We start from the raw sequence: 56,733 nt of genomic DNA, 5'->3' as shown, positions 1-56,733 counted from the left end.
CGGCACCTTCCGCGGCAACAACCCCGCCTTCGTCACCGCCACCGCCGCTCTGCGCGAGTACTGGGCCGATGACAAGCTGGCTCAGCGCACCGCCGAGAACGGCCTCTACGTGGGCCGCACGCTGAGCGCGGTCGCCGCACGCCACTCCGGGGTGTCCACCCGCGGTCGCGGCATGGTGCACGGCATCGTGTTCGACGATCCGTCGCAGGCGGGCAAGGTGTGCCGCACCGCGTTCGAACAGGGGCTGCTGGTGGAAACCTCGGGTTCCATGGACGAGGTCGTGAAACTGTTGCCGCCGTTGACGCTGGGCAGCGACGAGCTCGACCAGGGCCTGTCGGTGCTGGTCTCCTCGATCGACACCGTGTGTGGTGGTGCCGCATGATCGTGCGCACCACCTCGGAGATCACCGGCACCGAACGCGATGTGGCAGGGCCGGGTTGGCGCAGCAAGCGCATCGTGCTCGGCGGCGACAAGGTCGGGTTCTCCTTCCACGAGACAACGATCGAAGCCGGGACCGTGCACAAGTTCCACTACCAGAACCACGTCGAGGCGGTCTGGTTGGTCGAGGGTGAGGGCAGTCTGCTCGACCTCGACAACAACACGGAGTACCCGCTGGGGCCCGGCTCGATGTACCTGCTGGACGGGCACGAACGTCATCAGGTCACCGCCCGCACCCAGTTGCGGATGCTGTGTGTGTTCAATCCGCCGGTCACCGGCCGCGAAGTACACGATGAGAACGGGGTGTATCCGTTGATCGTCGAGGAGGAGGACGCTGCCAGTGTCTGATCAGCGCGACCGCTACCCGACGCGGTTGTCCGAACCGGCCCCCCACATCGAACGCACCGACGCGTCGGTGTGGGGGCAGGTCACCTCGCCGGAGCTGGCCGGGTTCCACGCGAACGGTTTCGCGACGATCCCCGACCTGCTCACCCCCGACGAAGTGGCCGCGTTCGGCGCCGAGATCGGACACCTCGCGGCCGACCCCGTGCTCTACGGCGACGAACGTGTCGTGGTGGAACCTGTTGCGGGACAGGTCCGTTCGGTGTTTCAGGTGCACCAGCTCAGCAACCCGATCGCGGAACTGCTGACCGAATCGCGGATCGTCGGCCTGGCCGAACAGATCCTCGGCTCACCGGTGTACCTGCACCAGACTCGGGTGAACTACATGCCCGGTTTCGGTGGTAGCGGTTTCGCCTGGCACTCCGATTTCGAAACCTGGCACGCCGAAGACGGCATGCCCGCCCCGCGCGCGGTGAGCCTGTCGATCGCGTTGACCGACAACTACCCGTTCAACGGCAGCCTGATGATGATGCCGGGCTCCCACCGCACCTTCGTGCCCTGCCTGGGCGAAACACCCACCGGGCACTACCGGGAGTCGTTGCGCGAGCAACGAATCGGAATCCCCACCCCCGACGACATCACGTTCCTCGCGGCCCGCTACGGCATCACCCAGTTCACCGGCCGAGCCGGTTCGGCGTTGCTGTTCGACTCCAACTTGATGCACGGATCCTCGAACAACATCACCCCGTTCCCACGCTCGAACATCTTCCTGGTGTTCAACAGCGTGGAAAACGCCCTGGTCGAACCGTTCGCGGCCCCCCAGCGTCGCCCGCAACACATCGCCGCCCGAGATTTCACGCCCGTGCGTGACGTACCGGAAAGCGTTGGGGCACTAGCGGATCAGTCGACCTAGTGTCGTTCCAATAATGCGGTGAGGGAAGCCGCCGCTCGCGGGTCTTCGTGGGCGGCGGTTTGCCACCATTGTTGCGCGGCTTCGTCGTCGCCTGCCTGGTAGAACAGGGTGCCCAGGTCGTAGGCGGCGCCGGGGTGGCCTGCTCGGGCGGCTTGGGTCCACAGCAGACGGGCTGAATCGTGTTCGCCGCGTTCGTGCATGGCGGTGCCCAGGTCGTAGAGGGCGGTGCCGACGTCGGGGGATTGGGGGGCGGCGGTGATGGGGGACAGGGGTGCGGTGAGTTCGGCTGCGGGGACGGGGTCCAGGCGGGTGGCGGGGCCGGTGGTGAGTTCGACGACGAGTTCGTTGAAGTCGGGGGTGCCGGGGCCGGTGCTGCACCACAGGGTCGAGGCGCCGTCGGGGAGCAGGTCTACGACCATGCCGTAGTTGCCGGTCCAGGATTGGTGGGTGCCGGATTCGGCGACCCAGACGGGGGTGAGGGTGAACAGGGCGTCGGGGGCGTCGGCGGTGACGGTGATGTCGATGCCGGTAACCAGTGCTTCGTACCAGATGTCGACTCCTGGCAGCGCTTTGCCGTTCAGGTTCACGTGCCCGTCGTGCACCGACAGGCCGAGACCCAGCCCGGTCACGTCCTCGGGTGCCATCACCGACAGTGCGCGAAGATGCACCGCGGTCGTGCCGACCGGTAGCGCCTCGGTGTACATGGGATAGACCGCCGCACCGCACCATTCGATGGGATCGGCACCGTGATAACGCTGGTCGAGCGGGACATGGTCGCCGCGTCGCACGCCGGGATCATTCATCGGTGACGCCCCACTCTCTACACTGTTCGCAACCCCCTCGCGGCACCAGAACGTCCGCGGTTTCGCGCTACACCGTACTCGCGTCTACGCGCGGACGTGGGCGATTCAGCAAACGGTACCCCTCCGAGAAACGACAAAGCCCCGGCGAATCCCGTCGACAAACAACAGGTTTCACCGGGGCATCCCCCGACAGATCAACGGTCAGACAGCGACCGACTCGCCGATCTCCTCCTCGACCGCGGCAGGCGCGACCGGCTTCGGCGCGTGACGCGCTTCGTACCGACCTGCCACCACCACGAGCACCAGACCGACGGCCAACCACGCGAACAGCCCGAACAGGCGCGCACCGAACCCGGCACCACCGTCGAAGTACAGCAGGTTGCGCAAGCTTTCGAGGAAGTCCGCACCGTTCCAGAACGAGTGCAGCGCACCGAAGAAGCCGTTCTGCAGCTCGGGCCCGTACACGCCACCGGAGGTGGTGAAGTTCAGCATCACGAACAGGGTGATCAGAGCCAGTGTCGTCCAACGCTTGAGGAACGTGTGCAGCCCGACGCCGATCAAGATGATGCCCGAGGCGTACAGCCAGGCGATCCCGAACACACTCAGGTAATCGGAGTCGATCACGTGGAATACCGGGCCCGCGACCAGCACGCTGATCATCGCCACGATCGCCGCCGTCACCACACCCACCGCGGCACGCACGCGCATCCGCAGCGCCGCACCGGCCGCGCCGATCACGGCAACGCTGCCGTAAGCGCCCACGCTCAACGCGACCAGCATGAAGAACAGCCCCTGACCCGTGGGGTCACCGCCGGCCTTGGTCGTCACATCGGTGACCACCAGCGGCACGCCCTGATGATCGGCCACCGACCGGAACACGACCTCCGCGGCCATCGCACTGGTATCGGAGCTGGCCGTGGCGACCAGCAGTTCCGGCTTGGTCGCGTCGGGCACGTAGGCGCCGGTGAGCTCGCGGTTGTTGAGTCCATCGATCGCGGCCTGCCGGTTGGGCACGGTGATCACATCGAGGCCGGGCCCGCCCTTGTCCTTCATCGTCTGCGCGAGAACCATCGACTGCGGGGAGTCGCCGACCACGGCCAGCTCGAGATTGTTCGGGGCAGGCTGGTGGAACGCGCCGAGGTAGGCGAACGCCATGCCGAGGCACATCAGCAGGGGAGTGAGAAGGTGCCCGGCGATGTGCCGGAACTGTGCGCGAGTCATCGAAGGAAATCTCCAAACAGTTGGTAAATGCAACTAAGTATGGTTGTATAGTACAACTATGAACGCGAAGAACGCAAGAGCCCAGGCCGTCGACACGATCCAGCGCGAACTGACCGCCTTCTCGCGCCGGGCCCGCGGGCGCGCCGCCGAACTGCACCCCGAGTTGAGCCTGGTCGCCTACAGCATCTTGGATCTGGTGCGCGAACGCGGCGGCTGCCTGGCCACCGACCTCGCCGAACAGTTCCTGCTCGACAAGTCCACGGTCAGCAGACAGGTGGGTGCGCTGGAGAAACTCGGCTACCTCGAACGCGAGGTCGACCCCGGCAACCGGCGCAACCACATCCTGCGCGCCACCGCCGAGGGCGAGGCCGTGGCACGCAAGGCCGAAAGCCGTCGTCGCGAGGCCTTCCAGTCCCGTTTCGCGGACTGGACCGACGACGACGTCGCCGCGTTGGCCGGGTATCTGATCCGCTACAACCTCGCGCAGTGAGCATCCGCGCAGCTATTGCGCACGTCACAGCCGGCAGCGGGCGATTGCCCGGTGGCCCACCCGAGTCGGTATAGTCGCCGCGGATGAGTAGTGACACCACCCACCCCGCGCAGCAGCATGCCCCTCGCCCGATCAATCGAGCATGGTGGCTGGTGCCGGTGTTGCTCACCGTGATCTCGGTCGTGTGCGTGAAAACGCCGATCTGGCCCTTCGAACGTTATTCCGGCAGCTTCATCGACCTCCAGGTCTATCGCCTGGGCATCGAGGCGATGCGCGACGGCGCCGACATGTACGGGCAGCTGCCCAAGACCTCGATCGGCATCGGCCTGCCGTTCATCTACCCGCCGTTCGCGGCCATCGCGCTGGCACCGTTCGCGTTGCTGCCCTGGGCCACGGCGAAGATTCTCTACGTGGTGGTGTCGGTCGCCGCACTGGCGTGGACCCTGTACCTGGTCGCGCGCCGCTACCACCCCGACCGCAAGCAGGCCGCCCTGCTGGTGACCGCCTGTGCGGTCCCCGCGGCGATGCTGCTGGAACCGGTCCGCGCAACCATCGACTTCGGCCAGGTCAACCTGCTGCTGATGGTCCTGGTCGCCACCGACTGCCTGCTGCCCAAAACCCGCTACCCGCGCGGCATGCTGATCGGCCTGGCCGCGGCCATCAAGCTCACCCCGGCCGCGTTCGTGCTCTATTTCCTGGTCCGCAAGGACTACAAGGCCGCCGCCACCGCCGCGGCCACCGGTGCGATCGCGACCGTCGCCTCGTTTGCTTTCTTGCCCAAGGAATCCACCAATTATTGGTTCGGTGGACTGGGCAATGTATCCGGCCTGAGCGGTTCGGCCTTCCATACGAACCAGTCGATCCAGGCTGTGATGGCCCGCCTGCACATCACCGGGCTGCCGTTCGATGTTCTCTGGCTGGTGCTCGGTGCGCTGCTGCTGGTGTTGGTGGTGGCCGCGATGCGCAAGGCCGCCGACGCACCGGCCATCGCGCTGTCGCTGAACGCCGTGTTCACCCTGCTGCTGTCGCCGATCTCGTGGTCACACCACTGGGTCTGGATCGCTCCCGCGCTGCTGGCCATGGTCTGCCACGCCCGCACCCTGCCCGCGCGCAGTGCTCGCGGCTGGTACGCCACCTCCGTGGTGGTCGCCGCGGTCTTCGTGATCGCACCGCACAGTTTCCTGCCCGACGGCGAGCATCGCGAGACCTCGTGGACGTGGGATCAGCACATCATCGGCGACACGTATGTGTGGTTGGCGGTGGGACTGGTGGTGCTGTTCCTGGTCACCGCGCGCCGGTCGAAGGCACCCGCGAAGGCGACCGAAGTGGCCGAGGAGCCCGCGCACAGCACGTAAGCGCTAGCGGCCGATGGCCTCGCGCACGATCTGCGCGGTGACCACCTGGCCTACCGCGTTGGGATGCACCGGGTTGGCGTTGAGGTGGCCGGGGATCGGCGGCTCTACCCAGCGTGTGGCCGCGTCGCGACAGGTGTCGTGCCCGATGGTCGGGGTGTACAGGTCCACGTACGTGGCGCCGTTGGCTTCGGCCTGCTCGCGCAACACCGCGTTGAGGTGCTTCTCGATATCGCGGGTGTAGGCCACATCGCCGTCACTGAGCGGCACCTGCGGCCAGCAACTGCCGACCTCCGGGAGCACCGCGGGATAGCCGAGAACGTAGACGTCGGCGTTGGGCGCCCTGGTTCCGATCTCGGCGATCGTGGCCCCGATCTTCGGCGCGCCCGCGGTGATCTCGTCATCGAACCGGCTGCCGAACATATCCCGACAGGGCGCACCGACATTGAACGCATTGGTCACGTTCAGCCCCACACACGACAGCACCAACGTCTGGAACATCCCATTGTCGTCACCACCGGCCTGATAGGTGACGATCTGCGTACTCGCATCGAGTGCATCGAATTGCGGTGGCTGGTCGGCATATTGGGCCACGGTCATATGCTCGGTCATCGCCGACGCGCAGCTGCGATCGATCAACTCCCACCCGGTAGCCGCGGCCAGCGCATTCGGGTAATTGAAGATCGAGCGCGTGCACAGCAGCGGGCTACCGGGAACCGGGGTGAACATCCCGGGCGCGGAGGTATACGAATCACCCAGCGCGACATAGCGAATGGGCGACCCATCAGCGGTGCCGGGAACCGCGGTAAGCCCCAATAAAGCCGAAACGAGCAGCAGCCGTTTTCTCATCACGAACCCCCTTGATCAGGGCAATTCTATCCCCGCCCCCCGAACTCGGTTTCGAATTGAGGTAGTCCCGTCAGCTGGGCGCGTGGACCCGGGTCTGCCCGATCGCACCGTGTCGAGCGCACCCACGACGGTGACACCTCTGGTGCCCGGACAGGCCCGCGTGCATCAGTTATCTTGTCCTGGTTGGCATTTCGGGACTTACCGGCACTGCCGGGCGGGCAGGGGGTTGTCTCATGAGGCATGCGATCACTGGTGCTACGGGCTTTCTGGGAACGTATCTGCTGCGGGAGTTGCTGCGCGACAGCACCGACGAGTTCACCTTGCTCACCCGGCAGGGCGGCAGTGATCCGTTGCAGCGGATCGCGACGGCGTGGGAGTTGCTCGGCACACCCGCATCGAGGATCGAGCAGCTGCACCGACGATGTATCGCGGTCCCGGTGGAGCTGGAGCAGCCCCGATTCGGGTTCACCGAGCAACGGTTTCGCGAGCTCGCCGACGAGGTCGACGCGGTGTGGCATGTGGCGGCCAACACCAACTTCCTCGCCGAACTCGACGTCATCCGCCAGCCCAACGTCGTGGGCACGCAACGCGTCCTCGAGTTCACCGAAACCGGTGCGCGGCAACCGGATCTGTTCCACATCAGCACCGCTTACATCGCAGGCCGAACACGGGTGGACGTCTGGTACGAGCACGACCTGCACCACGACTCGGGTTTCGAGGTGCCCTACGAGCAGGCCAAGTACGAAGCCGAGATACTCGTGCGCGAGTGGGCGCAGCGCACCGGACGGCGCACCGTGGTGTTGCGGCCCAGCATTGTGATCTCCGACCGGCCACAACAGGCGGGGCTGCCCTCGCACACCATTTCCACCATCGGTGGCAACGTCGAATCCTGGTCGCGGCTGCGCGGACTGTCCACTCGCCGCCGGACCACCACGTTGCCGCCGACCCGGCTGGTGGGCGATCCGGACGGACACCTGAACTTCATCCCGGTCGATGACGCGGCCGTGCAGATGGCCCGGTTGGCCGCGGCAGCACCGACCGGGTTGAGCACCTATCACGTAGTGCATCACGAGGACGTTCCCAATGCCGTGCTGCTGGATATGCTGCGGGCGCTGTCGCCGGTGGACGTCACACTGGTCGACGAACCGCCGACCGACCTGAACCTGATCGAACGCAGCGCGACCCGGTCCGCCCGCGGATTCGTTCCCTACCTGATCCACACTCGGCTGTTCGACAATTCCCGCGCACGGGAACTGCTGGGCGGGTTCGCCAGTGAAATCGTCGTCGACCTGGACTATCTGCTCGCCGGAGTCGGCTGCACTGGGGCCGATCTGGAACCCGAAACCCCCGCAATGCCCTCATCCGAGCCGCCGCGTCGACCACACTCGGTCGTTTCGCCGGTGACCGACCCTCTCCCGCATCGGCTCGAATCCGAAGTCGCGCCCATCGCCGGCCTGGCCTTCGTCGTGACCACCGGACGCAGCGGCTCCACCGCCCTGTCCGAGGTGCTGCGCCGACACCGAGAAGTGTTGAGCCTCAACGAGTTCTTCCTCGCCGTGCGAACCACCCTGCCGCGCGGTGAGAAGGTGTCACCCGAGACGTTCTGGTGCGCGATCGCCGACCCACATCCGCTGTTCGATCCGATGGTGCGTGGCGGCGCCGGCATGCCCGAACTGATCTACCCGCGGCTGCCCGACACCCGTTTCGCCGCTGACACCACCGGAATTCCCGCCATCAGCCTGATGACGCTGCCGCACCTATCCCACGATCCCGACGCGGTATACGACCAACTGCAGACCGAAATCGCCACCTGGCCGACCCAGTCGGTCGACCAGCATTTCCGTCAGCTGTTCGGATGGCTGGCACAGCGCTTCGGCGGAACGGTCGTGGTCGAGCGGTCCGGGATGTCGCTGGGTTGGGTGCCCTGGCTGCGCGCAACCTTCCCCGAAGCGAAGTTCGTCCACCTGTATCGCGACGCCGCCGACACCGCGGTGTCGATGAGCAGGCACACCGGCTTCCGGTTGATGGCCTTGATCCAAGACGCCTTGGAACTGCTCGATGTCGACGAATCGCACCGTGACACCTGGCGTTTCGACCCGAGCACGTTGCCGTCGGAGCTACTGCCGATCCTCGGCGACGCCTACGACCGCGACCACCTGATGTCGCTGAACCTGCCGATCACCCGCTTCGCCCGGATGTGGTCCGACCTGATCGACACCGGACTGGACGCACTGGACCAGCATCCCGTGCAACGAGTACTCCCGCTGTCCTACGCGGACCTGATCGCCGAACCCGAACGCGCGCTGGGCGAACTCGCCGACTTCCTCGACATCGACCGCGACCCGGACTGGTTGCGTTACGGCGCAACGGTATTCGATCCCTCCTATGCGGGAGCGGCCTCGAACTTGTCGGCCGCCGAACGCGACGCCATTGCGCAGGTGTGTCGGCCGGCATCGATCAGACTCGGAATCGACCACCCGAACTGAACTGGCGACCGCGCGGGCAGGGCGAACTCGAACCAGCAGTCGTCGAGGTCGGCTGGGCCCACCCGAAGATCGGGCCACGTCGCTACGCCACCCGCTGGCGAACACGGTCCACACTGAACGCGTGGAAACCCAGACGCCCTCGCCGCCCACTCGTGCGCGGATGCCCGAATGGTTGCCGCGCGCGATGGTGCTCGCGTTGGCGCTGTTCGGGCTGTTCCTGTTGGGGGACTGGGCTTTTCACCGACTTACCGGGATCTTGATCATTCTGCTCGTCGCGTTCTTCATCTCCCTGGCTATGGAACCGGCCGTCGGGGTGCTGGCGCGGCGCGGCATGAATCGGGGGCTGGCCACCGGCGTGGTGTTCGTGGTGACCTTCGCGTGCGTGCTCGGGTTCCTTGCCGCGCTGGTCACGCTGCTGGTGCACACCGTCACGAACCTGGTCAAAGAAGCGCCGCGGCTGTTGGATTCGGGAGTGGAGTGGGTCAACCGTCGCTTCAGCCAGCACTTCACCCTGCATGACCTGAGCCAACGCCTGCTGCACGAATCCGAGACGGTCGGCAACTACGCGCAGGACGCGGCCAACAACGCGTGGGGTGTGTCGACGACGGTACTGGGCGGGGTCGCGCAGGTGCTGGTGATCGCGCTGTTCAGCGTCTATTTCACCGCAGGCGGCCCGAAGCTGCGACGCGCGGTCTGCTCGGTGCTGCCACCGCAACGCCAGGTCACCGTCCTGCACGCCTGGGACCTCGCCATCGTCAAAACCGGCGGCTACCTGTACTCGCGGGTGCTGCTGGCCATCATCTCCGCCGTCGTGCACGGGGTGTTCCTGGCGCTGCTGGGCCTGCCCAACGCCATCGCGCTGGGCGTGTGGTTCGGCGTCATCGCCTCCTTCGTCCCCACGATCGGCACCTACCTCGCCGCAGTGCTACCGATCCTGGTCGCGCTCACCATCGACCCCATCGACGTGCTGTGGATCGCGCTGTTCGCGGTGTTCTACCAGTTCTTCCAGGACTACATCCTGCAGCCGCGCATCACGTCTCGCACCGTCGACGTCAACGCGGCGGTCGCACTGATCGCGGTGCTGGCAGGTGGTGCGCTGCTCGGTGCGGTGGGCGCCCTGCTCGCCATCCCGGCCACCGCGACTGTGCAGGCGTTTCTCAGCGAATACATCACGCGGTACGCGGTTACCGAAGATCCCCGCATCGACCAAACAGCCAGCCGCAAGAATCGCTGACTGCGGGTCGGGTCGGTTGATCGCGGCTAGTCCCTGAGTACGACAGGTGAATACGACGTCAGGGTGATTCGCGGGCGGAGATCGCCTGCCACGGTAATCCCCATGCGTTCCAACGACTTTGGTACTTTGCGACCCGGCGTCGCCATCACGACGACGGTCAGGGTCTGGTCAGCCGTGGGGGTCTACGTCCTGTCCACGCTGGCCGCGTCGGCCGTTCTCCTTGCGGTGCAACCACATTCAGGAATCGACCCCGCAGCGCTGTCGCTGGTCCAGTTCGCACCGGCCCTCGGCGCTCTGACAACCTGGCTGATGTTCAGGAAGACGATCGCCGGACTGCGGCCCGCAGCGATTTCCGCCCGGCGAGTTCGCACGAACATCCTGACGATGGTCGTTCTATGCGCAACGCTGTGGCTGCTGATCACCATGGCCGCCCTGATTTCTGGCACCGCCATCGCAGGTCCGGCAACAGTCGGCGGCACCCCCTTCGCTGTGTTCGTGCTGCTCCAACTCCTCGGTGCGGGAGGCGAGGAGATCGGCTGGCGCGGCCTGATGCAACCGATCCTGGAATCCCGAATGGCCAGGTTCACCGCGATCTCGGTGACCGGCGCGACCTGGGCACTGTGGCACGTCCAAGCACTGGCAGCGGGACCAGCAGCCGCGGCCTGCTTCCTCATCTCAGCCATGGCCTTCGCCATCGTCCTCGGCTACCTGAGCAACGGCAGTTTCCGCCAGCGCGTACTGACCGCGTCGATCGGCCACTGGCTGATCAATATCGCAGTCAACCTGGTAGCCGGCGACAACACCCTCGGTCACCCCCAGGTCGTATTCGTCGCCGTCGCCGCCGCATTCATCGCCGCGGGTGTGTTGGTGTACACGCACCGCACCCGGGTCGAGCGGGATTCCGCCCTCGACACCACGGCTCCGGATGGGTGGCAGGCATGATGGGCGGGTGAGCGTGGTGGGGGAGTACGGGCGCATTGCGCAGCAGCAGGATCGGTCGGCGACCTTCGAGCTGATTCGGGTGTTGTCCGATCCTGCTGTTTCGGCGGCGGACCGGGATGAACTCGGCGATGTGCTCGGGCGGTTGGGCGATGTGCGGGCGGCTGCGCCGTTGGCCGCGATCGGGCTCGATCGGGACCGGCCCGCCGAGGTGCGGCAGGTCGCGTTGCGGGTGTTGGAGAACTCGGCGATGTGCCCGGAAGGTGCGCGGTGGCGCGCCTGGTGGAACGCCGGTGACGACCTGGTCCGCGGGTGTTTGTTGCGGCAGGCCGAGCGCACCGAAGCCGATCTGCTCGAACCGGTGGCGCGCGATCCGCACCACCCGCTGCACCGGCACGCGTTGACGGGAATCGAATTCGGCTTCGAGGAACCGCGTTGGCAGCAGTACAAGATTCAAGGCCTCGACCACCCTGATCCGGGGGTGCGTCGTACCGCGGCCGAAGTTCTGTACTGGGAGGAACCGGTGGCAGCGGAACAGGCACTGCATCGCACCGCCGACGACCGCGACACCGGTGTCGCCTGCGCCGCGATAGAGACGCTGCGCTGCTACCACAGCAGGGCCACGCTGCGCCTGCTCCACGAGCTCGCCCAGGGTGACGATGAAAGAGCCGACGCCGCCAGGGATTCCCAGGATGACCTGCTCGGCAGCTTCCAGTGCGAGCAGCGGTCGATTCTGGGCTGGCTCGCACCCGTGGCAGACCTGCTGGGACCGCCCGAATTCGATGCTGCGACTTCGGGTGATGCGTCGGTACCTGACACGCGCGAACTGATCGTGCCGGTAGCGGCACAGATCTTCTCCACCTATTCCGACCCCGACGGCGCGTGGGCACCGAAACTGGACGCACTGCACAGCTACCACTGGATCGGTGTGCCTACTGCCGACCGCGTCGGCCTCGCCACTTTCCTGTCCGGCCATCCGGACCCGCAGGTGCGAGCATCGAGCTGCCGGGCGCTGTCAACCTGGCACGAGGTGGACCTGCTGCTCGCGCTCGCCCACGATCCGGACGTGAGCGTTCGTAAATCCGCCGTGTACTACCTACGGTTCGTGCCGCGATCACACGAGATCGCCACGCTCAGTTGGGATCTCGTCGACTCGGGCGAAGTTGCCGGTACTCGCGGTTACGAGGCGCTGGCCACCTGCGCCGCTCACACACCACCGGGCGAACTCGATGACCGGCTGATCGAGTTGGCGCGCACGGACTTTCGCGAGAGCATCCGTGCCGAGGCCGTATCCCAGCTGGCCCATCGCATCGAACCGGTCTTGCCCGTGCTCACCGAATCACCCTTGGTGACCTGGGCCGTGCACATCAGGATCCTGAGCGCCTGCCGCGAGCAAGGCCTGCGTCCGCCCGGCATCGGCGCACTCCGAGATGTCGACAATCTCGACCTGGCAGTCGCGCTGGCAGGCTTCGATGATGTCAGCGGCGCGCACCAGTCCCTATGAGCCGGGTCGCGCGGCGTCCGACGATGGAGACCCTGCCGACCTCACATCTGAGTCTCATTCATCCAATTGGCAATCTGCACACGACTTTTCGCGGCCAGCTTGTCCAGGATGTGCTGGATGTGGGTGTCGATGGTGCGCACCGAGACCACCAACTCTGTGGCGATGTCGCGATTGCTCTTGCCCTGTGCGACCAATGCCGCGATCTCGTTCTCGCGTCGGGTCAGTGGTCCTGGTTCGTCGCGAGGTTCGAGCATGTACTTCCAGGCGTGGTCGATCGACATCTTCTTGCCGCGCTGCCACAGTTCGTCGAAGCGTTTGCTGCCCAATGTCTTTCGGGTCGCGTCGCGATGGGACTGGTGGATGAACGTGACCGCGATATCGGGTGACGCGCCCAGGTCCTGCCAGCCGCCTGCCGCGATGCCGAAGATCGTCGCGGCGCGCGGGAGATCGCCCTGCCGGTGGGTGATCCAGGCCAGCGCCTCGATCAGGTAGGCGGCCATCGCCACCCGCTCGAACCCGAAACCGTCGGCCAGCCGCAAACCCGTGGTCGCCGCGCGCGACGCCACCTCCACGTCGCCGAACTGTACCTCCACCAACGCCTGTCCGAACAGTGCCCCGATGAGGCTGAACTCGGCGCGAGCGTGCGTGCACACATCCAGGTTCCGCTGCACCGCGGCGCGCGCGGTGTCGAGGTCGCTGCTGAACGACTTGGTGACCCCGTCGAGGAACAGCAGGTGCGGTTCGGGCGTGCGGGCATGTCGGTCGAACGTGGCCACCGCGTCGGAGATCAGCGTGGCCGCACCATCGACGTCGAGCGACAGCAGTTCCAGGAATCCTTGCGCGTGCCCGATCTGGGCGCCCAGAATCTCGTCGTCGCCCGCGAGGGCGCGCGCCTGGATCAACAGTTGTCGCGCCGCGTCCAGATCGGCCTGCCAGATCGCGAACATCGCCTCGGTGCGCAGCGCGAACGCGATCGTGGGCCCGTCGACGTGTTCGGCACGCGCGGCGGCGCCGGTGCGGCGCAACCGATCCCGCGCCTCGCCGAGAGCGCCACGCAGGACCCAGTACTCCTCGAAACGCGACGCCATCCGCACGGCGACGCCCGCTTCGCCGGGCACGGTCAGCGACCACGCGATGGCCTCACGAATATTGGCGTGCTCGTCGCGTAGCCGTCCGTACCACTGTCGTTGATTCTGACCGAGGGCTTGGGTGTCGGCCGACAATGTGAGTTGGTCGAACCAATCACGGTGGCGGCGCAGCACTGTCGCCTCCTCGCCGGACCCGACGAGCATTTCGCGCCCGTACTCGCGCAGCGTTTCCAACATCCGGTACCGCACGATGCCGTGCGAATCGCCGCGCACCAGCACCGATTTGTCGAGCAATCCCTCGATCAGGTCCAGTACCGCGCCGCCCCAAACGTATTCGGCTGCCTCCAGGTCGAAAGAACCATGGAACACCGTGGACAGTGCCCACAGTTTCTGCTCGCTCGGTGAGCACAGCCGAAAGCTCCACTCGATGGTGTCGCGCAGGGTGCGGTGCCGCTGTGTCGTGTCGGCGGCGCGGTCGGTCAGCATCGACATCGTGAGCCGATCTCGCAACTGCGCCGGGGTCAAGGCCTTGATCCGTGCGGCCGCCAGTTCGATGGCCAGCGGCAGACCGTCCAGGCGTTCGCATACCTGCGCGACGTCATCGCCGGACTCGGCGAAACCCGGCACCACGGCGGTGGCCCGATCGGTGAACAGCCGGTGCGCGTCGGATGGTCCCAACGGCGGCACGGGGTAGACATGTTCGCCCCGCACCGACAGTGCCTGCCGGCTGGTGGCCAGCACCGTGAGGGTTGCGCACCGGCTGAGCAGGGTGGACAACAGTTCGGCGCAGCCGCGCGCGAGGTGTTCGCAATTGTCGAACACCAACAAGATCTTCCGCTCCCGCAGGTGCTCGACCAGCAGGTTCATCGCGGATTCGGGGGACCGGCGGTGCAGACCGAGCGACTCGATCAGCACTTCGTCCAGCAGCTCCGCGTCGCGCAGTTCGGCCAGTTCGATAGGTATCACCCCGTCGGGGAATCGCTGGTCCAGCGTTGCCGCGATTCGCAGGGCAAGGCGCGTCTTCCCGACCCCGCCGGGCCCGGTCAGCGTGACCAGTCGGGCACGGTCGAGCAATCGCGTGATCTGCGTGGTCTCGGAACTTCGACCCACGAAGGAAGTTACGTCGCCGACATCGGCGACCTTGTCACGCATCACGGGTACCAGTATCTGGGGTAATTAGTTGTTCGCACATCAGATACGTAATTTTACCGATTCTGCGCTGCGACGTGGTCGGCTACCGTCTGGCGAAGTCACGTTCAGCCTGGCCGGGTCACTGGCGGGTTGTGCGGTAGGCGGCCGACGTTGGGGGCCGCGCGGAGTGGAAAGGCGCGGTGCTGCGCATGACGAGACGGTTTTCGCGCGCCCGATCGAACTCGATCACAGGGCGTTTGCTCCGGATCGCTTTCCTTCCGTGTCTGGTCGCGCTCGTGCTCGGTGCGCTGGTCAGCGGTTACCTGGTGCGAAGCGGTCTGGCGTCGCTGTCCTACGCCGATCAGCGTGACACGGGCATGGGCGCGACCAGCGCGCACATCAAGGCGCTGTCGGTGGAACGGGCGACCACGCTGGGCTATCTCGCAGGCCGACAGGATCTGCGGCCCGCGATGATCGCCGCGCGGGCCGCGGTCGACAAGACCACCGTCGATTTCATGGCCTACGCAGACCAGCTTGTGGCCGCGGTTCCCCAGGTCGGGCCGCAGGTCGACCTCGCGATGGGGTTCATCCCGCAGTGGCAGGACGCCCGCGCGCAGGTCGACGCGGGTCACGCTGATGTGGGGCGCTACGTCGCGCTGTACAACAACATCTTCGACACCATCGCGGTGAGCTCGAAGCGGCTGTCGTACGCGTCCAACAGCGCGGCGGCCGCGTTCGAACAGGTCGTCACCTCCGACACGTTCGTCCTGCTCGAGGCGGTCAACCGGGCCAACGCGCTGGCCGGTTACGTATTCACCCATGACGACCAGGAACTGCGCACCCAATTCGGTGCGATGGTGGGTCTGTATCGCGTCGATCAGCACGAGTTGATGGCGAACTGGACCGAGGCCTCGCGCGCGGCGTTCACGCAACTACGCGGGTCGCCGCAGTGGACGACCCTGATCGCGGGCGACGACGCGCTCATCGCCGACGAGCGGTTCGACTTCGCCGCGCGCGCCGAGGCCGCGGAGAAGGTCAGCGCGGTGCTGTCCGCGATCTACGTCGGCCAAGCCGACCACAGTTCCGCTGTCGCCCGCGCGGAGGGACGCGACGCGCTGCGGTGGTCGCTCGTGGCCGCTGTCGTGGTCGCGCTGGCCGCGCTGGGTGCCGCGCTTGCCGCCTACCTCGGCGCGAACCGGCTCGTTCGCCGCATCACCGCGCTGCGCACCCAGACCCTCGAGATCACCGAACGCGAATTGCCGCAGGTACTGGCACAAGTCGACGCCGGCGGACCGGCCGAACTCGAAAACCCGGTTCCCCGTATCGATTTCGGCGATGACGAGCTCGGCGAGGTGGCGCGCGCGTTCGACAAGGCGCAAAGCAGTGCGACCGCGGCGGCGGTGGCCGAGGTACACACCAGACGCGCCGCGCGCACGGTGTTCTCGAATATCGCGCACCGCAGTCAGGCGCTGGTGCACCGCCAACTGCAGTTCCTCGACCAGATCGAACGGTCCGAGGACAATCCCGAACTGGTCGACCGGCTGTTCCAGCTCGATCACCTGACCACCCGTGCCCGCCGCAACGCCGAGAATCTGATCATTCTGGGTGGCGAACCGGTGGGCAGGCAGTGGCGTCGACCGGTGCCGCTGGCGGATGTGTTGCGCGGCGCGGTGTCGGAGACCAAGGACTACACCAGGGTCGACACCGGCCCCGTTCCCGATGTCGCCCTGCACGGTTCGTGTGTCGCCGACATCGGTCACCTGCTGGCCGAGCTGGTGGACAACGGCACCGCGTTCTCGCCGCCGCAGTCCAAAGTCTCTGTGCGCTGCGCGATCACGGGCCGCGGCGTTGTCGTCGAAGTCGAGGACCAAGGCTTGGGGATGCCCGCGAAGCGGTGCGCCGAGCTCAACGCATTGCTCAGCGAGCCGGGCGATCTCGGTGTGCTGTCGCTGGTCGGGGAGACCAGGGTCGGCCTGTATGTGGTGGCCACGCTGGCAGCCAAACATGGTGCGCGGGTGACACTTCGGGAGTCCGCCTACGGTGGTATCCACGCGATCGTGCTGTTGCCCTCGGCGTTGCTCGCCGAACCCGCGCAACCCGAGCAACCCGCGCCGGCGGCTGTTCCCGAGTACGCCCCGAACGGGTACGAAGCGTTCATGCCCGGTGCGTCCACGCCGCCTACCGCACCCGATCCCGTCAGCTACCGCGCCGAACCGGACAGTTACCGCGCGCCGCCACGCACGGTCGCCGCCGAACCCCCGCCGCTGCCGACCCGCGTTCGTCAAAACGATATCGCCCCGCAATTGCGGCAGCGTCCCACGCCCGGTGTGGGCATTGCGCCGAACGTGGAGCGTTCCAGCGCGGCCCTGTCCGCCTTTCAGCGGGGCACAGCACAGGCGAGGTTCGAGGCGAACACGGGCGAATTCTCGATCAACGGAGTGGAGTAGCAGTGCGCAACGCAACGAACGCTGGCCTGGACTGGCTGATAGACGACCTGGTCAACCGTGTCGCGGGCGTGCGCAGCGCGGTGCTGTTGGCCACCGACGGCCTGCTGATCGCGGGCAGTGCCGACTTGACGCGCGCCGATGCCGAGCACCTGTCGGCGATCGGTTCGGCCTACCGCAGCCTGGCCGGCGGTGTGGGTAACCATTTCGATCTGGGACCGGCACGGCAGACCGTGGTCGAACTGGGTCGGGCGTATCTGCTGGTCACCGAGGCGGGCCCGCGGGCGAGTCTGGTGTTGATCGCCGACGAGGACGCCGACCTGGGACTGGTCGCCTACGAGATGAATCATGTTGTGCTGCAAGCGGGTCCGCATTTGACCGTGGAGGCGCGGACCGCACCGGTCGGTGGCGGACGACGTCGGCAAGGGTAGCGATGACGCTGGACAACGACCACGAGCGGTGGTGGTTCGACGACGAGGCAGGCCCGGTCGCGCGGCCGTACACCTTCACCGGTGGACGCACCCGCAGCAACTCGGGCATCGAACTGGATCTGGTGACGCTGGTGGTCACCGCGTCGGACGCGTCGAGTTGGCAACGGGTCGACTCCGCCTCGGCGCAACTGCTGAGATTCTGTGAACACCCGCTGTCGGTCGCCGAGGCCGCCGCGGGAGTTCACCTGCCGTTGCGGGTGGTCAAGGTGCTGCTCGGCGATCTGATCCACCAACAGCTGATGCTCTACCGCACCGGCACATCGCGGGCCGGCCGACCCGACGTCCACACAATGCAAAGGGTGATCGATGGTATCCGGGCTCTCTGACACCAAGGCGGACCCACCCGAGGTGTCCCTGGACGCCACCACCTTGAAAATCCTGATCTCCGGTGGCTTCGGTGTCGGCAAGACGACCTTGGTGGGCACGATCAGCGAGGTCACGCCGTTGCGCACCGAGGAGACCATGACCGCGGCCGGCGTGGGCGTGGACGACCTGTCCGGCGTCGGCGAGAAGTCCACGACCACCGTGGCCCTGGACTTCGGCCGCATCACCATCGCCGACGATCTGGTGCTGTATCTGTTCGGAATGCCGGGGCAGCAACGGTTCTGGTTCATGTGGAACGAGATGACCGAAGGTGCGCTGGGCGCGGTCGTGCTCGCTGACACCCGCCGCCTCGACGGTTGCTTCGCCGCCATCGACTTCTTCGAACGTCGCGGCATCCCGTTCATCGTCGGCGTGAACTGCTTCGACGGCGTGCAGCTCTACACCGTCGACGCCGTGCGCACCGCACTGGATTTGACTGCGACGGTGCCGATCCTGCTGTGCGATGTGCGCGATCTCGAGTCGACCAAACAGGTACTGGTCGCCCTGCTCACCCACGCCATGTCGCAGCCTTGAGCGGTCACGGCCTTCCGTAGCGGGTGGGCAGTGGGTGGGCTCGGGCCGTGCCTATTCGTCGAAACTGGTGCGCGCGCCGAACGCGAAGCGAACGGCCGCGATGATCACCCCGGCCCAGACGAACGTCCACCAGCCGTGTGCGCTCACTCCGAAACCCGCCCACTCGCTGAACATGGTGAGCAGCCAGAACTTCAGTACGTTCGACGCGATCTCACTGAGCCCGCCGATGTACAGCCGGATCGGCGACACCCCGACCACGATCAGCAGTGCGAGCCCGAGCAGGGCGTACACCAGCCCCTCGAACCCGAAAACCGCCGTGGCACCCCACCATTGCCAACCCTCGGGCATGACGAGCCGCGCGGCATCGAGCCAGCCGACCGCGGCGGCGATCCCGACTGCGTTGCCAAGGGGCATCAACACCGTGCTTGGCGTGCAACCCACTCGAAAGATCGGCTCACCGACACCGAATGCCGGTCCCGCTGGTGGCGGACTCATCTTCAAAGGGTAAGTCCGCCAATGAATTAGGGTGTCGCATTGCGGAGCCGGATAGGTAACGACCCGAAGCCAGTAGTGGGCGTCTTCAGCGGAAAGCTGTGGTCGCATCCCTGAGCAGAGTGCGAACGGCATTGTCGGCCAGTGCATTACGTCCACTCGGACTACCATGGCAGGCAGCGACCACACCGGGGGAGGTGCATGGTGGACCGACGGCTGCCGAACACGGATGAGGCTCGCCAACTGCGCGCCATGGCTGCGGTCGTGCCCGAGCAACTCGAGCAGTTCATCGCGCAGTCCAACAGCGAGGCGCAACGCTGCGCGCGGCGGAAGAAGTGGTCGAAGGCGCACCGTTTCGCGATGGACGTGGTCGTCGGAAGACGGATCTTGATCGAGGTCGACAAGGCTCGGCCGTTCGAACTCGCCGTGGCGCTGGGCGCCTTCGCCGCGTACGCGATGCGCGACGGTCTCACGTTCGATGCCGGGTCGGCGGCCGACGAGGTCGTCGAACTGTGTGAACGGCTCATGCCCTGGGACCTGCGCGAAGCCCGACAGCTCGCCGACGACTTCCGCGCCTGCGGACTGTGTGTGCAAGCGACCGCGATCACGCAACGGGTAATCGGCGCGTACCGCGTGCTGGCAGAGGAGAACCCCGACCACGAACCCGACCTTGCCGCGATGCTGGACCAGTTGGTCTGGGACCACTACCGGACCGAATCCTGGTCGCTGGCACGCGAACCCGCGGCGGAATGCGTCGAACTGTGCCGCCGCATCGCCGCTGCCACACCCGCCTATCGGCCACAGCTGGCACGTGCGTTGACCTCGTTGAGCATGGGCCTGAGCTCCTGCAAGGACCCGTCGGCCGCGCAGTTCGGCGAGGAATCGGTGGCGTTGTATCGCACCCTCGTCGCCGAGGACCCGAAGCACGTCCCGGCGTTTGCGGAGGCATTGACTCAGCGCAGCCGTTGTGATTCCGACCGGGGCCGGTGGGCGGATTCCATCGAGGCGACTCGCGAAGCGATCGAGTTACTGGACGCAGCGCCGCGGACCCAGTCGACGCTCACCCTGCTCGCCGAGTTGACGTTGTGGCACAGCGGCACGTTGCGCGACACCGGCGACATACCCGGTGCGCTCGCGATCGGTAAACGGTCCTATCGCCTGCATTGGCAGGCCGTTGCCGCTGATCGGACAGAGGTCATCGCGCTCGCCGGGGCGATGCTCAGTATGAGCGCGACCTGGGCGCGTGCCGGTCGGCGACGCAAGGCGATCAGGCTGGGCAAGAAGTCAATTCGCATCTACCGCAGGGCCGCCGTGGATGACCCGCACTACGAGGACGAACTCATCTTCGCCACGAAGCACCTGAGATACCTCATTCTGGACACGCGACGGTAGCCAGGTCGGCGAGCTCTACGCATACGCGCTGTGCTGACCCCCTCGAAGAATGCGCATGTCGTCGAAGATCACGACCGCGTAGGTGAGGGCGACCAGCGCGGGCCTGACCCGGTCTGTTGTGGGTCTCGCGGCCAGCGCGTGTTCACCACGTTCGTCATCGAAACCGAAGTAGGCCCACCACATCACATACGCCAAGCGAAGGCCCAGCGCGACCATCGCCACCAGTGCGACGGTGATCGGCTCATCGGCCAGACCGACGCCCAGGGCGACGATCGACTCGCCCAGCGCGGCGAATACCAAGCCAGCCGGATTGCCCACGCGCGGCGGAGCTTCCGCTGTTCAGGACCGGGCGTCGCGGCGGTAGGTCTCCGGGTTCTGCCCGGTCCAGCGCCGGAACGCGCGGCGTAGCGTCCGGGCGTCGGTGTAGCCCAGTCGCGCGGCGATCGCCCGCACCGGCAGGTCGGAGGTGCGCAGTAGGTGCTGCGCGCGTTCTCGGCGAGCAGCGTCGACCTCGTCGCGCCACGTGGTGCCCGCCTCGGCGAGCCTGCGCTGGAATGTGCGTGAGCTGGCGGCGAAACGGGTTGCCACAGTTGCCAAGTCGAGGTCACCTGCGGCGAGGTCGTCCAGAACAGCCGTGCGCAACGCCTGCGGGAACGTAGGGACCGGGTGGCTGTTCGCGATGGTGAGCTCGGCGTGCCTGCGTACCAGTGCGCCCAGATGCGGGTCGGTGCCGGTGGGCAGCGCGCCGATGTCGAGGAAGGTCAGCTGGGCGTGCGGTGCGTCGAAATCGATACGGCGGGTGCCGAAGACGTCGATCAAGTGCCGACGGGTCGGTGGTGCGGGTTGACGCAGCGCAACGTGGACGGGAGTGATCGGCGTGTCGGTCGCCTCACGCATCCGCCGCAGCACGGTCGACAGCACGAATTCCTCCACCGGCGCGATCACCGGACCGGGCTCGATCGCACCGACCCGGATGACCAACAGTCCACCGTCGGACTGCACGGTCCACTCGACGCCGGGATCGGTGACCAGCGCCCGTAGTTCGAAGGCCGCGCGGACGCTGTCGGCCAGCGATGACGCGCTGGTGAACAGATAGTCCCATTCGGGCAGATGGCCGTGCTCGGCTGCCGCGCCCGCGTGCAGGCCGGCGCCGGGTCCGCCGATCGCGTCGATGAGTTCCCAGATGCGCCAGGTCGATTCGGTCGGCACACGGGCCAGATCGTCGGGGATGCCCGCGGGGTCGGGGCCCGGCAGGTGCCGAAGTTCGCCCTCGGCGACGCCGACGCTGCGTGCTGTCGCCCGAATCAGGCGGGCGGTGCGAACCGGGATGGTGCCGTCGATCACCAGCAGATATTAGGTCGGAAACCCCCACTCGGCCACAACGTTTCGATTGGACGTGGTGGCGCGGATAGTCCGCAGCTCGGCGGCTGGAGTCCGGTGGTGGCGACAGTGCCGCGCCGTAGCGTTATCAGTGCGCCCCTACAGCGCTTCCCCCGAATCCCGAACTTTTCACCGGAGTGGGGAATCAATACGCCGTCTCTAACTGTTGAAAGCTCTATCAACGGTTAGTACACACCGAATCAGTGAGGTCTCCGATGTCTCGTCTGCCCCTTGTCCAGCCCGAAACCGCCACCGGCCGCGCCGCGCAACTGCTCGCCGACGTGCAAAAGGGTTTCGGCGTCACACCCAACATGACCAAGGTGATGGTCAACAGCCCCGCCGTGCTCGCCGGCTACCTCGCCCTCACATCCGCGCTGGCGGGCGGCGCGCTGTCGGCGGGCACCCGTGAGCGCATCGCGCTGCTGGTCGCCGAGGAGAACGGCTGCGACTACTGCCTGTCCGCGCACAGCTACATCGGCGAGAACGTCGCCGAGCTCGACCATGAGGAGATCGCGAGCAGTCGGCACGCCGGCTCGGCCGACGATCACGCCAAGGCTGTGCTCGCCTTCACCGTCGCGGTGCTCGAGTCGCGTGGCGGCGTCGCCGACTCAGACCTGGCCCAGGCGCGCGCCGCGGGTCTCACCGATGGCGAGATCGTCGAGGTCGTGGCCGGTGTCGCACTGAATGTGTTCACCAACTACGTCAACAAGGTCGCCGACACCGAGATCGACTGGCCGGTCGTGCGGCACCACTCCCACTGATCATCCGGTGCCGGGTCCCGAGCGGACCCGGCACCTTCCCCGGAAGAAGTTCGATGAGCAACCACACCGTCCTTGCCCTGTCCGGCAGCTTGCGTGCCGACTCGCACAACACCGCCCTGCTGCGCGCCGCCCAGAAGTACAGCGGCGGGCTCGATATCGAGATCTATGACGGCCTGCGCGAAATTCCGCCCTACGACAGGGATTTGGACACCCCCGACCGGCGCCCGGCCGTCGTGGCCGACCTGCGCCGCCGCATCACCGCCGCAGACGGGCTGTTGATCGCCACGCCCGAGTACAACTACTCGATCCCCGGCGTGCTCAAGAACGCCCTGGACTGGGTGAGCACCGACTGGACCAAGACCGAAGGGCTGCCGCTGCTGCGTAAGCCGATCGCGATCCTGGGTGCGGCGCCGACCCAATTCGGTTCGGTGCGTGCGCAACTCGCGTTGCGGCAGGTTTTCGTCTGGACCAACAGCGATGTCGTGGCGAAGCCGGAGGTCATCGCCTTCCGTTCGCACGAACGTTTCGACGACGCGGGCAACCTCGTCGACGAGGCCACCATCGAGCTGCTCGAGGATCTTCTCGCGGTGCTGAGCGTGAAAATCGAACGGGCACAGGGGCAGTCGTGAACGGCGTCGTAACCGGTATGCCGCGTGAGCATCTCGCGTGGGCAGGCCTGGCCGCGATGACCGTGTCGTTCGGCCTGAATTTCACGATGGGCGTGTTCTTCGCTCCGACCGTCGCCGAATACGGCATCTCCGCCACCGCGCTGGCTGTTGCCGCTGCCGCGGGCACCGCGATCACCGGCCTGGTCCAGCACGGCATCGGCAGCCTGCTCGATCGGTTCGGGCCCAAGCTCGTGCTGATCGGCGGGCTCACGTTGATCTCGAGCAGCTATCTCGTGCTGGCCGATGTCACGCGGACCTGGCAGTTCGTGGCCGCCTACATGGTGTTGGGCGGACTGGGGTTCGCGTCCTCGGCGACGCTGACCGTGACCACGCTGCTGGGTCGTGCCCACGGCAGCAACGCCGGGCCCGCCATGGCGCGAGCGGCCATCGGCATCAATGTCGAACAGCTGATCGCACCCTGGTTGGCCACCACGCTGTTCGGTCCGGTCGGGGTGCGCGGCACCTTCGCGATATTGGGTGCGATCGGTCTGGCCGTGACCGCCGTGCTCGCGGTGGTGCTGCCTGCCGACCAGCGCGTTGCTACCAGCGCGGGTGCGGCTCAGTCGCTGGCCGATCAGTGGAAAGTGCTGGTGGGCTTGGGGTTACACGCGGCGACCCTGTACGCGGTGGTCTTGATGCTGCCCAAACACGCGGTGGAGCAGGGCTGGACGGTCACCGGCGCCGGCAGGCTCGTCGCGCTCGCGGCGTTGGCGGCGGGGGTGACCTCGGCGGCGATGGTGCGCCTGCTGCGGCAGCATTCACCGGAAACCCTACTGCGAGCACTGTATTCGGTGCGCCTGGTGGCGCTGCTGGCCGCGATGTTCGTGCCAGGACCGCAGGTCTTGGTCGTGGTGGCAGTGCTGTTCGGCATCGCTTCGTTTCCGGTCATCCCGCTCACCATGGCGATCCTGTCGCGAGGCCTCGACCCCGCCCGAATGGGCCGCACGCTGGCCCCCGCCTGGGTGACCCACCAGCTCGCGGCCGCCGCCGGCCTCGGCGTGGCCACCGTCGTGCATGCCCTCACCGACAGCTACCGCGGCTATTTCGCCCTCGGCGCGATGTTCACCATCGCCGCCGCCCTGTTGATCACCCCGGTTCGCCACCGCGAGCCGGTGACTGTCTAGAAAGAGAGATCCATCATGAGCCAGACCCGCCACCACACCGTCCAGATCCAGGGACAGACCATCTTCTACCGAGAAGCGGGAGACCCGAGCAAGCCCACTGTTCTTCTGCTGCACGGCTTTCCGACCAGCTCGGCCATGTTCCGCAACCTGATCCCCGCCCTCGCCGACGACTACCACGTGATCGCGCCCGACCACCTGGGCTTCGGCCAGTCCGCCGCGCCGGGCGTCGACGAATTCGATTACACCTTCGACTCGCTCACCGACATCACCCTCGAACTGCTCGACACCCTCGGCATCGACCGGTTCGCGATCTACATCCAGGACTACGGCGCCCCCATCGGCCTGCGCATCGCCTCGCGCCACCCCGAACGGATCACCGCGATCATCACCCAGAGCGGCAACGCCTACATGGAAGGCTTCACCCCGTTCTGGGAGGTGCTGTTCGCGCACGCAGGCGATCGCGTCACCCACGAACCCGCGGTCCGCAAGCTACTCGAGCTCGACGCCACGAAATGGCAATACACGCACGGTGTTCCGGCAGACCGGCTGGCGCTGGTCAGCCCCGACACGTGGACGCTGGACCAGGCCTACCTGGATCGTCCCGGCAACAAGGAGATCCAGCTGCAGCTGTTCTTCGACTACAAGAACAACCTCGACGGCTACCCCGGTTTTCAGAAGTACTTCGCCGAACACCGCCCCCCGACGCTGATCACCTGGGGCGAACACGACGAGATCTTCGGTGCCGACGGCGCCCGCGCCTTCCTGGGTGACCTACCCGACGCCGAACTGCACCTGCTCGACGCCGGCCATTTCGCCTTGGAGACACACGGTCCCGAGATCGCCGCGCTGATCCGCGACTTCCTCGGCCGGGTCCTGAACTGAACACATCGGCTGCCGCCTCGCACTCTTGCCGAGGCGGCAGCCGACCGACTCAGTGCGCCGACACCGACCCGAACTCGGGCGCGATTTCCCGAGGCGATTGCGGCTCGACGGACTCCGGGCCAGCCGATGTCGACCATCGTGAACTCAGCTGATGCCCGTTGCGAACCATCCCGAGGGTGGGGAGGCCGCAGGTTCCCAACGTGGCGCGTAGTGCTCGAGAAATATCTGCCCCACCAGTTCCCCGCGGCTGCGCACCCCGGTCTTGTCGAAGATCGACTTCATGTGGTCTTGAATTGTGAAGGCCGACAACGACATCGCGTGCGCCATCTCCTTGGTCGAGCGCCCTTGAATGCACAGCGTAGTGAGATGGCATTCGCGTGGTGACAGGCCGTAGGCCATCGCGATGACGGGCGCGACCTCGTGTGGTGTCGCGGGCTGGATGATGACGGCCGTGCGTCCGTGCTCGGCGCCGGAAAGTCTTGTCCCGTACAGCAATAGCCAAGCCCCGGATCGGGTGCGGACCCGCGAGCGCGCGGCAAGCTCGAGCGGATCGGTGCCCGGTGCGATCGCGCGCGCCCTGGCCGCGATGGCCTGCACAACCTTGGACTCGTACGGCGTCGACGGCGCCGGGACCTCGACAATTTCGTCGATCCACCGTTGTGCGGCGGGTGACACCGATTCCGGGTTGCCCGCGGCATCGAAGATCACCAGACCAGGGCCGTAGTCCAGGCTCGTCACAGCGGCCTGGACCTCGTGCAGCATCGACTGCCGCAGACCGGTCGCCAGCGCGGGCGCCAGTGCGGCGATCGCGGCGACGTGCTCGGCGGTGTAGCACGGCTCGTCCGCATTGCGCAGGAATGCCGCTGCGCCCCAATAGATCCCGTCCGAGACCAGCGAGACGCGCAGCTCGTCACCGACCCCGTACGCCTCCTGCGAACGGTGCCGCGCACTGCGGGACATATCGCCGTCGGTGTCCAGGCTCAGCGCCCCCGCCAACCGGCCACTGTGGGCAAGAATCGACCACTTGTTGACGTCCTCGACCTCGTACTCGTAGCGCGCCAACCAGGATCCAGAGCACCCGATGTTGTAGTTGACGCTGCCGGTGAACAGGATGGTGCCCGGATCGACGGTGTGCCAGCAGCAGCGCTCATGCGGGATCACCGTGCGCAGGGCGTCGCTGACTCGCGCGCTGTAGCTCACCCAGTCCAGCTGCTCGGCGGCGGCCCGCGCGATGTGATCGCGGACGCGTGGCAGCTTGCTCTGCGACATGTCCGAAGCGTATCGCAGCAGGTTACGGGCCGCCTACCCCAGAATTCTGGGATAGGACGCAGGGGCAACCGCGACGATGCTGGTGTCATGACGTTGACCGCGCGAGCTGCCCGGTTCAAGCCGACATTCTAGGAGGACACGATGAGCCGGTATCAAGTCGCCATCGTCGGCGCCGGCACCTCCGGCGTCTCGGCCGCGGTGGCGCTGGCAGACCGTGGCCTCGAGCCGTTGGTGATCGACGGAGCGGATCGCGTCGGTTCTTCCTGGCACAGTCGGTATGAACGGCTGCGACTGAACACCGGCAAGCAGTTCTCGCACCTGCCCAACCGCGCCTACCCCGAAGGCACTCCGACCTTTCCCACACGCGACCAGGTGATCGAGCATCTCGAGCGGCACGCACACGCGGCCGGGATCGAGCTACGCTTGGGCTGCCTCGTAGAACGGCTCGACCGCACGGACGGGCACTGGCGCCTGACCACCTCGACCGGTGCGATCGACGCCACCGAGGTGGTGATTGCGACCGGCTTCGATCACGAGCCCTTCATCCCCGACTGGCCCGGACGCCTTGACTGGAAGGGTGCGCTGATTCATTCCTCGCAGTACCGGAACCCGGTGCGGTACAACGGGAAACGTGTGCTCGTGGTGGGAGCGGGCTGCTCAGGAATGGAAATCGCCTACGATCTCGCCACCGGAGGCGCGGCGAAGGTCTGGCTTTCGGCGCGCACGCCGCCCAACATCATGCTCCGCCAGGGCCCCGGTGGCCTCGCGGGGGACTTCATCGCCACGCCGCTCTACCACGCCCCGGTCCGGATCGCGGACGCCATCGCCCGGTTCGGCCGTAAGCGGACCATCGGCGACCTGCGTGAGTTCGGTCTACCGATCCCCGACGAGGGCATATTCGCCCGCAGCGCTCGGCTCGGCGTGGCGCCGGCGATCGTCGACCTCGACGTCATTGCCGCGATCCGAGACAGGTCCATCGAGGTGGTTCCGGGGGTCGAGTCGTTCGATGCGGACGGTGTGCGACTGGCGGATGGTGCGCGGATCGTCCCGGACGCGATGGTCTGCGCGACGGGGTTTCGCCGCGAACTCGACAAGCTCGTCGGTCATCTCGGCGTGCTGGACGACCGAGGCCGACCGCATGTCACCGGTGAGAAGCCGGCGGCTGAGGGTCTGCGTTTCATCGGGTTCGTGCCCAGGCCGTCGCAGATCGGCTTCGCGGCCAAACAGGCGTCCCGCGCGGCCGAGGCGATCGCGCGGGAACTGCGGTAAAGGTGTTCGCTGAGTGGGCATTTCCGCGACTGCGTCGCGATCTCGACCGGCTCGACGAGCCCGATCCTGTCGGACTCGAGGTCAGCGGCGTGAGCGGTCGATCATGGTGAGCCAGGACGGTAGCGGTTCGCGGGCCGCGAGCCAGTTCTGGGGTACGCCGTTTTCGGTAGCGGTGCCGGTGTAGGCCGCGACGATGCCGCCGGTGATCGCGCAGGTGGTGTCGATGTCGCCGTCCGCTTCGATGCACGCGGCGATGGCTGCCGGGTAGTTGTCGAGATGTGTTGCGGCAGCCCACAATGCGAACGGTACGGTGTCTTGCGCCTTCACCCTGGATCCGTTGCCCAACTCGTGTGCGGCCTCGGCGATGGTTGTGCCGAGCAGGGTGCGGGCGCGATGGATTCCTTGCGTTGTTTCACCAGGTTCGAGACGGTCTAGGACGCAGCTGAGGAATTCTGTTGGGGCTGTCGGGGTTTGGGCGCTGCGTGCATGAGCGGCCTGTGCTGCGGCGACCGCGACCGCGACGGCGCCGGTCACTCCGTCGGGGTTCATGTGGGTGACTTGTGCCGATCGGATCGCTTCGGCGACGGCTCGTTGTGGATCGTCGGCGTAGTACGCGCCCAGCGGGGCGACCCGCATGGCGGCACCGTTGCCGCAGGAACCCTGGCCCTCGAAGGCCGCACTCGCGGTTTCCCTCCACGGTTTGCCGTCGCGGATTCGCCGAAGCGTGGTGACCGTCGCGTGTCCGTAGTCGCGTTCTGGTGAGAACCGGCGCGCGAAGCCCGCGGCCAGTCGATCCTGGTCGATCTGTTGGCGCCGTTGCAGTTCGGCGACCACGCTGCAGGCCATCTCGGTGTCATCGGTCCAATCCCACTGTCCCAGTGGGGGATTACCCGCACGAAGGCCGGACAGCGATCGTCCCATAATGAAGAACTGCGCGCCCAGCGCGTCGCCGACCGACAACCCGTCGAGCGAATCGAGCATCAGTGCGACGCGATCGATGGCGGGGGCCGAACGCCACTTCCATCTCACGATGTCGAGAGCCTTTCCGGTGTGGGTACGTCGTCTGTGTCGCATCGGACCGTAACCGAGCAGACGAATCGCGCCATTGTGCCGGGTATCGATCCCGGCAAGATCAAGTTCACCGCGACCGTCCGGATCATCGCCGATCGCCTGGCCGATCCGGACGCTCTTCCCCCAAGGGAATCCGTCACACCGGCCCCGCCGAGTCGGACCTGTTGCGCGCGTGCGCGTTGCTGATGCGCGTGCGAGCGAGACGATGGTGGCGAACAGTTGGCGACAAGCACCGAGCGCGCTGTCGATTGATTAATCCAGCACCCCCCCGGAAGGCGTTTGACGCCAGGACCTGCCATCGCCGAACTTGGCAGTGGCAACTGCATCATCCCTCCGAGCGAGCAACGTCCAGCCATTCTCAAATTTTACCCGGAGCGTCCCGGACTTGAATCCGACCGAGGAAATGATACGAGCGCAGACCATCTCTTCCACCACAGAGCGATCCCACGTGATCAATGGCCTACGGTCAGGATCGTTCTTGGTTGCGTGCCCAGGTGAAAGTAGTGCAGTGATACCCACGGTAATAACACTACCTTCGTTGGTAGTCAGTTCAATAGCATTGTCTCGCCACGTGGTCGACATGACCGCCTGGCCGCGAAGCGGCAGTATCCAGCGGTCCTCGAGTTCAGTCAATATAGAATCCTTCGATATCGGAAATGCATGGCTGATCATTCTTCGGGCAAGAAGTCTGTGATATTTCCGATGCTATCCTCTGAAACCGTACCATCGGCATTTTTCGGATACGCCTCACCGGTCTTGGTGTCGATCACCACGTCGGGATTCTTAGCTGCGCCGTTGCCGCGCCACGCCCCACCTGCTTTCACCTTGTGAATTGCCTCTCTGATTTCACGTTCAGTTACATCGTATTCCTTTGCCAACTTCCCGACACTGGTGGTCAGCGAGCCGACCGTGAAGGCGCCCGCACCGCCATTGATATCATCGGAGACTTCGAGTAGGAGTACTTTTGTTGTGATGATAGTTGCGAGCGACGTAATTACTGCGCCGGTGTCGGGCACCCCGTCAAAAGCAGTGATTGCGCCGACCGCGCTACCGAATGCGGCCGAGAATCCGAGAATTCTCAGAAGTTTCTGGGCGTTCAACGCAGTTCGGATCGCGGATGTCGCCTGAGTGGCGGCCAGAGCGGCGGTGCCTGCGCCGACCGCTACGGATCCACCCAGAGAGAAGAGCGCTCCAACCACAGCGACGCCGACAGATAGCGCGACTGCCCACTCAAACGAAATGATAGCGCTACGCACAGCTTGGTTGGCATCGACGATGCTAGTTTTGAATTCTCCCAACGGCGCTGCGATATTGCTGGCAGCCAACGTCATCGTATCAGCCGACGTCCCAATCGTGTTGAGATGTTGCTGTATCAGGGCTCGGTTTTCGACTGCATCGAGGTTGTCGAATCGCTGCGAGATAGCCTCAACACGGGATTTCAGACCCGCTAACGCTTCGCTGTTCGCGAACGCACTCCACGTCGCGGAAACCTCACCAAGTGCATCAACATCAGCATTGGGCAGCTTCTTGAATTCGTTAGTGATGTTCTCCATGAACCGGTCGAAGAATTCTCCGCCGTCATCATTACGGTGGACGCCGTTTCCGGAGATTGCCGTCGTAGCCGACGGGAGGTCGACCGTGTACTCCGTCATCGAAACGATCGTCGGGCGTGGTGGTGCAGGGTCGCTGTTGTTGCTGATCCCATAATTATAGCCGGATGCAAACAGGATATTGCCGAAGTTTGTCAGCGCATCGGCCAAGTTCGTACACGCCTGCAAACCCTTACGAGCTTGGTCATCATATGCTCTTGCCCATTCGGTGCAGCCGGGCGCGTCTCCTGCCATGCCAGCACCTTTGGACCGCATACAATCGTGAACGGGTTTATCAGCTGCACGCAATTCTGTGGCTAGATCGTGACATTCCTTGCCAGCCGCATAATAAGATACCCAATCGACGTACATCGCTCACTCACTCACCTGAAAGCATGCGCCGGTTGGTATCGATCGCTGCGGAATATTGAGTGTGAGCAGATTTAGCTGACGCACTCATCTCGCGAATGCCCTCCGCGAATTCCCGTGCGCCAGTTGCCCATTGCTGGTGTGCGACTTGGTAGGCATCCGCGGCGACACTTTCCCACCCGGTGCCGACGAGTGTCGCAACTCTGTCGTCGATCTCATCGAGGTGCTCTGCGACAAAGCTGGCCAGTCCAGCCACCTTGGCGACAATGTCTTCGAGATGGTCGAGGTCGAGCGAGAATTCCGACCCCATCACAGACCCGGCAGATCTAGACTGAATGCACCGAGGTCTGCACTGAACGATTGGTCAGCCTGGCTATACGTATCGGCAGACACGCCTAGTTTTTCTGCCATTTCTGTGAGAGCACTGATTACGGCGACACCACCCGAACGAGTCTCGGACCAGGCGGTCGCGAACGACTCAGCGTAGTCGCCGGTCCAGCTCCCTCCAGCGCACGCATCTACCTCGCGAGATGCAATGTCGAGAGCCTGGCGTAGTGTATCAGCGAGGCCATACACGAAAGTACCTACGTCGCGGACTTTTTCGGGAACAACCGTCAGCGACTGGCCGTCCCCCCCAAGGGTGCTCATGGACACGATTCTAGTACAGACTCGCGCTTTCGCTGGCTGTGGCGGTGGTCCAAGCGTGGGGTGCGGCGATCTGCGTTCGGGGCAGACCTGAACGTCGCAGTGCGGTTTGAGGCCTCGGATTCCGGTTGCCATGCACATCGGGCGGGCTGGGTCGCTCAGCCGCGTGGGTTGTGGTCGTCGTACTCGAAGACGCTGACTGTGCGGAGGTGCTCGCCCTCGTCGGCGGTGAGGGCTCAGGCTTGGCCCATGCCGGTCGGAAGTCAGTAGTACCAGCCGTCGCGCAGGTGGACGTAGCACCGGTAGGCGGTGTCGGCGCTGGCGTACGCGAAAGCTTCGCGAAGCGGAAACTCGATCAGGCATGCCCTCAACCAGAGACTGCGCTTACGAGATGGGCACGTCGGGTACGGGGGTCTGCCGGAGTACCGCGTCGCGGGCTCGGCACCGCCATCCTTCAGCACGGTGTCGTTGTTGCCTGATCTATCGGCATAGACCGAATCCTGGTCACATGCGACAACAACAACCGCGGATCGCGGCGGGTAATCGAACCCTGTTGTGGCACACTGGAATCGGTCGAACCATGGACCGATGGTGGCGACATTCGCCGGTACTGGATCAGCTGATAGGACAATGGAGACCATCACCGAATCGGCCTCACACACGATGCCGTGTATCGAGTGCGGAAAGCCCTCAGAGTCCACCGTCACTGAGGCGCTGGTGGGCGCAGACCACCGGTGGGACGTAGACGGCCAATGCTCGGAATGCGGGTGCGTGTGGGCGGACTGCGGTTACCAGCAGCCACTCGCGGGCTTTCGTGACACGATCCTGGCCGCGAATGGGCCGACAGTCCTCGAAAGCCAGACTGGCGGTGCGTCTTTGGTGACGGTGATGCGAGCATTGCGCTCCGCGAGGTCGCTGTCGTTGGTGCAGGCCCGGATCATGGCCGAGGAGTTGTGCGAGGCGGGGCTCGAGGGCACACGAGTCGAGATGGAAATCCTCGCGCGCCGACTTCGCACGTCGGGCGTGGACGTGAGTATTCGATCCGGCCACAGCAAATTCTGAACGAAGAAGGCCCCGATCTATACGATCGGGGCCTTCTGTACGTGTCCGGAGGGGGACTTGAACCCCCACGTCCGTTAAAGGACACTAGCACCTCAAGCTAGCGCGTCTGCCATTCCGCCACCCGGACTTGTTGGTGTGCCAAAAGATTATCCGACACACTGTCGTAAACCAAATCGCCTAGCTGACCTGCGGCTTTACTTCGTGACGTCACACGGGTCGCGGAGCGAAAACCTGCTCCAGTAGCGCCCGCAGACGGTCCCGGTCCTGGTTGCTGAGTCGGTCCAGCCCGTCCTGCGTGACACGCATTTTCGCGCGAATGGCGTCGACCACACGTTCACCCTCGGTTGTGATGACGAGATTTGTGACACGTCGGTCGGTGGGGTTGGTTTCGCGGCGGACCAGGTCGCGCTTTTCCAGGCGGTTGATGATCCCGGTGATGTTGGAGGCGTCACAGGCCAGGGTGTGGGCCAGGGCGCGCATCGCGACGGGGCCTCGGCGTAGGACGGTCAGGGTTTTGCCTTGGCTCGCGGTGAGGTTTTCGCTGGCCGCGGCGGTGGTGAAGTCGCCGTAGTAGGCGCCCAGTGACACCGAGAGCAGCTCCATGAGCTGGGCCGTATCGACGTGGGGTGCTTCTTCCATACCGACCAGCCTAGCCGCAGAAACTTGACTATCTCAAATAGTTACCTCTAGCGTGGGGGTATTGCTTGAAGTTCTCAACCTTCGATGTTGTCAAGGAGTATCCAGTGATCGTCACCGACGTCTCTCGTACGGCCCAGGTCCTGTCGCGGCCCGTCATGCTGAACGGCCTGACCGTGCCCAACCGCATCGCGATGGCGCCGATGACGCGCATGTTCTCGCCGGAGGGCATTCCCGGTGACGATGTGCGGTCGTATTACGCCCGTCGCGCCGCCGCCGGTGTCGGCCTGATCATCACCGAGGGGACGTACGTCGGCCACGATTCGGCCGGGCAGAGCGACCGGGTGCCGCGTTTCCACGGTGCGGAGCAGCTCGCGGGATGGGCGAAGGTCGTGCAGGACGTGCACGCCGCGGGAGGCAAGATCGTGCCGCAGCTGTGGCATATCGGCATGGTCCGCAATCAGGGAGAACCGCCGTTCGTCGATGCTCCCGCGGTCGGCCCTTCCGGCATTCGCGTCGACGGCACCGAGGGTGCAGGCAAGGCGATGACCCGGCGTGACCTGGACGACGTGATCAGCGCTTTCGCCGAGGCTGCCGCGGCGGCTGAACGCATCGGCTTCGACGGCGTCGAACTGCACGGCGCGCACGGCTATCTCCTCGACCAGTTCCTGTGGGAGCGCACGAACCGCCGCGACGATCTGTACGGCGGTGACTCGGTGGCCCGCACGCGGTTCGCCGCGGAGATCGTGGCTGCGGTGCGGGCGGTCGTCTCGCCCGACTTCCCGGTGATCTTCCGGTACTCCCAGTGGAAGCAGGAAGCCTACGACGCGCGCCTGGCCCAGACCCCGCAGGAACTGGAGGCCATCCTCGCGCCGCTCGTGACTGCCGGCGTCGACGCCTTCCACGCCTCCACCCGCCGCTACTGGCTGCCCGAATTCGACGGCTCCGACCTGAACCTGGCCGGTTGGACCAAGAAACTCACGGGCAAGCCCACCATCACCGTCGGCTCGGTCGGCCTCGACGGCGACTTCCTCCACGCCTTCCGCGGGCAGGGCGCCGAACTGGGCAATCTCGACAACCTGCTCGATCGCATGGAACGCGATGAGTTCGACATGGTGGCGGTCGGCCGCGCCCTGCTCCAGGATCCGGAGTGGGCGGCCAAGGTCCTCGCAGGTCGGGTCGACGAGCTGAAGCCTTACGACGCGGCGGCGTTGAAGACCTTGAGCTGATCCCCTCAGGCTCCGATCGAGGTGCATCCCAAAGGTCCGACTGCGGCCCATCCGAACATCAACCCGAGCTCCGGCCTGCATGCCGACCTTTCTGGCCACGGCAGATGGGCTTTCACTGAGTCGCGGTAGTGCCGAGCGTCGACATGGCCTTCTGGGGGTCAGTCACCGACACGGTGACATCGCGGCCGTCGGACAGGCGCAACCGCAGCGCGGGACCACTGCGCAATGTCAGTAGCCAGCCCCGCGTCGGCAGCCAGAACATCCCCCAACTCCACGGACTCCACCAGGGAATGTCGATGACCTCGACGTGGGCGATAGTCGCTGCGGCATAGGCGAATCGAGGCAGACCGAGGACGCCGAAGCTGGCGGTCAAACCGGTGGGGCCGGTACTCACACGCAGGCTGGTCGCGGTCGCGATCATGGCGATCACGAGCACGACTCCGGCCGCGACCGGGACAGCGGCGCCAGTCCACGGCCCATTGGACGAGGCGCCGATCGCCAACACCGGGACTGTGGCGGCAATAGCGAGCCACAGCATCGGCCAGTTGGTGACGCGGCAGGTGTACACCGTCGACTCGGGCATTACATCAACTCCTCGATCAAGCCGAGCACCTCGGCTTTGCGGTATCCCTGCGCCAGCGCGACCTCGATCAGTTGTCGAGCGGCCTGTTCGACCGGCGCCGAACTGGCGGCGGTCGAGGTCACCCGAACTCCACGTCCGCGCCGGAAGTCCACCACCCCTTCCTCGCGTAGATGCCGGTAGGCGGCCAGGACGGTGTTGCGGTCGACCGACAATGCCGCAGCCAACTCCTTCGCCGGCGGTAGCTGTTCGTTGACAGCCAACTCGCCGGCGCTGACCGCCCGGCGGACGCACGCTGCGATCTGGTCTTGCAGCGTTGCCTTTGAGTTCTGATCGATGCGCCACAACATGGTGCTAATAAGACTAGCACCAATCTGCTCTAGCTCGGCGTGCGCTCGGGTCTGGAGACCGATCCCAACAACAAGGTTGGCCGTCGGCACGTCATCAACACCTCGCGATGTGGGACATCGAGCTGCTCGGCCGTTGAAGTTGGGTAGCGAAATGGACTGGTAACCGAGCAGTTGAATGTCGCACGCTCGCACCATCGCTGAGACTGCAGGAGGTGCGCGATGGTTCGCAGAGGTGAACACGCAGTGGTACTCGGTGCGAGCATGGCAGGTCTGCTCGCCGCCCGAGTGCTGTCCGATTCCTACGACCGGGTCACCGTGGTGGAACGAGATCGCCTCGACGGTGGGTTCGAAACACGGCGCGGGGTTCCGCAGGGCAAGCACGTGCACGCGTTGCTGCCCAGCGGATCACAGGCGCTGGAGCAGCTGTTTCCCGGGCTGCTCGACGAGCTAGAGGCCGCCGGGACCGAGGTGATCGATGACTACACCGGGTTCTATTTCTCGATCGCGGGCAACCGTCTGTCGGCGCACGCGAAGCCCGGTGTGCGGACCTATCTGCCGACCAGGCCGCATCTGGAAGGCCGAGTGCGCGAACGTGTTCGGGCGCTGACGGCACTGCGGTTCGCCGACGGCCGCGATGTGGTCGGCCTAGTCGCGAACGAGTCGCGCGACCGGGTCACCGGTGTCAGGATCATCGCCCGCACGGCGGGCAGCGCGGAGGAAGTTCTCGCGGCCGACCTCATTGTGGACGCCATGGGCCGAGGTACCCGGACCCCGGCCTGGCTGAGCGAGCTCGGCTACGAAATGCCCGCCGAGGACGAGGTTTCCGTCCACATCGGGTACTCGAGTGTGTCGCTGCGGCTGCGTCCGGGGACCGAACCGGAGAATCTGGTCTTGATCGGTCCTGCTCCCGACCGGCCCATCGGGATGGCGTTGCTCGCCAACGAGGACGGCACCTGGTTGTTCACCGCGACCGGGTATCGAGATCATCACCCCGGCACGAGTTTCGACGAACTGGTCGAGTTCGTGGCAGCGTTCGCCCCACCGCATGTGCTCGACGCATTGCGCGCCGCGCAGGCGCTGTCCCCAGTGGCGACCTACCGGTACGACGCCAACCGTCGCCGCCGCTACGACCGGGCGCGCCGACTGCCGCGCGCGCTGATCGTCGCCGGTGATGCGCTGTGCGGTTTCAACCCCATCTACGCACAGGGCATGTCGGCGGCCGCGCTGCAGGTGATGGCGTTGCGGGAGTGCCTGCGCACGGGCGGCGACGACGTGGAACGCCGGTACTTTCGCAAGGCGATCGCCGCGGTGGATGTCGCCTGGCGGCTCGCGGTGGGCGCCGACCTGACCCAACCCCTGGTGGAAGGGACCCGGACACTCCAGATCCGGCTGGTCAACGCCTATGTCCGGCGGCTGCTGGAAGTGGGCAGGCACGACCCGATCGTCGCCGCGCGATTCCTGCGGGTCTCGGCCCTGCTCGACCATCCCGCGCGGTTGTTGCGCCCTGGCACCCTGGCGCGGGTGTCGGTCGGAATGCACAAGCGGGTGGACACGGCGTCAGCGCGACCGGCGGCGTTCGCACGGTGAGAATCGGCTGCGGCGAGCGGGCCCCGTCGATGATCGGACCTGGTAGATATAGGCCATGATCGAGGACACGATGACCGTGGCTGATCGGCTCCGATCAGCGCGTCGGCGGCGGTTCGTCGGGCGGGCAGGCGAAGTGGAATTGTTCCGCGCGGCGCTGGACGCGGACGAACCTCCGTTCACGGTGCTGTTCCTGCACGGGCCGGGCGGGATCGGCAAGTCCGCGCTGCTGGCGGAAATGGTCGAGCTGGCCGAACTCGCGGGCGCGGCGACCACACGGGTGGACGGACGCACCGTCGAGCCGTCTCCCTCGGCGCTTCGCGCGGCGTTGGCTCCGTCGCCGAGCGCGTCGTCGGTCGTATTCATCGACACTTTCGAACGTCTTGCGCCACTGGAGGATTGGTTGCGCGAGTCCTTGCTCCCCACGCTGGCGACGAACGTCGTTGTGGTGATCGCCAGCCGTCATCCACCTGCCCGCGCGTGGTCAGACGACCCCGGTTGGCGGGATCTGCTGCGGACGATCTCGTTGCGCAACCTCGCACCCGACGACGCCCGCGCCTACCTGCGGGTCGCCGCCGTGCCCGCGGACAAACACGACCGGCTGCTGGCGCTCACCCATGGCCACCCGCTGGCGTTGTCGTTGCTGGTCGACGTGCTCGCGCAGACCGCCGGTGAACTGCCCGCCGCGCTGGTGCAGGCCCCCGACGCGGTCCGCGCGCTGCTCGCCCGGTTCGTCGATTCGGTGCCGAGCCGGCGTCATCGGGCCGCGCTCGAGGTGTGCGCGCACGTCCGGTTCACCACCGAGGCGCTGCTGCGGGCCGCGCTCGGCGAATCCGATTGCGCCGATGTCTTCGACTGGTTGCGCGGGCTGGCGATCATCGAACCGGGGCCGCTCGGACTGGCACCGCACGAGATCGCCCGCGACGTCCTCGACGCCGACCTGCGGTGGCGTGATCCTGAGTCCTACCTCGATGTGCATCGACGGGTGCGCGCGCACCTCATCGAGGTGCTCGACGCCACCGCGCAGCAAGCGCGCTGGCCCGTCGCCGACCTGGTCTTCCTGCACCGCCACAACCCGTCCATTTCGGCGTATTGGGATTGGTCGAGCTTCGGTCGGGCCTTTCCCGACCGGTACCGCGCCGAGTACCGGGAGTCGATCCTGGCGATGACGAAGCGGCATCAGGGCCCCGAGCAGGCCGAGTTGGTGGACTTCTGGTTGGCTCGCCAGCCCGAACAGTTCGTCGTGGTCCGGGCTTCGGGCAGCGCGCCGATCGGCTATTTCTGTCGGCTGGCCCTGCACGAGGCGACCGAGGCCGAGCTGGCCGCCGACCCCGGCACTCACACCATGTGGGATTACGCGACCAGATATGGCGGGCCCCGACCGGGCGAGCCGGTGCACGCGGGGCGCTTCCTCGTCGACGCGGAACTGAACCAACTCCCGTCATCGACCATCAATGTGGTGACGGCCTGCTCGACGCAGTTCTGGTTGTCCCGCCCGGATCTGACCTGGGATTTCATCGGCGCTTTCGAGGCATCGCAGGCATGGGAGCCCTTCATGTCCCATATCGATTTCCATCGTGCGCACGAGGCTGAATTCGAGGTCGGTGGCCGTCGATACGCGGTGTACGCCCATGACTGGCGGAGGGTGGGCATTCCCGAGTGGCTCGATCGGACCAGTGATCGTGTCATCGGCGCGGTCCCCGCGCGACTCGCACTGCCCAACCCGCTACTGGTGCTGTCTCAGCCCGAGTTCGCCGACGCGGTCCGCTCAGCGTTGCGCGAGCTCGGCCGCGGCGGCGGTCTCGAACGAAATCCGCTGCTTCGGTCGAAGGTGGTTGCTGATCACGCGGGCCCGAACACCGGCGCCGCCCTGCGTGAGTTGCTCATCGCGATCGTCGAGTCGGTGCGCGAGGACTCGCGCGGCGAGAAGCTCTATCGCGTTCTCGACCGCACCTACCTGCGGCCGGCGCCGACACAGGAGCGGGCCGCCGAACAACTCGGGCTACCGTTCTCCACCTACCGGCGCCACCTGACCCAGGGGATCGAGCGAGTAGTCGCCAAGATGTGGCATGCCGAGCTCTACGGAACCGGCTGACCGGCCATACAGAAGGCCCCGATCAAAACGATCGGGGCCTTCTTCGTTCAGAATTCGAGCCGCGGGATCAGTGGCCGAGACCTGTTCAGGATCAGAGGAATGGGCCGAACGCCCTGCCCGCGTCACCCAGTTTCTCGAAGAACGACCGTTCCGGTGGCGGCGGCGGGACCGGAGTCCAGGCCATGTACAACTTCCCGTCGAAGGCCGCGAGTGCGGGGCCGACGCCGGTATTCACATTCGCGTTCTGTTCGGGCTTGCTCCAGGCTTTGCCGTCATAGGACGCCCACCAGATCGCGGGGGCGTCGGCCGCCTTCCACGCCAGGTACAGCCGGCCGTCGTAGGTGGCGAGTGCGGGACTGACGTGGGTTGCCGCGTTGGCGATCGACAGCGGCTTGCTCCAATTCTTGCCATCGCAGATCGACCAATAGATCTTGGTGTCGGAACTGCTCTTCCACGCCAGATGGACCTGATCATTGAAGGTGGACAGTGCCGGGCTCGCCGACGAAGTGGCGTCGGGAACCTTGTGTTGCTCCTGCCAGGTGAGGCCGTCCGCCGAGGCAGACCACCAGATCTGCTGGTCGCCTCCTGATCCCTGCCACGCCAGGAACAGCCCGTCGTGATGCTGTGCCGCTGTGGGGCCGTCATCGGAGGAGGACCCGATGCCGAGGTTGCGGCTGGGCTGCCAAGCCCCGTCGCCGAAAGTGGACGACCACAGTGTGGTGTTGCCATCGCCGCCGCGTGCGATCTGTACGACGCCGTTCTTGGCGGGGTTGGGCGCCAGAGACGGCCGACTCCACGACGATCCCTCCGGTTGCTGCTGGTCCTCGCGCCAGTTCTGCCCATCGGTGGTGCTGGTCCACCACAGGGTCTGGTCACCGCGGCCCTTCCAAGCGAGGAACAGTGTGGTGTCCACCGCGGCCAGGGTCGGCTGTTTGTCGGTGACGGCGGACAAGGCCTGGTAGGGGCTCCATGCTCGACCGTCGAAGCTGGACAGATAGATTCGCTGGTCGCCGGGGTTGACGGGTGTGAGCGGAAAGAGTTGGTTGAGAATCCCCGCCACGTCGTGGGTGGCCTGATCGCCACCGGTGTTGGTGGTGGTGACCTCTTTGCTGCGCTGAAACCAGGTATTGGCGGCGATGTGCCAGGTCTTGTTGGTGCCGTCTTCGACGACGGTGATCCATTCCAGGTGCCAGTCCGACCCCAGGCCCGTGGGGTCGAGCTCGACTTCGAGTGCGGTCCCCGGCTGTATGTTGACACTCGCGTCGATGTGGTAGGTGTCGCGGCTTCCGGCCTCGAAGTCGTTGCCTGCGTGATCCAGTGTGAACCAGTCGGTCAGTCCATAATTGTCGCGATTGAAGCGAACCTTGACTGTGCCGTCGGTTCCCCCTCCTGACACATTTCCCGTCTGAACAGTCAGGTTGTAACCCATGCCGAACCTCCCGGTGGAACGCGCTGCGGTGAATCACGGTCAACCCTCGTCGCTGAGGTGAGTCAACGAAATCACATGTGCCACAACGATGTTGGGTGATCTGGCCAAAACGACAGGACCGGGCGGTTTGCTCGAAGGTCCGGCGCCTCGCGCGAAGGGGATCAGCTGTAGGCCCGCTGATTGATAGTGTGGGCGAAACGCCAGTGTGCGTGGCTCGAACGTTTCGTGTGTTGTGTGAATCTCGGTGTCGGACTCCAGAGATCGGAACAGCTCGATATGCGACTGAATCCTTCGGATACGGAAAAGCTGCTGCTCAGCGTTGCGGGGATGGTGGCGCGCGACCGGCATGAGCGTGGTGTGAAACTCAACTATCCCGAGGCGGTGGCGTTGCTGTCGTGCTGGGCGATCGAGCGTGCTCGCGACGGTCGGTCGGTGGCCGAGGTGATGAGCGCGGGTCGGCAGGTGCTCACGCGCGGGGATGTGATGGACGGTATCCCCGAGATGTTGGGGGACGTGCAGGTCGAAGCGACGTTTCGTGACGGTCGCAAGCTGGTCACCATCACCGAGCCGATTCGATGATCCCCGGTGAGTACCGGTTCGGTGAGATTCCCTTGCCGGACGAGAGCGGTCGCGACCAACTCGACGTGGTGATGGTGAACACCGGGGATCGGCCGATTCAGGTCGGTTCGCATCTGCATCTGCCCGAGGCGAACGCCGCGCTGGAGTTCGACCGCACCGTCACGGTCGGTTTCCATCTCGATATCCAGGCGGGCACCTCGATCCGGTTCGAGCCGGGCGTGAGCCGCACCGTGGCGTGCACCCGGTTCGGCGGCCGGGTGGGTCGGGAGATGACGCGGTGAACGCGATTTCACGGCATCGGTCCGCGGAGTTGTTCGGGCCGACCACCGGTGATCAGATCAGGCTCGGTGACACCGATGTGTGGATCGAGGTCGAATCCGATCGCACCAACCGGTATGACGCGGTCGTGTTCGGTGGTGGCAAGACCATCCGCGACGGGATGGGGCAGGGGCGGGTCAGCCGGGACCAGGGCGCCCTGGATGTGGTGGTCACCAACGTTGTGGTGCTGGACCATTGGGGCATTGTCAAAGCCGATGTCGGGATCCGGGACGGGCGCATCGTCGCGGTCGGGCGCGCGGGCAACAGCGAGATCATGGACGGCATCGATGCGGGGATGGAGATCGGGCCCAGCACCGATGTCATCGCCGGGGAGGGCTGCATTCTGACCGCGGGTGCGGTCGACACGCATGTGCACTTCCTGTCCGAGATCGAGATTCGCGAGGGCATCGCGGCGGGCACGACCACCATGATCGGTGGTGGCGCCGGGCCGACGAAGGGCACGAAGGCGACCTCGGTGACACCGGGTGCGTGGTCGTTGGCGATGGTGCATCGCGCGCTGGACGAATTGCCGGTCAACGTCCTGCTTTTCGGTAAAGGCAGCACCACCAGCGTTGATGCCCTGCGGGAGGACGCGCTCGCGGGGGCCGGTGGTTACAAGATCCACGAGGACTGGGGTTCGGCGCCGCCGGTGATCGATGCGGCGTTGCGTGCGGCTGACGAGTTCGGTCTGCAGGTGGCCCTGCACAGCGACAGCCTCAACGAGACCGGGTATGTCCAGGAGACGATCGATGCGATCGCGGGGCGCGGGATCCACGCGTTCCATTCCGAGGGCGCGGGTGGTGGGCACGCGCCCGACATCATGGTGTTGGCCGGTCAGCCGAATGTGCTTCCCGCGTCGACGAATCCGACGATGCCGTTCAGCGTCAACACTGTCGTGGAGCACCTGGACATGCTGATCGTGTGTCACGCGCTCAATCCGAAAGTGCCCGAGGATCTGGCCTTCGCCGAATCGCGCATCCGCGCCACGACCATGGCCGCCGAGGACATCCTGCACGACCTCGGCGCGATCTCGATCATGTCCACCGACGGCCAGGCGATGGGGCGGATCGGGGAGATGATCTGCCGCACCTGGCAGACCGCGCACGTGATGAAGTCGCGCTTCGGGCGCGGTGATTCGACGTTGCCGGCCGATAATGAGCGCGCTCGCCGCTATGTCGCCAAGTACACGATCTGTCCGGCGGTGGCGCACGGCATCGATCACGAGGTCGGGTCGGTGGAGGCGGGCAAGATGGCTGATCTGGTGCTGTGGAAGCCGGCGTTCTTCGGGATTCGGCCGGAGGCGGTGATCAAATCCGGTGCGGTGGTGGCCGCGCCGTTGGGCGATCCGGCCGCTTCGATCACCACGCCGCAGCCGGTGTTGATGCGGCCCGGTTTGGCGGCTCACGGTGTGGCGGCGGCGCACCTGTCGACGACGTTCGTGGCGCCGATCGCCTTGGACACCGGGCTCGAGCAGCGGCTCGGTCTCACTCGCAGGCTGGCGGCGGTGCGTCCCACTCGCGACATCGGAAAGAAGGACCTGCCGCGAAACAACGCACTGCCACGCATCGAGATCGACCCGGAGACCTTCATCGTGTCGATCGACGGAGTTCCGGTGCCGCCGCAGCCCGCGGTGGAGCTTCCGCTCGCCCAACGCTATCTGATGTTTTGAGCAGCGTTGTCGATCTGCTGCTGCCGGATGGGCGCCTGCCGGTGGGTGGTCACGCCCATTCCGCGGGGCTCGAACCGGCGTTGCGTGCGGCGATGCCCCCGGCGCAGATCTCGCGGTACCTGACCGCGCGCTTGCACACGGTGGGGCGCGTGGAGGCGGCTACGGCGGTGCTTGCTCGGCGGGCAGCACTCAGTGAACTCACCGACCTCGATCAGATTCACAGTGCTTATGCGGCAAGGACTTCCAGTTCTGCTCTGCGCGCGGCCTCGGTGCAACTGGGCCGGGGAATCTCGCGGCTCGCACAGCAGTTGTGGCCCGCGGAACCGTGCATCGCCGCACTCGCCGCGATGGCGGCACCGTATCGCCCGGTCGCCTTCGGGGTGGTCGCGGCGGTCGCCGGACTCGACGACATCCGGACCGCCCGCACCGCGCTCTACGACGATCTGCAGACCGCCGCCTGCGCCGCACCGAAACTGATCGCCGTGGACCCGGTCGAGCCCGTGCGCTGGGTGCTCGCGCTGGCAGACACCGTGGAGCGCATCGCCGACCTGGCCGTGACCGTCACCGGGTGTGCCGATCTGCCCGCGCCGACCGCACCACAGATCGAGCAGTGGTCCCTCGAACATGCGAACCGACACAGGAGGATTTTCCATGCTTGAAAAGTCTGACCCGTCGACCCGTCCCTTGCGTTTGGGTGTGGCGGGGCCCGTGGGTACCGGCAAGAGCACGCTCATCGCCACCCTGTGCCGTCGGTTGGCGTCAGAGCTCGAGATGGCCGTGGTCACCAACGACATCTACACCGACGAGGATGCCCGGCTGCTGCGCGCTGCGGGGGTGTTGCCGGTGGAGCGGATCGTCGCGGTGGAGACCGGCGCGTGCCCGCACACCGCGATCCGCGACGACGTGACCCCCAACCTCCTCGCAGTCGAGGATCTCGAAAGGCAGTTCGCGCCTTTGGATCTGGTGCTGGTCGAAAGCGGTGGCGACAACCTCACCGCGACGTTCAGCCCGGCTCTGGTCGACGCGCAGGCGTTCTGCATCGACGTCGCCGGTGGGGGAGACGTCGCCCGGAAGGGCGGTCCCGGTATCGAACGGGCGGATCTGCTCGTGGTCAACAAGACCGACCTTGGCCCGCACGTGGGCGTTGACCCTGATCAGATGGTGCGTGACGCCAGCGCCGTGCGCGGCGGGCTGCCGGTGGTGGCGTTGAGTCAGCGCGATCCGGCCAGCATCGACGAACTCGTCGACTGGGTGCGCACGGTGTTGAACGCACACCGCGGTGGTGCTTTGATACCGGCGGACCCGGGTCCGATGGCGCCGCATTTTCACGCCGATGACGAGCACGGACACGTCCATGACCATCAGCACGCTCACCAGCACTGAGCCCGACGTCGCGCCGGTGCTGCCGACGCGAATCTCGGTGCAGCCCAGTGCGACCGGAGTGGTCGTCGAGATGCTGGATCGGGGGGATTTTCTGGCGCCGCGGCTGTTGAGTATCGATGGTGCGCGGGTGCGGATCGCGCTGGTCGGGTGCTGTGCGATGCTCGTCGCGGGAGACCGCCTCGAGCTCGACATCGCGGTCGGCGCCGGTGTCGAACTCGAACTCGTCGAGCCCTCGGGCACCGTCGCCTACAACGCCCGCGGCGGGAACGCGAGCTGGACAGCCCGAGTGACAGTAGCGTGCGGCGGGGTATTGCGTTGGCAGGCAGCACCTTTGGTCATCTCCGAGGGTGCGGATCTGACCCGCTGCATCACCATCGATCTGGCCGAGGACGCGAGGGCGGTGTCGTCGGAGGTCGTGGTGTTGGGTCGAAGTGGCGAGCGCGGTGGGGCGCTGCGTTCCAGCCAACACGTCACCTATGCCGCAGCGCCGCTGCTGGTCGAGGAACTGGACCTCACCGACCCCGAATTGCGTTCCTGCCCTGGCATTCTGGGCGATTACCGCGTGATCGGCACCGTCGCGATATTCGGGCATCGGCCCGACACGCTACCGAGCCCGACCGCCACCTACCTCGCCGGACCGGGTGCGCTGGCCAGGGTACTGAGCCACGCGGCGCACACGATCGAGCACGAGATGGACCAGTGGTGGCGGGCCTGGAATCGGTAGTGCGTGTGCAACTGCCGCTGGTGAACGAACCAACGCGGCTCAGGCCGCCGGTACTGGTTCGTCGACAGTGCCGGGCGTGCGGCGCGGGTGGGCCAGGAACGCCGCGACCGGTGCCACCACCGCCGCGACCAGACCGGCGGCGAACCCGTTGCCGTAGAGGTTCAGCCCCACCACCAACACCCCGGTCACCTGCGCGGTCGAGGCGTGTAGGAATCCGGCGACCACACCCCACTGCAGGCCGAACCGTCCCGCGATCGGCGCCAGGCACGTGCCGAACAGCGCGGCCCAGATCATGCCCGGATCGGTCAGCTCGAGCGGTTTGAGCAACCCGGCCAACACCACACCGACCACGATCGGCACGATGTTGAGCGCGTGCTTGCCACAGGCACCGAACCCGATCACGCTCAGAATGCCCGCCACGACCGGACCGTTGAGGGGTGCGCCGATGACGAGCACATACCCGACCGCCAGCGCACCGAGCACGGCGATGTTGAGCAAGACCGCGCCCGCACCGTACTCGGCGAGAAAGTCCGACGGTGCCCGGCCGTCATTGCGCAGCAGGCGTGCGTAGGCCCGCCACGGCGAGCGGTCGCAGACGAACGCCGCGACCAGCATGGCCACCAAGCAGATCGTCAACAGCACGAGGATCGCGGTGTTGTGCCCGGAGGTCCACGCCATCTCCGGTTGCGGGCCGAGCCCGAAGGCCCGATAGACCGCCACGATCACCGCGCCGACAACCCCGGCGACGAAACCCATGTTGTACAGGCTGTATCCAGCATGGGTGTGGAACAGTCGCCGCGCCACCGGCGGCACCACGAACCCGATGAGCACCGACGTCGACACGCCCAGCGCGATGCCGGCCCACGCGGGCAGCGCTGTGGTGAAGACCAGCACCGAGAAGATCGGCGACAACGCGGTGGCGAAGAACGCCGTTGACACATAGTCGGCCAACCGGTCACCGCGAACCACGGCATACAAGGCGACACCCGCGATGATCGGCCAGATATTGAGCAGCGTCTTGCCGTACAGGGAAGTACCGAGCAGCAGCAGCAGGCACGCCACCGCGTCCCCGTTCACCGGCGCACCGGTCAGCCGAAACGCCAGGCACGCCACCAACGTGACCAAGCCGGCCTGGGCGAACGCGCCGCCCAGACCCCCGACCCCGACGAAATCGGTGACCACCAGGTCACGCGCGAACACGATGTCGCCGATGCCGCGCACCACCTGTGCGGGAGTGTCGACTGCGAAACCGAACAGCACGAACGCCAGCGCCGTCGCGGTGATGATCACCAACAGTGTGTGCTGGTCACGTCGGCCGGTCGTCGAGTGCAACGAACTTCTCCTCGCTGTCGAGCAGCTTCGGTCAGCGTCGCGGACAGGCCGCGTCGGTCTTCGCAGCGACCGCAGGGCAATCGGCATCGCGGGGAGGTTCGACCAGCGCTTCGATCGCGATGCTAGCGGATCCGATCGCGGCTTCGGCGTGGACCGCAGACACGCGGCGCGCCCTGTTCAGCGGTACTCGCGACGCGACTGCCTGCGCTGACACGCGTGTTGAGCAGGGGGTCTGGTGTTACGGTCAGGAATGATCTCGTCCGAGCCCGTCTGATCGGCTTTCGTTCGACAGGCTCATCCTCGGCAACGATGTGGCATCCGTGACTCACAAGGGAACACCATGAATGACGTCGCAAGCAGTCGTGTTTCCGAGTCTCCGCGTCGGGGATTGTCTTTCGGTGGTGTAGTCGGGGTGCTGGTGTTGACCTGGCTGTCGTTGACGCCGTCGTTGTTGCCGCGCGGGCCGCTGTTCCAAGGCGTGGTCACCGGTGCGGCGGCCGTGCTCGGTTACGGGCTCGGGCTGGCGGTCACCGCCGCGCTGGGCTGGATGCTGGAACGTCGGATCGGGTCGGCGCCGAAGTCGTTGCGCTGGGGTTTGGCGCTCGTGGCGGTCGTCGGCACGATCGGCGTGCTGTTCTGGTATGCCGACTGGCAGAGCGAGCTGCGTGCGCTGATGGGCGTGGACGATCTGCCGTGGCACGCCTATCCGATCATCGTGGTGGTCGCCGTGGTCGTGTTCGCGATACTGCTCGCGGTCGTGCGTGTGTGTGCGGCGGCGGTTCGGTGGGTCGGGCGGCACGTGGAACGGGTACTGCCCGCACGCGTTTCCGTAGTGGTGGGCGCGGTGGTGGTGGCACTGCTGCTGGTCGCCGCGGTCAACGGTGTGGTGGCCGAGGCCGGGATGTCGGTGCTGAATCGGTCGTTCAAGGCCGCCAACGAGCAGTCGCCGGACGACACTTCGGCACCGACGCTGCCGCAGCGCTCCGGCGGGCCGGGCTCGTTGGTGAGCTGGGACTCCCTGGGCAGACAGGGCCGCATTTTCGTCACCAACGGTCCCACGCCCGTCGAATTGACCGCGTTCAGCGGCAGACCCGCGCCCGAACCGATTCGTGTCTACACGGGTCTGGATTCCGCGGAGAACGTGCGCGCCGAAGCCGATCTCGCGGTCGCGGAGTTGCGGCGCGCCGGGGGATTCGACCGGGCGGTGCTCGGTGTGGCCACCACCACCGGCACCGGGTGGATCAACGAGTCGACCGCGTCCGCGTTGGAATACCTGGCCAACGGCGACAGTGCGCTGGTGAGTATGCAGTACTCGTTCCTGCCCAGTGCGCTGTCGTTCCTCGTCGATCAGGAACGCGCACGCCAGGCCGGTCAAGCCCTGTTCGAAGCCGTGCACGCGGTGTGGGACACCATGCCCGCCGAGCACCGGCCGAAACTGGTCGTGTTCGGCGAGAGCCTCGGATCATTCGGCGGTGAGGCCGCGTTCGCCAGTGTGCAGGACATCGCCGCGCGCACCGACGGTGCCCTGTTCGTCGGTCCTACCGGTCTCAACTCCATCTGGGGCGACACCACCGCGCGACGCGACCCGGGTTCGCCGGAAACGCTGCCGATCTACCGCGATGGAGACACCGTTCGATTCGTCGCCGACGCCGCCGATCTGGCACGCCCGGCAGCCCCGTGGCCGTCGCCTCGGGTGGTGTACCTGCAACATGCCTCCGACCCCATCACGTGGTGGTCACCGAAGTTGCTGTTCCAGAAGCCGGACTGGCTGTCCGAACAACGCGGCAGCGACGTCCTGCCCAGCACCCGCTGGATCCCCGTGGTGACATTCCTGCAGGTCTCGGCGGACATGGCCGTGTCGGTCGACGTCCCCGACGGTCACGGGCACACCTTCCACGCGGCTATCGCCGATTCCTGGGCGGCGATCCTGCAACCGCAGGGCTGGACTCCGGCCGATACCGAACGGCTTCGCGGAATTCTGCGCGGCGAAGGCTGAACGCGACGGCTCAGTGGCTGCGACGCAGAACTGCCTCGTAGAAACGGATCCCGTGTTCGAGGGATGCCACCGATAGTCGTTCGTTGACCGAATGCAGCAAACCGCGAGCCTGCTCGTCGAGCTCGAACGGGTAGAAGCGGTAGACGTAATCGCTGATCTGGGCGAGGTGGCGTGCGTCGCTGGCGCCGACGACGAGGAACGGGGAGATCACCGCGCCGGGAAAGGTTTCGGCGACAGCGTCTTTGACGCGGTCGAACGCGGGACCGTCGGTGCGCGCGGCCGGGGTGGGTTCGGAGGCGTTGATGATCGTGAGCTCGACGTGCGGGTCGTCGATGACCTTGCGGATGCGCTCGACGGTGCCGGCGACGGTTTCGCCGGTGAGGATCCGGATGTTGAGCACCGCCGACGCGGATTCGGCCATGATGTTGGTGCCCTGACTGCCTTCGAGCATCGTGGGCACCGCGGTGGTGCGGATCATCGCGTTCATCAGCGGCCCGGATCGGGGCATCAGGGTGGCGATCAGGCGCTGGAACTTGTCGGCGCGCGAGAGAACCGCGGCGAGCGGGCCGGTGGAGTGTTCGCCGATGATGGTGAGCATTTCCATGATCGGCGGGGTGATCTGGGCCGGAAAGTTGTAGTCGCCCATTTTCACCAGGGCGCGCGCGATGCGGGTGGTGGCCGGGTTCTTGCCGGGCATGGAGGCGTGGCCGCCGGGGTCGACCGCGGTGAGTTGCAGGTCGAGCAACCCTTTTTCGGCGGTGCCGATCACGGCGACCTTCTCGGGGATCGGGAACAGGTCCCCGGCTACGCCGCCGCCCTCGTCGATGACCAGGCCGGGCACGATGTTGTGCTCACGGAAGTACTCCACCACGGTGGGGACGCCGATGCCCGCGACTTCCTCGTCGTGGCCGAACAACAGGTAGACGTCGCGGTCGGGTGTAAACCCTTGGGCGAGAAGGTTTTCCACGGCTTCACAAATGCATACGAGCGGGCCTTTGTCGTCGATGGCCCCGCGGCCCCAGATCACCCCGTCGGCGACGGCGCCCGAGAACGCCGGGTAGGTCCAGTTGGCCGGGTCGCCGGGGGCGACGACGTCCTGGTGGGCCATGAGCACGATCGGGTCCGCGCTCGACCCGGTATCCCAGTGGTAGACCAGGGTGTGGTCGGCGAAGATCTGCCGACGCAATTTCGCGGTCATCACGGGGTAGAGGGTCTCGAGCGTCTCGCGGAAGAGTGTGAATTGCGCCCAGTCGGTGTCGTTGGCGTCCTGCGTGGTGACGGTAGGAATCTGTAGCAAGGTAGACAGCCGCTGGACCGCGCCGTCCAGGTCGATGGTGCCCTCCGTCATGCCGCTGTCCTCTCCCGAGAATATGCACCTGATGGCGCGTCTAGCCCGGTTCACAGCGTATACCTGGTTACCACCCTCACCAGGCTGAATGCGGTGCGCGCCCGCTTCCTGAGGTGATCAGGCCGCGCCGCGAGCGGACTCGAGCGCTGTCAGGGCGAGGGACAGCTCCAGATAGGTGCGCTGGCCTTCCAATGGACGGTCGAGCAGGGTCGAGATCCGCTGTAGGCGGTTGAGCACGGTGTTGCGATGGCAGTGCAACCGCACCGCCGCGTTGGCTGCCGAGCAGTTGTGCGCCAGCCATTCCGACAGGGTCGCGATCAGCGCGTCTCGGTCTCGGGCGGGCAGGGCCAGGACTGGGCCCAACACCCGCGCGACCAGCAGGTCGGCCAGGTCGGGTGACCGCAGTAGCAGCGCTTCGGGGTAGCGGTCGTTGAGCGAGACCAGGCCGACGGTGCCCGCGGGCACGGTGTCGAGGGCGACGCGGGCGAGTGTGTGCGCGGAGTCGACGTCGGCGAGGCCGGGCACGGCGGGGGAGGCCGCGGCACGTCCGCGGGTCAGGGGTCGCAGGTGGTGTAGGACCGTGTCGGCGTCGCGGTCGGCCAAGGAGACCAGGCCGATCACGGTGTCGGCACGGCTGTGCCAGATCGAGCGGATGCCCACGGCCCGCAATGCCGTTTCGGGGTCCGACAGGGCGGCGCGACCATCCGGTAGCGGGGCGGCCACGATCACCAGGTAGGCGGTGTGTAGTGGAATGTTGAGTTCGCGGCCCGTGCGCGCGGCGAACGTCGCGTCGTGGGCCCGGCCTGCGAGCAGGTCCTCGATGAGGGCGTGCTTGCGGCGTTCGTCGCGCCGGACCATGTCGAGTTCGGTGTTGCGGTAGGCCGTGGACAGTGCCGAGGACAGGCCGTCGATGACGGTCCACATGGCGGTGCCCGCGGCGCGGATCTCGCGCGGGGTGACCGCGACGGTCTCGGCGCAGTCGAGCAGCGCCTCCCACACGATGCGCCCGCCCAGCCGGAAGGTTCGCAGCATCGCTTCGAGCGGAACGCCCTGTGCGGCACGGTGTTCGCCGATCGCGGCCGCGACGGCGTCGGGCTCGGGGACGGGTGCCGCTGTGCTGAGGCGGTCGAGGATGCGCGCGAGGTAGCGCCCGCACGCGTCGCGTAACTCCGCGCGCGGAACCGAGGTGTAGTCGTTCCACTCGGGGTTGTCGGTGAACACGGCGGTGATCAACTTGTCGGTCAGCGCGGGAAGGTCGGCGCGGCACGCTTCGGCCAGCGCGCGAATATCGCCGCTGTCGTCGGTTGGCACGGACACTCCTCTGCTTCGGTGCTCCGCCGGGCCCGGGTTCGCACCAGGGCCTCGAGCGAGGCGTTCTGGATAATGTAGGTCGCCTCGATCGCCGACGGTGACGGGGCCCACGAACCGGGCCTGATTGGGCAACGCGCCCAACCGCAGGCCCTGAACTCTGGGCTGTCGGTCGATTGTTTGTGCATCAGTGGACCGTGAGACTCATCGGACGACCCGAGCCGAACCGTGGACGGGTTGATCGTTCGAGCTGAGGAGCACCACGAGTGCCGGATTTCGATCTTTTGGTGATCGGTGGCGGACCGGGCGGATATGTGGCCGCCATTCGCGCCGCGCAACGCGGCCTGAAGGTCTGCGTTGTGGAGAAGGAGCGCCCTGGCGGCGTGTGCCTGAACTGGGGCTGCATCCCGACCAAGGCGATGTTGCGGTCGGCGGAGGTTTTCCAGACACTGTCCACCGCAGCGGAATTCGGTGTTCACGCCGATAATGTGCGCTACGACTTCGCCGCGGTGCGGAACCGCAAAGACGCCATCGTCACGGAGCTGACCAACGGTGTCGCGGGCCTGCTGAAGGCCAACGGGGTCACCGTGATCGACGGCCACGCCCGGTTCGTCGCGCCGACCACCGTGGAGGTTCACGAGGTCGGTGGCTCGCCGATCTTCGACGGCGGCCCCCGCTATGCCGCCGCCCCTGGCGCGCCGATTCGCCGGGTGAGCGCGCGCGATGTGATCGTGGCGACCGGTTCGGTGCCCGCGCAGCTGCCGATCCCCGGTGCCGGGTTGCCCGGTGTGGTCACCTCCGATGGCGCGTTCGGCCTCACCGAGGTGCCGCGACGGTTGGTGATCATCGGCGGCAGCGCTGTCGGTGCGGAATGGGCCAGCCTGTTCGCCACCTTCGGCAGTCAGGTCACGGTCGTGGAAATGCGTGATCGTCTGGTTCCGTTGGAGGACAAGGAGATCGGTGACGCGTTAGGTCGCTCGTTCCGCAAGCGCGGGATCACCGTCCTGACCGGCGCCACGGTCACCGCCATCACCGAGGGTGACGCCCTGCGGGTGTCGGTCGGCGGCCCGGCGGCGCAGGAGCTGGACGCCGACGTGGTCCTGGTCGGCGTCGGGCGACGTCCGAATACGTCCGAACTCGGGCTCGAGGTCGCCGGAATCGCCACGGACACACGCGGATTCATCGAGGTCGACGACCGACTACGGACCGGGGTCGAGCACGTGTACGCCATCGGGGATGTCACCGGGCGCGCGCTGCTGGCCCACGTGGCATCACATCAGGGCATCACCGCCGCCGACGTCATCGCCGGGCACGACGCCCACATCGACTACGCGGTGATCCCGGCCGCGACGTTCACCCACCCGGAGATCGCCAGCGTCGGTCTCACCGAAGAGGCCGCCCGTGCCGCCGGTCATGAGATCGTCGCCGCCAAGTTCCCGTTCGCGGCGTTGGGCCGGGCGAAGACCTTCGGGGAGACCGAGGGGTTCGTCAAAATCATTGCGGGGCAGCAGCATCGGGAAGTGCTCGGTGTGCACATCATCGGCCCGTCGGCCAGCGACCTGATCACCGAGGGCGCACTGGCGATGTCGCTGGAAGCCACGCTCGACGAGTTGGCCGACACCATTCACGCCCACCCCACCTTCGGCGAGATCGGCATGGAGGCGGCCATGGCCGGACTCGGCCTGCCGGTCCACGTCGCGCCACGCAAGCGTTGAGGAGCACGACCATGACAACGACCACCGCGCGGAGCACACCCACTCGCAGGCGCACGAAAACCTCCGCACCCGCGGCCACCGACATCGATTCCGCTGTCGCAGTGGAAGATCCAGAGACCCTGCGTGGCCTCTACCGCGACATGCTGTTCATTCGACGGTTCGAGGAGCGCACCGCCCAGAGCTACCAGCAGGCCAAGATCGGCGGCTACTGCCACCTGAACCTCGGTGAAGAGGCCACCGTCGTGGGCCTGGGCGCCGCGATGCGCCCCACCGACTACCTGTTCACCAACTACCGCGAACACGGATACGCGCTGGCCAAGGGCATCGAACCGGGTCGCGTGATGGCCGAACTCTACGGTCGCTCCACCGGCACCTCGAAGGGCTGGGGCGGGTCGATGCATATGTACGACACCGCGACCCGACTGCTGGGCGGCTACGCCATCGTGGGTGGTCAGGTCCCGCTGGCCATCGGTGCGGCGCTGGCCATCGATTACCGCGACGGCGACGACGTCGTGGTGTGTCAGATGGGGGAGGGCACCACCAACATCGGCGCCTTCCACGAGTCGCTCAATATCGCCGCGCTGTGGCGGCTGCCGGTGGTGTTCCTGGTGATCAACAACCAGACCGGCATGGGCACCACGGTCGAGAAGTCGTCGGCCGAACCGGATCTGTGGAAGCGCGCGGCCGCCTACCGCATGCGGGGCGAACGGGTCGACGGCACCAATGTGCTGGCCGTGCGCGACATGGCAAGCGAACTCATCGAAGACGCTCGCCGCAATCGCGCACCCGCGCTGCTGGAAGCGGTGAGCTATCGGCTCAAGGGGCACTCGGTGGTGGATCCGGGCAAGTACCGCAGCCCCGACACCGTCGCCACCGCCCGCGAGCACGATCCGATCGTGCTGTGGCAGCGGCGGTTGCTCGCGGCCGGGGTGCTGACCGAACAGGCGCTGACCGATCTCGAAGGCGAAGTGGCCGCGGGTGTCGCCGCCGCGGTCGAATTCGCCGACGCCAGTCCGCATCCGGAGCCGTCGAGCCTGTTCGACTACACCTACGCCACCCCGGTGCCCGGCGATTCCCGTCGCCTGCCCGCCGATCCGCTCTTCACCCACTGAGGACCCCACTGTGCCTGTCATGACCTATCGCGAAGCGCTGCGCGACACCCTTGCCGAGGAAATGCGCCGCGACGACGACGTCTTCCTGATCGGTGAGGAGATCGGCGTGTTCGAAGGCTCCTACAAGATCACCGCCGGTCTGCTCGCGGAGTTCGGCGAGAAACGGGTGCGCGACACCCCCATCGCCGAAGAAGGTTTCGTCGGTGCGGCGATCGGCGCCGCGATGCTGGGTCTGCGCCCGGTCGTGGAGCTCATGACGATCAACTTCTCGCTGCTGGCGCTGGATCAGATCGTCAACCACGCCGCGAAGATCTACGGCATGTTCGGCGGGCAGACCAATGTGCCCATCGTCATCCGGACTCCGGGCGGCGGCGGCCAGCAACTGGGTGCGACGCACTCGCAGAACATCGAGCTGTACTACGCCTTCGTGCCCGGCCTGAAGGTCGTGGCGCCCAGTACGCCCGCCGATGCCAGGGCATTGCTCAAAGCCGCTATCGCCGACAACGATCCGGTGCTGTTCCTGGAGAACCTGTCGCTGTACAACACCAAGGGCGAGGTGCCCGACGACCTGCCGCCCGTCCAGATCGGCAAGGCCGCGGTCACCCGCGAGGGCACCGATATCACCGTGATCGGCTACTCCCGGATGGCCACCGTGGCCACCGAGGTCGCCGAACGGCTTGCGGGCGAAGGTATTTCGGTCGAGGTCATCGACCTGCGCAGCTTGCGCCCGCTGGACCGCGACACCATTGTGGCGTCGGTCCGCAAGACCGGGTGCGCGGTGATCGGCGAAGACGACTGGCTCACCTACGGCATCGGCGCGGAGATCGCGGCCTCGATCTCCGATGGCGCCTTCGACTATCTCGACGCCCCCGTGCGTCGGGTGGCGATGGCCGAGGTGCCGCTGCCCTATGCCAAGCCACTGGAGAAGCTCGCCCTGCCGTCCGCGGAATCGCTGTACACCGCGGTGACGGAAACCCTGGCGGCCGTCGGCCGGCGGCGCTGAGAAACTGAGGAACACGCTATGCCCGACATCATCATGCCCCGGCTGTCCGACACCATGGAAGACGGCGTCGTTTCCGTATGGCTCAAGAAGGTGGGTGATCCCATCGCCCGCGGCGAGATCGTCGCCGAGATCGAGACCGATAAAGCGTTGATGGAACTGGAAGCCTACGACGACGGCGTCCTCGAACGGATCATCGCCGAAGCGGGGGTTCGCGTGCCGATCGGTGAGCCGATCGCGGTCGTGGGTGACGGCACCACACCCGTTGCGGCACAGTCTGTTCCGTCGACACCGGCTGTGTCCGACCTCGGCTCGACCGCCGCGGTCGTCGAGACCCGACGCGACGAAGGAGTGCCGCGCACGCAGGTGGTCAAGGCTTCGCCGCTGGCTCGCAAGATCGCGCGCGAGTTGGACGTGGATATCGATGCCGTGGTGGGCACCGGTCCGGGCGGGCGGATTACCAAGGTAGATGTGCAGGCCGCGCACAGTGCCAGCGCTGCCGTGACTCCCGCGGTGCCATCAGGTGACGTGAGTGTCGTTGCGCCATCAGGTGACGTGAGTGCTGTTGCGCCGCAAGAGGTTCCCGTGTCAGGAGACTTCGAGGAAGTTGCGCTGACCAACATTCAGCGCGTGTCGGCGACCCGCCTCACCGAGAGCAAGCAGCAGGCGCCGCACTTCTACGTGACCATCGCGATCGACGTGACCGAACTGTTCGCGTTCCGCGAGCGGATCAACGCGACGCTGACTGCGGCGGGCGACGGCAAGGTCAGTGTGAACGATCTGCTGGTCAAGGCGGTGGCGGTCGCGCTGGCGAAGAATCGCGCGATCAACGTCAGTTTCGCGGGTGACAAGGTGTTGCGCCACAAGGGAATTCACATCGGCATCGCGGTCGCGACCCCGGTCGGGCTGCTTGTTCCGGTGATTCGTGACGCGGACCGGCTCAGTGTGTCCGAGATCGCCACCGACAGCCGTGACAAAGCGACCCGCGCCCGCGACCGCAAGCTGCGTGCGCCGGAGATGTCGGGCGGCACCTTCACCATCTCCAACCTCGGCATGTTCGGCATCGAGCAGTTCACCGCGGTCATCAACGCGCCCGAAGCCGCGATCCTGGCCGTGGGCGCGGCGGCCGACGAGCTGCGCTTGGACGGCGACGAGGTGGTCGTGCGCAAGATCCTGCGCGTGACCCTGTCCGCGGACCACCGGGCCATCGACGGCGCGGTCGCGGCCCAGTTCCTGGCACAGGTGAAGGAGTTGCTGGAGAACCCGCTGAGAATTGTCGCCTAGCGGGATTCCCAGTTGGCGAGAAGTTCTCGGTCAATTGTCCAATTTGTAGGGTGTCGGGGCCGCGAGGCGATTACGGTGCCGCGCATGTCTCGTACACACCGCATCCTCGCGGCCGCCGCCCTGGCCGCTGTCCCGCTCACCGCCGCAGCGCCCGCCCCGGCCGCTCCGGTGGTGAACAAAGTCGTGGTCATCGGCCTCGATGGCACGCTGTGGAGTGAGGTGGCCGCGGCCGATGCGCCCAACCTCGACCGGCTGGCGGCGCAGGGCACCCTGGCGCGCACCTCCATCGCCCCGCATACCACGATGTCGTGTGTGTCGTGGGCGACGGCGCTGACCGGTGTGTGGGATACCAAGCACGGGATCCAGGACAATGAATCCACCTGCAATGCAGGGGCTTTCGCACCGTATCCGACGGTGTTCACGCAGGCGGAGCGGCAGCGTCCGGCGTTGTCGACGGCGTCGATCGG

At 66.3% G+C, this 56,733-nt stretch carries 55 protein-coding genes and 1 tRNA gene (2 of these 56 cut by a window edge); 35 read left to right on the top strand and 21 right to left on the bottom strand.

Annotation, left to right across the window (positions count from 1 at the left end; all coding sequences use genetic code 11):
• The 3 genes in view from ectB to thpD are tightly spaced (each overlapping or abutting the next) and all read left to right on the top strand, a layout consistent with a single transcriptional unit that may run on beyond the window.
• Positions 1-382, top strand: partial view of a diaminobutyrate--2-oxoglutarate transaminase gene (gene ectB / locus ACFWVD_RS15120; protein ID WP_379243323.1) — the end only. It extends 887 nt beyond the left edge of the window; only the last 382 of its 1,269 coding nucleotides appear in the window; its start codon lies beyond the left edge, outside the window; its stop codon occupies positions 380-382.
• Positions 379-786 carry an ectoine synthase gene (locus ACFWVD_RS15115; protein ID WP_379242988.1) on the top strand — a complete coding sequence of 136 codons (408 nt, stop codon included), beginning with the start codon at positions 379-381 and terminating at the stop codon, positions 784-786. The genes ectB and ACFWVD_RS15115 overlap by 4 nt, the downstream gene beginning before the upstream one ends.
• Positions 773-1,693 carry an ectoine hydroxylase gene (gene thpD / locus ACFWVD_RS15110; RefSeq protein WP_379243321.1) on the top strand — a complete coding sequence of 307 codons (921 nt, stop codon included), beginning with the start codon at positions 773-775 and terminating at the stop codon, positions 1,691-1,693. The genes ACFWVD_RS15115 and thpD overlap by 14 nt, the downstream gene beginning before the upstream one ends.
• On the opposite strand, the gene ACFWVD_RS15105 is transcribed toward thpD, so the two are convergent.
• Both ACFWVD_RS15105 and ACFWVD_RS15100 read right to left on the bottom strand, forming a co-directional pair.
• Complete coding sequence (locus ACFWVD_RS15105; RefSeq protein WP_379242986.1) at positions 1,690-2,496, bottom strand: type IV pilus biogenesis/stability protein PilW; 807 nt, start codon at positions 2,494-2,496, stop codon at positions 1,690-1,692. The genes thpD and ACFWVD_RS15105 overlap by 4 nt on opposite strands.
• Positions 2,497-2,697: 201 nt before the next feature.
• The gene (locus ACFWVD_RS15100; protein WP_379242984.1) at positions 2,698-3,717 is read right to left on the bottom strand and encodes a hypothetical protein; all 1,020 of its coding nucleotides are present in this window, start codon (positions 3,715-3,717) and stop codon (positions 2,698-2,700) included.
• Positions 3,718-3,775: 58 nt separating this feature from the next.
• On the opposite strand from ACFWVD_RS15100, the gene ACFWVD_RS15095 reads away from it, so the two are divergent.
• Both ACFWVD_RS15095 and ACFWVD_RS15090 read left to right on the top strand, forming a co-directional pair.
• Entirely contained in the window at positions 3,776-4,207 is a 432-nt protein-coding gene (locus ACFWVD_RS15095) for a MarR family winged helix-turn-helix transcriptional regulator (protein ID WP_379242982.1), read from the top strand.
• Positions 4,208-4,290: 83 nt separating this feature from the next.
• On the top strand, positions 4,291-5,562 hold the full coding sequence (locus tag ACFWVD_RS15090; RefSeq protein WP_379242980.1) for a glycosyltransferase family 87 protein: 1,272 nt from the start codon (positions 4,291-4,293) through the stop codon (positions 5,560-5,562).
• Positions 5,563-5,565: 3 nt separating this feature from the next.
• Here the strand turns inward: ACFWVD_RS15090 and ACFWVD_RS15085 are convergent, their stop codons facing one another.
• Entirely contained in the window at positions 5,566-6,408 is an 843-nt protein-coding gene (locus tag ACFWVD_RS15085) for an SGNH/GDSL hydrolase family protein (RefSeq protein ID WP_379242978.1), read from the bottom strand.
• Positions 6,409-6,641: 233 nt separating this feature from the next.
• On the opposite strand from ACFWVD_RS15085, the gene ACFWVD_RS15080 reads away from it, so the two are divergent.
• From ACFWVD_RS15080 to ACFWVD_RS15065, 4 genes are all read left to right on the top strand, one after another.
• Positions 6,642-8,894, top strand: a complete 2,253-nt coding sequence (locus ACFWVD_RS15080) for an SDR family oxidoreductase (RefSeq protein ID WP_379242976.1) — start codon at positions 6,642-6,644, stop codon at positions 8,892-8,894.
• 121 nt (positions 8,895-9,015) lie between these two features.
• A complete protein-coding gene (locus ACFWVD_RS15075; protein WP_379242974.1) occupies positions 9,016-10,128 on the top strand; it encodes an AI-2E family transporter in 1,113 nt (370 codons plus the stop codon).
• Between the two features lie 102 nt (positions 10,129-10,230).
• Entirely contained in the window at positions 10,231-11,070 is an 840-nt protein-coding gene (locus ACFWVD_RS15070; RefSeq protein WP_379242972.1) for a CPBP family intramembrane glutamic endopeptidase, read from the top strand.
• A gap of 7 nt (positions 11,071-11,077) precedes the next feature.
• The gene (locus ACFWVD_RS15065) at positions 11,078-12,571 is read left to right on the top strand and encodes a HEAT repeat domain-containing protein (RefSeq protein WP_379242970.1); all 1,494 of its coding nucleotides are present in this window, start codon (positions 11,078-11,080) and stop codon (positions 12,569-12,571) included.
• 41 nt (positions 12,572-12,612) lie between these two features.
• Here the strand turns inward: ACFWVD_RS15065 and ACFWVD_RS15060 are convergent, their stop codons facing one another.
• Positions 12,613-14,811, bottom strand: a complete 2,199-nt coding sequence (locus ACFWVD_RS15060; protein WP_379243319.1) for a LuxR C-terminal-related transcriptional regulator — start codon at positions 14,809-14,811, stop codon at positions 12,613-12,615.
• A gap of 236 nt (positions 14,812-15,047) precedes the next feature.
• Between ACFWVD_RS15060 and ACFWVD_RS15055 the strand changes: the two genes are divergently transcribed.
• Genes ACFWVD_RS15055 through ACFWVD_RS15040 form a run of 4 tightly spaced genes read left to right on the top strand, consistent with a single transcriptional unit; the run spans position 15,048 to position 18,622 of the window.
• Positions 15,048-17,237, top strand: a complete 2,190-nt coding sequence (locus tag ACFWVD_RS15055; protein ID WP_379242968.1) for an ATP-binding protein — start codon at positions 15,048-15,050, stop codon at positions 17,235-17,237.
• A gap of 2 nt (positions 17,238-17,239) precedes the next feature.
• On the top strand, positions 17,240-17,665 hold the full coding sequence (locus ACFWVD_RS15050) for a roadblock/LC7 domain-containing protein (RefSeq protein ID WP_379242966.1): 426 nt from the start codon (positions 17,240-17,242) through the stop codon (positions 17,663-17,665).
• A 2-nt stretch (positions 17,666-17,667) separates the two neighbouring features.
• Entirely contained in the window at positions 17,668-18,051 is a 384-nt protein-coding gene (locus tag ACFWVD_RS15045) for a DUF742 domain-containing protein (RefSeq protein WP_379242964.1), read from the top strand.
• Entirely contained in the window at positions 18,032-18,622 is a 591-nt protein-coding gene (locus ACFWVD_RS15040; RefSeq protein WP_379242962.1) for an ATP/GTP-binding protein, read from the top strand. The genes ACFWVD_RS15045 and ACFWVD_RS15040 overlap by 20 nt, the downstream gene beginning before the upstream one ends.
• 51 nt (positions 18,623-18,673) lie before the next feature.
• Here ACFWVD_RS15040 and ACFWVD_RS15035 read toward each other — a convergent pair whose 3' ends face one another.
• Positions 18,674-19,117, bottom strand: coding sequence for a hypothetical protein (locus ACFWVD_RS15035; protein WP_379242960.1), 444 nt, complete (start codon positions 19,115-19,117; stop codon positions 18,674-18,676).
• Positions 19,118-19,315: 198 nt separating this feature from the next.
• On the opposite strand from ACFWVD_RS15035, the gene ACFWVD_RS15030 reads away from it, so the two are divergent.
• On the top strand, positions 19,316-20,506 hold the full coding sequence (locus tag ACFWVD_RS15030; RefSeq protein WP_379242958.1) for a hypothetical protein: 1,191 nt from the start codon (positions 19,316-19,318) through the stop codon (positions 20,504-20,506).
• Positions 20,507-20,521: 15 nt separating this feature from the next.
• Here the strand turns inward: ACFWVD_RS15030 and ACFWVD_RS15025 are convergent, their stop codons facing one another.
• Together ACFWVD_RS15025 and ACFWVD_RS15020 are read right to left on the bottom strand one after the other, a co-directional pair.
• Positions 20,522-20,824: a low temperature requirement protein A gene (locus tag ACFWVD_RS15025; protein WP_379242956.1), complete on the bottom strand. Its 303-nt coding sequence runs from the start codon at positions 20,822-20,824 to the stop codon at positions 20,522-20,524.
• A gap of 21 nt (positions 20,825-20,845) precedes the next feature.
• The gene (locus tag ACFWVD_RS15020) at positions 20,846-21,850 is read right to left on the bottom strand and encodes a helix-turn-helix domain-containing protein (RefSeq protein WP_379242954.1); all 1,005 of its coding nucleotides are present in this window, start codon (positions 21,848-21,850) and stop codon (positions 20,846-20,848) included.
• A gap of 251 nt (positions 21,851-22,101) precedes the next feature.
• Between ACFWVD_RS15020 and ACFWVD_RS15015 the strand changes: the two genes are divergently transcribed.
• Genes ACFWVD_RS15015 through ACFWVD_RS15000 form a run of 4 tightly spaced genes read left to right on the top strand, consistent with a single transcriptional unit; the run spans position 22,102 to position 25,321 of the window.
• The gene (locus ACFWVD_RS15015; RefSeq protein WP_379242952.1) at positions 22,102-22,647 is read left to right on the top strand and encodes a carboxymuconolactone decarboxylase family protein; all 546 of its coding nucleotides are present in this window, start codon (positions 22,102-22,104) and stop codon (positions 22,645-22,647) included.
• A 53-nt stretch (positions 22,648-22,700) separates the two neighbouring features.
• A complete protein-coding gene (locus ACFWVD_RS15010; RefSeq protein ID WP_379242950.1) occupies positions 22,701-23,276 on the top strand; it encodes an NADPH-dependent FMN reductase in 576 nt (191 codons plus the stop codon).
• Positions 23,273-24,439 (top strand): MFS transporter, encoded by a 1,167-nt coding sequence (locus ACFWVD_RS15005; RefSeq protein WP_379242948.1) that lies wholly within the window; start codon positions 23,273-23,275, stop codon positions 24,437-24,439. Before ACFWVD_RS15010 ends, ACFWVD_RS15005 begins: the two co-directional genes overlap by 4 nt.
• Positions 24,440-24,454: 15 nt before the next feature.
• A complete protein-coding gene (locus ACFWVD_RS15000; protein WP_379242946.1) occupies positions 24,455-25,321 on the top strand; it encodes an alpha/beta fold hydrolase in 867 nt (288 codons plus the stop codon).
• 144 nt (positions 25,322-25,465) lie between these two features.
• Here ACFWVD_RS15000 and ACFWVD_RS14995 read toward each other — a convergent pair whose 3' ends face one another.
• Positions 25,466-26,590, bottom strand: a complete 1,125-nt coding sequence (locus ACFWVD_RS14995; protein ID WP_379242944.1) for a helix-turn-helix transcriptional regulator — start codon at positions 26,588-26,590, stop codon at positions 25,466-25,468.
• A 141-nt stretch (positions 26,591-26,731) separates the two neighbouring features.
• Between ACFWVD_RS14995 and ACFWVD_RS14990 the strand changes: the two genes are divergently transcribed.
• Positions 26,732-27,859, top strand: a complete 1,128-nt coding sequence (locus tag ACFWVD_RS14990) for a flavin-containing monooxygenase (protein WP_379242942.1) — start codon at positions 26,732-26,734, stop codon at positions 27,857-27,859.
• Between the two features lie 81 nt (positions 27,860-27,940).
• Here the strand turns inward: ACFWVD_RS14990 and ACFWVD_RS14985 are convergent, their stop codons facing one another.
• The 5 genes from ACFWVD_RS14985 to ACFWVD_RS14965 form a co-directional block, all read right to left on the bottom strand.
• Positions 27,941-28,888, bottom strand: a complete 948-nt coding sequence (locus tag ACFWVD_RS14985; RefSeq protein WP_379242940.1) for an ADP-ribosylglycohydrolase family protein — start codon at positions 28,886-28,888, stop codon at positions 27,941-27,943.
• Positions 28,889-29,182: 294 nt separating this feature from the next.
• Positions 29,183-29,563: a DUF6188 family protein gene (locus tag ACFWVD_RS14980; RefSeq protein WP_379242938.1), complete on the bottom strand. Its 381-nt coding sequence runs from the start codon at positions 29,561-29,563 to the stop codon at positions 29,183-29,185.
• 35 nt (positions 29,564-29,598) lie between these two features.
• Entirely contained in the window at positions 29,599-30,774 is a 1,176-nt protein-coding gene (locus tag ACFWVD_RS14975) for a hypothetical protein (protein WP_379242936.1), read from the bottom strand.
• A 124-nt stretch (positions 30,775-30,898) separates the two neighbouring features.
• Entirely contained in the window at positions 30,899-31,198 is a 300-nt protein-coding gene (locus ACFWVD_RS14970; RefSeq protein WP_379242934.1) for a WXG100 family type VII secretion target, read from the bottom strand.
• Positions 31,198-31,536 carry a WXG100 family type VII secretion target gene (locus tag ACFWVD_RS14965; RefSeq protein WP_379242933.1) on the bottom strand — a complete coding sequence of 113 codons (339 nt, stop codon included), beginning with the start codon at positions 31,534-31,536 and terminating at the stop codon, positions 31,198-31,200. Before ACFWVD_RS14965 ends, ACFWVD_RS14970 begins: the two co-directional genes overlap by 1 nt.
• Before the next feature lie 714 nt (positions 31,537-32,250).
• On the opposite strand from ACFWVD_RS14965, the gene ACFWVD_RS14960 reads away from it, so the two are divergent.
• Complete coding sequence (locus tag ACFWVD_RS14960; protein ID WP_379242932.1) at positions 32,251-32,595, top strand: hypothetical protein; 345 nt, start codon at positions 32,251-32,253, stop codon at positions 32,593-32,595.
• Between the two features lie 42 nt (positions 32,596-32,637).
• On the opposite strand, the gene ACFWVD_RS14955 is transcribed toward ACFWVD_RS14960, so the two are convergent.
• Together ACFWVD_RS14955 and ACFWVD_RS14950 are read right to left on the bottom strand one after the other, a co-directional pair.
• Positions 32,638-32,722: transfer RNA gene (locus ACFWVD_RS14955), tRNA-Leu, on the bottom strand.
• 80 nt (positions 32,723-32,802) lie between these two features.
• Positions 32,803-33,234, bottom strand: a complete 432-nt coding sequence (locus ACFWVD_RS14950) for a MarR family winged helix-turn-helix transcriptional regulator (RefSeq protein ID WP_379242931.1) — start codon at positions 33,232-33,234, stop codon at positions 32,803-32,805.
• Between the two features lie 104 nt (positions 33,235-33,338).
• Between ACFWVD_RS14950 and ACFWVD_RS14945 the strand changes: the two genes are divergently transcribed.
• Positions 33,339-34,460, top strand: coding sequence for an NADH:flavin oxidoreductase (locus tag ACFWVD_RS14945; RefSeq protein WP_379242929.1), 1,122 nt, complete (start codon positions 33,339-33,341; stop codon positions 34,458-34,460).
• A gap of 112 nt (positions 34,461-34,572) precedes the next feature.
• Here ACFWVD_RS14945 and ACFWVD_RS14940 read toward each other — a convergent pair whose 3' ends face one another.
• Together ACFWVD_RS14940 and ACFWVD_RS14935 are read right to left on the bottom strand one after the other, a co-directional pair.
• Entirely contained in the window at positions 34,573-35,043 is a 471-nt protein-coding gene (locus ACFWVD_RS14940) for a hypothetical protein (protein ID WP_379242927.1), read from the bottom strand.
• Positions 35,043-35,390, bottom strand: a complete 348-nt coding sequence (locus ACFWVD_RS14935) for a GntR family transcriptional regulator (RefSeq protein WP_379242925.1) — start codon at positions 35,388-35,390, stop codon at positions 35,043-35,045. The genes ACFWVD_RS14940 and ACFWVD_RS14935 overlap by 1 nt, the downstream gene beginning before the upstream one ends.
• 219 nt (positions 35,391-35,609) lie before the next feature.
• Between ACFWVD_RS14935 and ACFWVD_RS14930 the strand changes: the two genes are divergently transcribed.
• Both ACFWVD_RS14930 and ACFWVD_RS14925 read left to right on the top strand, forming a co-directional pair.
• On the top strand, positions 35,610-36,977 hold the full coding sequence (locus tag ACFWVD_RS14930) for an FAD-dependent oxidoreductase (RefSeq protein ID WP_379242923.1): 1,368 nt from the start codon (positions 35,610-35,612) through the stop codon (positions 36,975-36,977).
• A 55-nt stretch (positions 36,978-37,032) separates the two neighbouring features.
• Positions 37,033-39,069 carry an ATP-binding protein gene (locus ACFWVD_RS14925; protein WP_379242921.1) on the top strand — a complete coding sequence of 679 codons (2,037 nt, stop codon included), beginning with the start codon at positions 37,033-37,035 and terminating at the stop codon, positions 39,067-39,069.
• Positions 39,070-39,160: 91 nt separating this feature from the next.
• On the opposite strand, the gene ACFWVD_RS14920 is transcribed toward ACFWVD_RS14925, so the two are convergent.
• On the bottom strand, positions 39,161-40,498 hold the full coding sequence (locus ACFWVD_RS14920; RefSeq protein WP_379242919.1) for a PLAT/LH2 domain-containing protein: 1,338 nt from the start codon (positions 40,496-40,498) through the stop codon (positions 39,161-39,163).
• A gap of 276 nt (positions 40,499-40,774) precedes the next feature.
• Between ACFWVD_RS14920 and ACFWVD_RS14915 the strand changes: the two genes are divergently transcribed.
• From ACFWVD_RS14915 to ACFWVD_RS14890, 6 genes are read left to right on the top strand one after another with little or no spacing between them, the layout of a single operon-like run.
• On the top strand, positions 40,775-41,077 hold the full coding sequence (locus ACFWVD_RS14915; protein WP_379242917.1) for an urease subunit gamma: 303 nt from the start codon (positions 40,775-40,777) through the stop codon (positions 41,075-41,077).
• Entirely contained in the window at positions 41,074-41,358 is a 285-nt protein-coding gene (gene ureB, locus ACFWVD_RS14910; RefSeq protein WP_379242915.1) for an urease subunit beta, read from the top strand. The genes ACFWVD_RS14915 and ureB overlap by 4 nt, the downstream gene beginning before the upstream one ends.
• Entirely contained in the window at positions 41,355-43,064 is a 1,710-nt protein-coding gene (locus ACFWVD_RS14905; protein ID WP_379242913.1) for an urease subunit alpha, read from the top strand. The genes ureB and ACFWVD_RS14905 overlap by 4 nt, the downstream gene beginning before the upstream one ends.
• On the top strand, positions 43,061-43,723 hold the full coding sequence (locus ACFWVD_RS14900; protein ID WP_379242911.1) for an urease accessory protein UreF: 663 nt from the start codon (positions 43,061-43,063) through the stop codon (positions 43,721-43,723). The genes ACFWVD_RS14905 and ACFWVD_RS14900 overlap by 4 nt, the downstream gene beginning before the upstream one ends.
• A complete protein-coding gene (gene ureG, locus ACFWVD_RS14895) occupies positions 43,716-44,447 on the top strand; it encodes an urease accessory protein UreG (RefSeq protein WP_379242909.1) in 732 nt (243 codons plus the stop codon). The genes ACFWVD_RS14900 and ureG overlap by 8 nt, the downstream gene beginning before the upstream one ends.
• Positions 44,419-45,171: an urease accessory protein UreD gene (locus tag ACFWVD_RS14890; RefSeq protein WP_379242907.1), complete on the top strand. Its 753-nt coding sequence runs from the start codon at positions 44,419-44,421 to the stop codon at positions 45,169-45,171. Before ureG ends, ACFWVD_RS14890 begins: the two co-directional genes overlap by 29 nt.
• A gap of 39 nt (positions 45,172-45,210) precedes the next feature.
• Here ACFWVD_RS14890 and ACFWVD_RS14885 read toward each other — a convergent pair whose 3' ends face one another.
• Positions 45,211-46,503 (bottom strand): DUF1576 domain-containing protein, encoded by a 1,293-nt coding sequence (locus ACFWVD_RS14885; RefSeq protein ID WP_379242905.1) that lies wholly within the window; start codon positions 46,501-46,503, stop codon positions 45,211-45,213.
• 340 nt (positions 46,504-46,843) lie between these two features.
• Here ACFWVD_RS14885 and ACFWVD_RS14880 point away from each other — a divergent pair, with 340 nt between their 5' ends.
• On the top strand, positions 46,844-48,499 hold the full coding sequence (locus ACFWVD_RS14880; RefSeq protein WP_379242903.1) for an alpha/beta hydrolase: 1,656 nt from the start codon (positions 46,844-46,846) through the stop codon (positions 48,497-48,499).
• A gap of 10 nt (positions 48,500-48,509) precedes the next feature.
• On the opposite strand, the gene ACFWVD_RS14875 is transcribed toward ACFWVD_RS14880, so the two are convergent.
• Together ACFWVD_RS14875 and ACFWVD_RS14870 are read right to left on the bottom strand one after the other, a co-directional pair.
• Positions 48,510-49,847 (bottom strand): M20/M25/M40 family metallo-hydrolase, encoded by a 1,338-nt coding sequence (locus ACFWVD_RS14875; RefSeq protein ID WP_379242901.1) that lies wholly within the window; start codon positions 49,845-49,847, stop codon positions 48,510-48,512.
• A 117-nt stretch (positions 49,848-49,964) separates the two neighbouring features.
• Positions 49,965-51,158: a PucR family transcriptional regulator gene (locus ACFWVD_RS14870; protein WP_379242900.1), complete on the bottom strand. Its 1,194-nt coding sequence runs from the start codon at positions 51,156-51,158 to the stop codon at positions 49,965-49,967.
• A 263-nt stretch (positions 51,159-51,421) separates the two neighbouring features.
• Here ACFWVD_RS14870 and lpdA point away from each other — a divergent pair, with 263 nt between their 5' ends.
• The 5 genes from lpdA to ACFWVD_RS14845 form a co-directional block, all read left to right on the top strand.
• Entirely contained in the window at positions 51,422-52,870 is a 1,449-nt protein-coding gene (gene lpdA / locus ACFWVD_RS14865; protein ID WP_379242898.1) for a dihydrolipoyl dehydrogenase, read from the top strand.
• Positions 52,871-52,881: 11 nt separating this feature from the next.
• The gene (gene pdhA / locus ACFWVD_RS14860; RefSeq protein ID WP_379242896.1) at positions 52,882-53,982 is read left to right on the top strand and encodes a pyruvate dehydrogenase (acetyl-transferring) E1 component subunit alpha; all 1,101 of its coding nucleotides are present in this window, start codon (positions 52,882-52,884) and stop codon (positions 53,980-53,982) included.
• A gap of 19 nt (positions 53,983-54,001) precedes the next feature.
• On the top strand, positions 54,002-54,985 hold the full coding sequence (locus tag ACFWVD_RS14855) for an alpha-ketoacid dehydrogenase subunit beta (RefSeq protein ID WP_379242894.1): 984 nt from the start codon (positions 54,002-54,004) through the stop codon (positions 54,983-54,985).
• Between the two features lie 18 nt (positions 54,986-55,003).
• Positions 55,004-56,266 (top strand): dihydrolipoamide acetyltransferase family protein, encoded by a 1,263-nt coding sequence (locus tag ACFWVD_RS14850; RefSeq protein WP_379242892.1) that lies wholly within the window; start codon positions 55,004-55,006, stop codon positions 56,264-56,266.
• Positions 56,267-56,350: 84 nt separating this feature from the next.
• A protein-coding gene (locus ACFWVD_RS14845) for an alkaline phosphatase family protein (protein WP_379242890.1) crosses the window boundary here: on the top strand, positions 56,351-56,733 show its 5' end (the start). 694 nt of this gene lie beyond the right edge of the window; 383 of the gene's 1,077 nt are visible here — the first part of the coding sequence; the start codon lies at positions 56,351-56,353; its stop codon lies off the right edge, out of view.

Origin of the sequence: Nocardia sp. NPDC058666, assembly GCF_042714895.1 — a bacterium.
Lineage (GTDB): Bacteria > Actinomycetota > Actinomycetes > Mycobacteriales > Mycobacteriaceae > Nocardia.
This window is presented reverse-complemented; position numbering and strand designations above follow the sequence as displayed.

Coding starts and splice junctions, on each gene's coding strand:
- ACFWVD_RS15015 (WP_379242952.1), top strand. CDS start 22,102: ATGTCTCGTCTGCCCCTTGTCCAGCCCGAAACCGCCACCGGCCGCGCC.
- ACFWVD_RS14950 (WP_379242931.1), bottom strand. CDS start 33,234: ATGGAAGAAGCACCCCACGTCGATACGGCCCAGCTCATGGAGCTGCTC.
- ACFWVD_RS14990 (WP_379242942.1), top strand. CDS start 26,732: ATGAGCCGGTATCAAGTCGCCATCGTCGGCGCCGGCACCTCCGGCGTC.
- ACFWVD_RS15080 (WP_379242976.1), top strand. CDS start 6,642: ATGAGGCATGCGATCACTGGTGCTACGGGCTTTCTGGGAACGTATCTG.
- ACFWVD_RS15045 (WP_379242964.1), top strand. CDS start 17,668: ATGACGCTGGACAACGACCACGAGCGGTGGTGGTTCGACGACGAGGCA.
- ACFWVD_RS14915 (WP_379242917.1), top strand. CDS start 40,775: ATGCGACTGAATCCTTCGGATACGGAAAAGCTGCTGCTCAGCGTTGCG.
- ACFWVD_RS14925 (WP_379242921.1), top strand. CDS start 37,033: ATGATCGAGGACACGATGACCGTGGCTGATCGGCTCCGATCAGCGCGT.
- ACFWVD_RS15115 (WP_379242988.1), top strand. CDS start 379: ATGATCGTGCGCACCACCTCGGAGATCACCGGCACCGAACGCGATGTG.
- ACFWVD_RS15070 (WP_379242972.1), top strand. CDS start 10,231: ATGCGTTCCAACGACTTTGGTACTTTGCGACCCGGCGTCGCCATCACG.
- ACFWVD_RS15090 (WP_379242980.1), top strand. CDS start 4,291: ATGAGTAGTGACACCACCCACCCCGCGCAGCAGCATGCCCCTCGCCCG.
- ACFWVD_RS14920 (WP_379242919.1), bottom strand. CDS start 40,498: ATGGGTTACAACCTGACTGTTCAGACGGGAAATGTGTCAGGAGGGGGA.
- ACFWVD_RS14930 (WP_379242923.1), top strand. CDS start 35,610: ATGGTTCGCAGAGGTGAACACGCAGTGGTACTCGGTGCGAGCATGGCA.
- ACFWVD_RS15085 (WP_379242978.1), bottom strand. CDS start 6,408: ATGAGAAAACGGCTGCTGCTCGTTTCGGCTTTATTGGGGCTTACCGCG.
- ACFWVD_RS15105 (WP_379242986.1), bottom strand. CDS start 2,496: ATGAATGATCCCGGCGTGCGACGCGGCGACCATGTCCCGCTCGACCAG.
- ureG (WP_379242909.1), top strand. CDS start 43,716: ATGCTTGAAAAGTCTGACCCGTCGACCCGTCCCTTGCGTTTGGGTGTG.
- ACFWVD_RS14890 (WP_379242907.1), top strand. CDS start 44,419: ATGACCATCAGCACGCTCACCAGCACTGAGCCCGACGTCGCGCCGGTG.
- pdhA (WP_379242896.1), top strand. CDS start 52,882: ATGACAACGACCACCGCGCGGAGCACACCCACTCGCAGGCGCACGAAA.
- ACFWVD_RS14940 (WP_379242927.1), bottom strand. CDS start 35,043: ATGCCCGAGTCGACGGTGTACACCTGCCGCGTCACCAACTGGCCGATG.
- ACFWVD_RS14880 (WP_379242903.1), top strand. CDS start 46,844: ATGAATGACGTCGCAAGCAGTCGTGTTTCCGAGTCTCCGCGTCGGGGA.
- ACFWVD_RS14970 (WP_379242934.1), bottom strand. CDS start 31,198: ATGGGGTCGGAATTCTCGCTCGACCTCGACCATCTCGAAGACATTGTC.
- ACFWVD_RS15060 (WP_379243319.1), bottom strand. CDS start 14,811: ATGCGTGACAAGGTCGCCGATGTCGGCGACGTAACTTCCTTCGTGGGT.
- ACFWVD_RS14850 (WP_379242892.1), top strand. CDS start 55,004: ATGCCCGACATCATCATGCCCCGGCTGTCCGACACCATGGAAGACGGC.
- ACFWVD_RS14995 (WP_379242944.1), bottom strand. CDS start 26,590: ATGTCGCAGAGCAAGCTGCCACGCGTCCGCGATCACATCGCGCGGGCC.
- ACFWVD_RS15010 (WP_379242950.1), top strand. CDS start 22,701: ATGAGCAACCACACCGTCCTTGCCCTGTCCGGCAGCTTGCGTGCCGAC.
- ACFWVD_RS14855 (WP_379242894.1), top strand. CDS start 54,002: ATGACCTATCGCGAAGCGCTGCGCGACACCCTTGCCGAGGAAATGCGC.
- ACFWVD_RS14965 (WP_379242933.1), bottom strand. CDS start 31,536: ATGAGCACCCTTGGGGGGGACGGCCAGTCGCTGACGGTTGTTCCCGAA.
- ureB (WP_379242915.1), top strand. CDS start 41,074: ATGATCCCCGGTGAGTACCGGTTCGGTGAGATTCCCTTGCCGGACGAG.
- ACFWVD_RS15095 (WP_379242982.1), top strand. CDS start 3,776: ATGAACGCGAAGAACGCAAGAGCCCAGGCCGTCGACACGATCCAGCGC.
- ACFWVD_RS15100 (WP_379242984.1), bottom strand. CDS start 3,717: ATGACTCGCGCACAGTTCCGGCACATCGCCGGGCACCTTCTCACTCCC.
- ACFWVD_RS15040 (WP_379242962.1), top strand. CDS start 18,032: ATGGTATCCGGGCTCTCTGACACCAAGGCGGACCCACCCGAGGTGTCC.
- ACFWVD_RS14975 (WP_379242936.1), bottom strand. CDS start 30,774: ATGGCAGGAGACGCGCCCGGCTGCACCGAATGGGCAAGAGCATATGAT.
- ACFWVD_RS15030 (WP_379242958.1), top strand. CDS start 19,316: ATGGTGGACCGACGGCTGCCGAACACGGATGAGGCTCGCCAACTGCGC.
- ACFWVD_RS14875 (WP_379242901.1), bottom strand. CDS start 49,847: ATGACGGAGGGCACCATCGACCTGGACGGCGCGGTCCAGCGGCTGTCT.
- ACFWVD_RS14935 (WP_379242925.1), bottom strand. CDS start 35,390: ATGTTGTGGCGCATCGATCAGAACTCAAAGGCAACGCTGCAAGACCAG.
- ACFWVD_RS15000 (WP_379242946.1), top strand. CDS start 24,455: ATGAGCCAGACCCGCCACCACACCGTCCAGATCCAGGGACAGACCATC.
- ACFWVD_RS15035 (WP_379242960.1), bottom strand. CDS start 19,117: ATGAGTCCGCCACCAGCGGGACCGGCATTCGGTGTCGGTGAGCCGATC.